Origin of the sequence: Pseudoalteromonas sp. P1-13-1a (genome assembly GCF_001401875.1) — a bacterium.
Taxonomy (GTDB): Bacteria; Pseudomonadota; Gammaproteobacteria; order Enterobacterales; family Alteromonadaceae; genus Pseudoalteromonas.
Window position 1 is genome coordinate 115,344 of the sequence record NZ_LKDV01000005.1, and the last position, 47,830, is coordinate 163,173.

Sequence of the window (47,830 nt, forward strand, 5' to 3'; positions counted from 1 at the left end):
ATGGAATGGAAGCCCCTTGGGGCCAAGCTTCGCTCACCTTTTACTACGACAGTTTAGCAATTGACGGCACTGCCAATAACACACTACCCACAACCTTAAACCAATTGCTTAGCTGGAGCGCACAAAACCCAGGGCGCTTTAGTTACCCCAAACCCCCTGATTTTTTAGGCATGAGCTTTTTAAAATACGCGCTTGTTATGCTACATCAACAAAGTGATGACACACTTAAAGCGCAGTTAAATCAGCCTGCTACAGCTAAAAACACAGCCCAAATATTAAGTCCATTATGGGACTTTTTAAATAAGCTGCACCCAACACTTTGGCGCGGTGGCAAACACTTTATGCAAAGTGGCGCGCAAATGCGCCGTTTAGTAGGCGACACCGAGCTAAGCATCGCGTTTACGTTTTCTGCGCCCGAAGTACCTGCCGCCGTTAAACGTTATGATTTACCAAAAAGTATTCGCAGTTATGCAATGCAAGATGGCAGTTTAACTAACACCCACTTTGTGGCTATTCCTTATAATGCAAGCCACCAGCAAGGTGCGCAGTTAGTGGCTAATTTTTTATTAAGCCCAGAGGCGCAAGCTCAAAAACAAAAAGCGCATATATGGGGCGATAAAACAGTACTTATTCAATCAACGCTAACACCACAGCAACAAGCCTTATTTAAAACAACGCAACCACACCCAAGCGCGCTGCCTTTAAATAGTATTAAACGCACGCTTAGCGAGCCACACCCAAGCTGGGTAAACGCTATTATGCAAGGGTGGCAAGCGCGTTATGGAGTAAACCAATGAGCGTTATTTCAAAAAGTGTAGCTGTAAATACTAAAGCAACAACGCATTGCAGCACTGATATGTTCACCCGCATTGTAAAATTAAGCCCACGCTTTTTACTGGCATTGCTAATTTTGCCTGTAATAGGCGGTTTAATCAGCGTGCTATTGCCCGCTTTTGGCTATGCACCGGTACTTGAGCATACAACGTTTGGCCTACATGGCTTTACTATGCTTATGCAAACACCCGGCCTAACACATATGGTGATGCTAAGTGTTGGCACCGGATTAATAAGTACCTTACTTGCCTTTGTCATTACGTTAATGATTTTAGCGGCATTTTTTAATAGCCCGTGGCTTAACCGTATTCAACGTTTACTGAGCCCAATATTGGTAATACCCCACGCGGCAGCGGCTATAGCCGTTGGTTTTTTAATTGCTCCTTCGGGTATGATCTCGCGTTTAGTATCGCCGTGGTTAAGTGGTTGGGAGCTTGCCCCTAACGGCATGTTTCCGCATGACTCGTTTGGCATTAGTATAATTTTAGGGCTAACGCTTAAAGAGCTGCCTTTTTTACTGTTAATGGCGCTAGGTGTGCTTGCCCAACCTGAGCTTGGCAAAAAGCTGCGCCAGCAACATAAAGTAGCGCTTAATTTAGGCTACTGCCCTATGACTGCTTTTTTTAAAGTAATATTGCCAAGCCTTTATCCATTACTGCGCCTACCCATTTTAGCCGTATTGGCTTATGCCAGCGCAAGTGTAGAAATGCCTCTTATTCTAGGGCCAAATACCCCGCCAACACTTGCCGTGGCGATTATGCACTGGTTTAACGATGTAGATTTAAACCTGCGTATTAAAGCGTCTGCTGGGGCGTTATTGCAGCTTGTGCTTACTGCTGGATTGTTAGCATTTTGGCTTGGCGGCGAAAAAGCGATAAAAGCATTATTTAATGATTTACTCACCAATGGCGAGCGAGAATACGGCGGCATTTATTGGCAAAAAATAACGACCGTCCTTACAGTATTTGTAATTAGCTTTATATTGCTCTCGTTAATTGGCTTGATTATGTGGTCTGTCGCTGGTTTTTGGCGCTTTCCGGCGGCTTTGCCTGAGCAGCTTACGCTACTTCACTTTAAAAGCGCGCTAATGCAAATGCAAAGCCCGCTTTTTAATACCCTTGCTATAGGGTTAGTAACAACGTTATTTGCCATTATAATTACGCTTTTGTGCTTAGAGTCAGAGCAATTAAGTGCCAAACCCATGTCGCGCTTTACCAGCTTAATTATTTATTTACCGCTGCTTGTGCCAAGTATTGCGTTTTTATTTGGCCTAGTGTGGCTGCAACAACTAGTCAATAACCAAGCCGCGTTTTTTAATGTGGTATTTACCCATTTATTGTTTGTACTGCCGTATGTGTTTTTATCGCTTGCGAGCAGTTATAGGCGATTAGACCCTCGCTTTGCTCATGTAGCAGCAAGCCTTGGCGCAACACCCTGCAAAGTGTTTTTACAAGTAAAATTACCCCAGTTATTTGCCCCTATTTTAATTGCGGCCGCACTTGGTTTGGCCATTAGCTTTGGCCAATATTTACCTACACTTTTAGCCGGTGGCGGGCGCATAGCAACCATCACAACCGAAGCGGTTACCCTTGCAAATGGCGCAAGTAGGCGTACCAGTGCGGTGTATGCCATTATGCAAATGGCATTGCCACTCATTGGCTTTATACTGGCGTGGGTTTTACCTAAGTACTTTTTTAAAAGCGCACATCGCTAACCCATAAATTAAAAGGTTTTTAATGCAGTCATCTTTAGAGATTAAAAATTGTGAGCTTTATCGTCAACACGAGCAATTACTAAGCTTAAACGAGCAGGTAAAAGGCGGCGAAATACTTACTATTATGGGGCCATCAGGCAGTGGTAAATCAAGTTTATTAAACTGGCTTACCGGCACATTACCCAGCGGCTTTAGCGCAAATGGCGAAGTGTGGCTTAACGGCGAAAATATTAATAACTTACCCGCACATTTACGCCACATAGGCGTGCTTTATCAAGATGCGTTATTATTTTCGCATTTGTCGGTAAGCGGTAACATTGCCTTTGCTATGCCTAAAGGCAATAAAAAACAGCGCCTTGAAAAAATAGAGCACGCCCTTGAACAAGTAGGATTGAAAGGCATGGCTAATCGCCACCCCGACAACCTCTCTGGTGGGCAACAAGCCCGCGTTGCTTTACTGCGTATGCTATTAAGCGAGCCAAAAGCTATTTTGCTTGATGAGCCCTTTAGCAAGCTCGATACCCAATTAAGAGTAGATACGCGCGAGCTGGTTTTTAACCAAGTACGTGAGTATAAACTGCCCGCTATTCTGGTCACCCACGATCATAGCGATGCAGAGGCCGCAAACGGCAAACTGATCACCTTAAATTTAGCCAAGTAAACGCACAAAAAGCACAAGGCACTAAGCATGTTAGACAAATACATCACCCCAGTAATAAAGCCATTGTTAACCCCTGTTGTAGCGTTAGTGCACAAGCGCGGTATAACGCCCGACCAACTCACTGTGGCAGGCTTTTTAATAGGGCTATTAGCTGTGCCATTAATTGCATATGAAATGTGGTACGCAGCGTTAGCGGCTATTGCTTTAAATCGTATTTTAGATGGGCTAGATGGTGCATTGGCACGATATGCAAATTTAAGTTCAAGCGCTGGCGGTTTTTTAGATATTACCCTCGACTTTTTATTTTACGCGGCAATTCCGCTTGGCTTTATTTTGGCAAACCCCGAGCAAAACGCGATTGCAGGTGCGGTATTATTGGCCACCTTTATAGGCACTGGCTCAAGCTTTTTAGCCTTTGCCATTGCAGCCGAAAAATTTAAGCTCGATAAGCCCCAGTTTAAATACAAAAGCTTTTACTATTTAAATGGCTTAACCGAAGGCACAGAAACCATAGCGCTGTTTATTGCTTTTTGTATTTGGCCGCAGCACTTTACCATAATGGCGAGTATTTTTGCCACTGCATGCGCTATTACCATTTTTACACGTATACATGGTGGGTATAACACGTTAAAACGCCAAGAAGCTGATGAGGTTACACAAGCCAATGAGTAATGAAATTTGGTGGCGACTAGGATTCTTTTTTAGCATTTTGGTTATTATGATGCTGCTAGAATCGCGCATGCCTGCACGTAAATCACCTATAAAAAATAACACCCGATGGTTTGCTAATTTTGGGCTGGTGTTTGCTTCATCATTAATTGCGCGCTTAAGTGTGCCAATAGGCTTAACTGCCGTCGCGCTTTATAACCAAGAGCACGGTATCGGTTTATTTAATCAAATAGCCATACCAAGTAGTGTTGCTATTATTTTAAGCATATTACTGCTTGATATACTTATTTATTGGCAGCACCGGCTATTTCACCAGGTGCCTATTTTGTGGCGCTTGCACCGTGTACACCACGCCGATGCGCACGTAGATACCAGCACAGGTTTGCGTTTTCACCCTATCGAAATTGTGCTCAGCATAGTTATAAAATTGATTGCCGTTACCGCTTTGGGTGTACCCGCTATTGCTGTATTAATATTTGAAATAGCACTTAACGGTTTAGCGCTGTTTAACCACGCAAATATACGCTTACCACAAGCTATAGAAAAACCACTTCGATTAATTTTAATGACCCAAATACTGCATCGTATTCACCATAGCCAACGTGTAAGCGAAACCAATTCAAACTACGGATTTAGCGTTATTTGGTGGGACAAACTGTTTGGTAGTTACAAAAATGAAGCGCAAAAAGCCGATAACAACATCGATATTGGCTTAAAAGAATACCCAAGCCAAAAACAAAATGCCTCCCTTTGGGCGTTGCTCATTATGCCTTTTAAAAATAACTAGCCTGTAACTATATTTTACCTGCTTACACACCGTAAGCAGGTGAAATAACGCAATATAATCTTACAAATGTACCGATTAAAAACCCGGTTAATGACTCTCTTACTCCGCTAAGTGCGCTTTAAAAATGTTGCATACTAGCTGACCAAAACCTAGAGTAAAAATACAACCCCATGATTAAACTACTATTTTAATAAATAGCCGGCTTGGTAAACTGGTCTTACCGTAAACTAAATGTAAATAAAGTACACAAATATGTTGACCATTTACGTAGCGCGCAACATTATTTGTAAGCGCTTACAAAAACACATGGCAAATGTAAGCGCTTACAAAAAAATGAATAGAGTTCTTTTAAATAAGTTTAAGCACACATTCTGACAACATTCTGTGAAACCGGGGTTCAGCTATGAACATTGAAAAAACACACATTGCTCGCTTACTGGCTGCTATTTCATTAGCATCTTTAGCAGGCTGTGGTGGCGACTCTGCCACAACATCTAATTTTGAAAATATCGACGCTTCTGAGCCAGTTTCAGATTGGCAATTAGTTTGGAGCGACGAGTTTGAAGGCTCAGCCATTGATACTAACAAATGGAACTTTGAATTAAACTGCGATGGCGGTGGTAACAACGAAAAACAATGTTACACCGACAGCGAAGAAAACGCCTTTATACAAGACGGTGTGTTAAACATTGTTGCCCTACCAGCGACAGAAGGCGCTGAAAAGCCCTACACCTCTGCGCGTTTAAATACCCGCTATAATGCTGATTTTACTTATGGCCGCTTTGAAGTACGTGCAAAGCTACCTTCGGGACAAGGCAGCTGGCCTGCATTTTGGATGTTACCAACCGATGAAGAATACGGTACATGGCCACGCTCAGGCGAAATTGATGTTTTAGAATCAGTAAACCTAAAAACTGCTGACGAAGATGGCGGTGTTGAATCAAGCATTCATGGAACATTGCACTATGGCCGTGCATGGCCAGATAACAGCTACACAGGCCAAGAATATAAATTTCCGGAAGATAGCAACCCAGCAGATGATTTTCATACTTACGCAGTAGAATGGCAAGAAGGTGAAATACGCTGGTACGTTGATGGCTACCTATACGCCACACAGCGCCAATCAGAAGTACGCACTAATGCCAATGGCGAAGCGGTAGGCCTTGCTCACCGCGGTTGGTTTGCAGAATATTTCGAACAAGGCTCTGGGGAGCTTGAAACCCACTGGGATAGCGCACCTTACGATAAAGACTTTCACTTATTGTTAAATTTAGCCGTAGGTGGCGACTGGCCAGAAAATGTAAATGAGTTAGGCGTAGATGCCAGCGCATTTGAAAACGGTCAAACGTTTGCAATTGACTACGTACGCGTTTATCAATGTGCATCAAACCCAGATACCGGCAAAGGGTGTGAAACTATTCGCCCAGGTTACGATAGCCTAGACGATGCCCTGCTAGAGGGCGAAGCGCCTATTCCTAGCCCGCCATCTACCGGTATTGCGACCCCATTAACTATTTTTGGCGACAGCTTTAACCCTAACTGGCCAGCATGGGATTGTTGTGGTGGCTCTACACCTGCAATTGTAAGTGATGAAGTACAAGGCGACGTTGTTGAATTTACAATAGGCAGCGAGCCTACAGTAGTTGGTTTTATTAGCCGCGATGCGTTTATTACTGACGAAAACGGCGCTGCAACGCCTTTTGATGCATCACCTATGCTAGAAGAAGGCTACGTACGCTTTAAAATGAAAGTAACAAGCGCACCAAGCGTGCCAGACACACCTTGGTTTGTAAAACTTGAAAGCACAGAAGCCTCAACCGATGCAGATATGCCGCTTACAAGTAGTGTTGAAGGCCAAGCACCTGTAGTGGGTCAGTGGCAAACCTACACATTTTTACTTTCTGACCTTGCTGACTTAGATTTGGACGTAAGTGCAATTGACGTACTTATGGTATTTCCTGAGTGGGGCACGGGCGAAGGCGCAACCTTTCTAATTGACGACGTTGAAATTACACAAGACAACCTAGGCGCATCACCAGAGCTAACCATTTTTGAAGATGAGCAAAACCTAGCATGGCCAATGTGGGATTGTTGTGGCGGCTCAACACCTGTTGAAGCAATGGACGATGAAGAACACGGTTTAACTGCCGAGTTTAGTATTGGTGCAGAGCCTACAGTTATGGGCTTTAACAGCCGTACTGAAGCAGGTGGTGCAGGTGAATCATTTGATGCTAGCAGCATTTTAGATGAAGGCGTTATTCAGTTTGACCTAAAAGTAACATCTACTCCAAGCGACCCTGCTACACCGTGGTTATTTAAAGTAGAAGCAAATGGCGCAACATCGTTTGCAGAGCTTGAACTAACGCAAAGTGTTGAAGGTGTAGCGCCAGTAACTGGCGAGTGGCAAACTTATACATTTAAGTTATCAGATCTCGCAGGTGCAGGCCTTGATGTAAGTGCAATTGATGTACTTATGATTTTTCCGGCATGGGGCGCAGGTGAAGGCGCGGTTTACCGTGTAGATAACGTTAAAATTTACAACCCTAATGCAGCGCCATTTGCCTCTGGTGAACTAAACGTATTTACAGATACAGTCGCCGATCAGTGGAGTATTTGGGATTGCTGTGGCGGCTCTACACCGACTACAGAAACCGACGATGATCAGCACGGCGCAGTGGCACAGTTTAGCATTGGTACAACACCTACTGTAATGGGCTTTTTAGCCGATGAAGACGTATCGTTTGATGCATCAGCCCTGTTAGAAAATGGCGTTGTACAGTTTGATTTAAAAGTAATAACAGCACCCTCAAATGTAGATGCTCAATGGTTATTTAAAATTGAATCAATTGGCGCTTCAAGCGCAGTAGAGCTGGCATTAAATCAAAGCGTTGAAGGGCAAACACCGGTTACAGGTGAGTGGCAAACATACACCTTCCCTATTGGGCAACTGTTTGATGCGGGCCTAGATATTAGCGCTATAAACGTGATCATGGTTTTTCCTACGTGGGATATGGGCAACGGCGCACTATACCGCATAGATAACGTGATTATCGCGAATCCATAAAAACACACTACAATAGGCGCATGGCGCCTATTGCTACACAACAACATTTTATAAAGCAGAGCTATTATGAACACATTCAATTTTAAAAAGAGCCAACTTGCGGCTTCTGTGTCTCTTATCATTGCTGCGAGCACGTTAAATACGGCTATTGCCGCCGAAGCAGACACAGCAGCATCTCCTGATGTAGAAGTTATTGAAGTAAAAGGTATTCGTGGTTCACTTATTCGTTCTATGGATATGAAGCGAGACTCATCGGGCGTAGTAGATGCCATTTCAGCAGAAGAAATGGGTAAATTTCCAGACACCAACTTAGCAGAATCATTACAACGCATTACCGGTGTATCGGTGAGTCGTGCAAACGGTGAAGGTAGCCAAATTACCGTACGTGGTTTTGGCCCAGAGTTTAACTTAATTACGTTAAACGGCCGCCAAATGCCAGGCACAGGTTATACGCGCTCGTACAACCTTGAAAACATTGCTTCTGAAGGCGTAAGTGCTTTAGAAGTATTTAAAACAGCGCGCGCCGATGTACCAAGCGGTGGTTTAGGTGCTACGGTAAACATTTCTACTGCGCGCCCTTTTCAAAAGCCAGGTCAAAATTTTTCAGCCACAGTTAAAGCAAATCACGACTCATCAAACGAAGCCGGTGATGATGTAACGCCTGAGCTTTCTGCTGTTTATAGCAACACATTTGCAGATGACAGATTTGGTTTTGGTTTTTCGTTTTCGCACCAAGAACGCGACTTTCAAAAACAACGCGCCAATATCCAAGGTTGGCAAGCCAATGTTGATTTACCTGAATTAGATAGCAGTAACGTTGTTGATAACCGTACAGACCCATCAGGTAACTACTACTTCCCTAAAGACATGAACTACTCTATTGAAGATGTAGAGCGTGAACGTACTAACGGCCAAGTTACTTTTCAATTTGAACCGGTTGATGGCTTTGTAGCCACACTTGATTACACAGCAAGTAAAGCGGTTACGGGATCCGAAAGTATTGGCTGGGGTATTTGGAACGACTTTGGTAGCAATATTAATGGCTACGAGCTTGATGAAAACGGCACCGCTGTTTATGCCGATATTAGCGGTAATGATGCCTCGTTTACAGCCAACAAAGGCACCACAGAAGTAAAAGCACGCTCTATTGGTTTAAACCTAGAGTGGGAAATTAACGACACATGGCACGTTGAGCTTGATTACCATGACTCTAAAAATGAAACCGATAACGGCGCCGACAGCGGGCTAGGCAGTACTGGCCAAGTTATTTTAGGCTCTGATCAGCTAGCAAACAAAATTTATGATTACCGCACAGGCGAAATCCCAAGTGCTCAAGTTAACTGGTTAAACGGCACAAGCGAATTAACGCCAGGCGAAATTGACTCTAACTTTAGCCAATTTACGCACTCGCCGGGTGAATCAAATATTGAGCAGTTGCAACTACACACCACGTGGTACAACGAAAACTTTGATATTGGCCTGGTTAAAGTAAAATTTGGTGCATCACGCACTGAGCAAAACACCGGCGGTTACACTGCATGGAGTGGCTTAGTGGGTGGCCCTGGTTTTAACCCATCGTACACAGAAATATTCCCAGACAGCATGTTTACTCGCCAGGATACATCAGGCCTTTTAGATCAATTTGATGGCGGCGGCAGCGACTTACAACCAAGCTACTACTACACCTTTGATTTTGATGAAGCCGTAGCTCGCCAAATGGCTTATTTAACAGCAGATGTAACCGGTGGCGATGCATACGCAGCCAACGCTTACATGGATGGTATTGATAGCGAAAGCTACGTAGAAGAAATCACAAACAGCTTTTATATTCAATCAAGCTGGGAGTTTGACGTAAGCGATTACTACGTAAAAGTAAACGCAGGTCTACGCTACGAACAAACAGATGTGACCAGCACAGTACGCCAACGTGTTGAAGAGCAAGTAAACTGGATCAGCGCATCAGAGTGGATAATGCAATATGCAGCCGGCGGCGATGATAACTTCTTAGAGCAGCAAGGCGATTACGACATACTATTACCGTCAATCGATGTAAGTGTTGATTTAACCGAAGACGTTGTAGCCCGTGTTTCATGGGGTAAAACTATGTCGCGTGCACCACTGGGTGATTTAGCCGGTGGCCGTAGCTTAACAGGCAGCCCTAAACCAGGCTCGCGCACGGGTAGCCAAGGTAATACAAACTTACTACCGTTTGAATCAACCAATCTCGACTTATCACTAGAGTATTACTACGCAGAAGGCAGCTATGCCTCTGTTGGTTACTTTAAAAAAGACGTAGATAACTTTATTCAAACCACCATTACGCAAACCACAATTGAAGGCCTATACGACATTTTAAACGGCCCGCGTTACTTACAAGCTGTGAGCGACATTGAATCGCGCGGCGAGCAAGCAACTACCGACGCAATTTTTGCGCAAATGATCAGCAATGGTTATGGCAATGCGAATGGCGTTATTGAGCCAAATAGCGATGACCCACTTATGGTATGGAACATAAGCCAGCCACAAAACACCGACAGCAAATCGGTAGATGGTTTTGAAGTGGCTGTTCAGCACTTAATTGGCGAAACCGGCTTTGGTGTAGGTGTTAACGCCACGTTTGTAGATGGCGATGTAGAATTTGATAGCGAAAGCCTAGACCAACAAGCGCCGCTTACAGGTTTAAGTGACTCTGCTAACTTTCAAGGCTTTTACGAAAAAGACGGCTTATCGGTTAAAATTACTTACGCATGGCGCGACTCGTACTTAATTGGTGTTGGCCAAGCACAAGGCTCAGCCGATGCACCACCGCAATATGCTAAAGCCTACGGCCAATGGGATATGAGCGTAAACTACGATGTAAACGAAAACGTAACCGTATTTTTTGATGGCATAAACTTAAATAATGCCACCGAAGAAGGCTACGGCCGTTACGAAGAGCAGTTTTTATTTGCTAATCAGTACGGCCCACGCTACTCAATTGGTGCCCGTTACACGTTTTAAATTATTCCCTAGTTAGAATAGTTAAGCCGCTTGTTTTAACAAGCGGCTTTTTTATAACGCTTTTATTTGCTCAAGCAATACATTAGTTGTCCAATCAATGCCGTTATATGCCACATCGTGCTTATAAAAATCCCCTGCCCCATGTAGCGCATAATACAGTGATTGTATTTTGTTTTAACCAAGCCTAATTGCAATTACCACAAAACAACTAGTCTATTTTTTAGGCAAAAATCTAATGCATATTTTACTAAACTGCAAAGTTAAGATGGGTGCTTCGTTTATTTTTACCTAAATGCCAGCTCTAGAGATTGCTTAATGCTTGAGTAGACGAATCCATTCATCGGGGTTTGCTAAAATAAAGTCATAAGTATCTTCATTATCTAAAGTGATTGTTATGGCATCGCTTGTTAGTGGTAAAATGCCTGCGCCTGTCCCTGCTGACTTTTCAATTTTTACGATTGCGCTTCGTGTAAAAGTATGAGGCCCTAAACCAGCACTTTCATTGTATGGCTCAAAACGTACTTCACCTTGCGTTACATAAAATTTACCATCGGCTTTTGCAACACCACTTTGATACGTAGCGGTAGATGATTTGAGTATTTTATTGTTCATTCGGCGTTCCTGCTAATAAATAAAATGACTTTTATAAAATGTATCCACTTTAATAAGTTATATAGTTTTATGTGTTAAGGCAATTAGTTTGTACCCAAAAAAACAAATTATGATGACACCTACTTTATTTAACCAATTAGAATCTGGGCATCAAAAAACGCAAAGTTTGGATGGGTGTCTTGTTAATTCTTTCTCTGAATTTTTTTAACTAAAGGTACTATCGCTAAAGCTAACAATACGGCAAGAAAAAAGCTCACAAACGTATTACCAAACACCCACCTAAAAAAAACTCCTGAAAGAGACAAAACAAAAGCTGACCAAAGCCATGGATTTATATTCTGCATACTATCTAAAGCACCTCATAACACCCTGCTTAGGGGCGGAAACACATGGGCTATAATTTGGATCGAAGCGACGCAGCCCATGTGTTTGCGTCCCAGCGAACGAAGTGAGTGTGTTGATTGGGTTATTAGGTACGTGCATATTTAAACCACTACCCTAGGGGCTTTATCATGAAAGCCCAAGTATAATTTTTTGAGATTGTCTGGCACGAGAGGCCAGCCACGCTCAATACCTTCTTTTGTACCTTTCCAGAATAAGTGCTCTGTATAATATACATCTATGTATTCGAATTCTGCTTTGGTTGCCGTATCTAATTTTTCGCTCATGTACTGCAACTGTTCTAATGCTTCTTCTAAATTACCTTGATTAAACAAAATGGTTGTCAAATTTGCGAACTCTTCCATTAGGAATGTGAGTGCCCATTTTTCATGTTTTTCCATGAGAGGCACAACGTCGGGAAATTTAGTGCGGATTTCCTTTAAGAACTGTCTTATCTCTGATTTGACCATTAATTTCTCAGAAGCACCTAACGCCCTGTTAAGGTGTGAGCAACGCAATACCGAAGCTCCCGCATACCACCTTAAACACTAAAACCAACGCATGGTGAAAATGCCACGTGTTGCAAATCACTCTTAAACAGTTTGTTATGCGCCTGTACCGCCGAACATATCAATGATTTCTAGCTGTTGCTTTTCTTTTGCTCGTTTTTCAAGATATTCTTGCCTTTCTTTTTCAAGCCTTTCTTTCTCAATCTCAGCGTATTCCTTGATGCTAGCTTTATCTAGATTTAGTAAATACTTTTCAAATACCTCGATTGTCTCCACAGAGGATATAACATCTTCCGTCGTCGGTTCGATGCGGCCATGTGCAGCCATATTTCTTAATCGACGTGCTTCGTTAAAACGTTCACTAAGTGCGTTTGGTACGACGACACCAAATTTTTCCCAACGCCCATTGACTAAGTCTATTGTTGAAGGACGACGACGTAGGAAATTTAAGCTTGTTTTCTCTGCAAATTCTTCGATTTCTTTTTCAATGTAAGTCCAAGCAGAGAGCAATGCACCCAATGGGTGTATTTTTGCTAAATCTTTAAGTTTATCTAGCTCTTGATCATTAGTTGGGTCATTTAGCTTATATTCTAGCAAGTCTGATTCGTCAGCGAATTGATTGATAACTTCATCGTATTCCTGATCGTAATGAGTTTTAAGCACCTCTCGAAAAAAGTTCTCTGCGATATTCATATAGAAAATGCTAGTCAATTCGTTTGGTGAACCGAAGCGATGCTGTAGAGCATTTCTTTCATCTATCAAGAGCTCTATTTTGTTCAGCAGAGGTAAGCTTATTGATTTATCTTGCAAGACCTTAAGGCAACCTTGGATAGTAATTGTTTCTTTGGGCCCTTTGTATATTGATTCACCAGCGTCAAGCACTAAGTCTTTTAAGACTAGTTCTACAGCATTTGCTAAATGCAAAATTAGCAATTTTCGATCTAATTCTTTCTTACCATTGTAGTGGGTTATAGAGTGACCAAGTAACTCCATAGCGCTCTGAAATAAAGGTGATTCTATCGCCAAATCTTATTCCTCATAAATTACCATCCATCCTCTTGGGGCGCATAACAACTTCGTCTACAACATTTGTCGTTTTATAAACCAATAAATGCCCCTATATTACGATGTTTTTATCTTAGCCAGCAAATAACCACCTGTAAACAATTGGTTAACTATAAAGAAATTTCCATTAATGCTGTAACACACCAAAATGGGGGAGATCAGTAATATCCGACAATGCATAAATCACTGCACATTTTTAGAGCCGCTTTTTATAAAAAGTTAATATCATAAAGTCCTTTTTTAGCGCAAGTGATGAATTATTTAACGCGATTGGTATTGTACTTATATATTACAACACATTTAAAGTAGCCTTGTGAGCACTGTGAATAAAAGCACGTTGAAATAAAAAAACTCTAAATAATAAAGAAAACAAATTATGATGACACCCACTTTATTTAACCTATTTAGAATCTAGGGATTCGTAAGTTGCAAAGTTTAAGATGGGTGTGGATTATTGTGCTTTGTAATTTATTTATCATTACGTTCATACGAAAACTGGTAGCGATCATGAATTCAATGGTGAGATATGGTGTCATCTGAAACCCTAAATGGGTTCAAATTAGATATTGACACCAAACTTACTTTTTAATTTATAACTCATCCCGCGAAAAATCAGTTATACTATCTCCGAACTGACTGATAGCTCTCTCCTTCAAAGGGTTTAGTAACAAGCGCAGCTCAATTAAATCATTGCCTACATCAGCAACCTCATCTGAGTCATCTGACGTTTCACATATTTTTGCCATTTCTTGTTCAAGTGCTATGAGACCCTCTAGCACGTATTTTAGCTCTGATCCTGCAAGTTCAAGCTTGAACTGACTCATACAACCTTTCCTTCTTTCTTAAATACTCGAGATGCTTTTAGAGCCATTTCCTCAAGAAGCCCCTTGAACTTATCAACCGGCATATTCCGAGTGGGAGAAATACAGTAATGGTGTGGCTTATCCTGAACCATCTTCAATCCATGAGGCGGCTGGGTATTCGGTGGAAACCTCCAAACCCAACCAGTCATTGGTGCATTGTTTATACCTTCTATATCGAAAACGCTGATCCCTTTTCCATTTGCGATAATAACCTTAATTCCATTTACGGTTGTAACATCAACATCACGAGCTCGAACATTCGATAGACGAGGACTTGAAGCATTTCCGAGGCGGAAAAGCTCTTCAGGTAGGATGTAAAATTCTTTTGGGTACATAGTGATCTCCATATCGTTGATAAAAAGTTAGTTACTCTCTCTGAGGCCTTTATCGTTTTATAGACGGTAAAAGTTTCGTAAATTACAATGTGCTTATCTTAGTCATCAAATAATCTTATGTAAATAACTAGCTAACTATGAATTAATTTTTTATAAAACTCATACCATACAACCGTTTTGTTAACGTATCTAATACGGCTGATATTGTACTTATATATTACAACACGCTTAAAGTAGCGTTGTGAGCACTGTGAATAAAAAGCGCTGCAAATATGCAGCGCCCTCATTACTTAATGGTTGTTGTGTTTAAGCTTGAACTGCTTTATTAAAAAAAGCCGAGCGGGTCTTCGCTATAGCTCACTAATAAATTTTTAGTTTGTTGGTAGTGATCGAGTGCCAGTTTGTGTGTTTCTCGCCCTATTCCTGATTTTTTATACCCACCAAATGCAGCATGTGCTGGGTACATGTGGTAACAGTTGGTCCACACTCGCCCTGCTTCTATTTTACGACCCATACGATAAGCACGGTTCATGTTTCTACTCCACACCCCTGCGCCTAAGCCAAATTCTGAGCTGTTGGCAAGTTCAAGTGCTTCGGCTTCATCTTTAAAGGTCGACATAGAAATAACAGGGCCAAAAATTTCTTCTTGAAACACACGCATGTCGTTGGTGCCTTTAAGCAGCGTAGGTTGTATATAATAACCGCCGTTTAAATCGTCATTTAGCTGCTCTACATTGCCACCTGTAAGTACCTCTGCACCTTCTTTTTTACCTATGTCTATGTAACTCAGTATTTTATCAAACTGTGCTTTTGAAGCTTGAGCGCCCACCATGGTGTCGCTGTCGAGTGGGTTACCGCGTTTAATTTGTTGAGTGCGCTCGAGTATTCGCTCAATAAACTGCTCGTATATATCTTCTTGAATAAATAATCGTGACGGGCAGGTACATACCTCACCTTGGTTAAAGTAAGCAAGTACGGCGCCTTCAATAGCTTTGGATAAAAACGCGTCGTCTTTTTCCATTACATCATTAAAAAATATATTGGGCGATTTACCGCCAAGCTCTACCGTTGAGGGAATAATGTTTTCAGCAGCACATTTTAAAATATGTGAGCCAACAGGTGTAGAGCCTGTAAATGCAATTTTAGCAATGCGTTTACTTGTGGCCAGTGCTTCGCCTGCTTCTTTACCAAACCCATTTACAATATTAAGTACGCCTGCAGGCAGTAAGTCACCAATAATGTCCATTAAAACTAAAATAGATGCTGGAGTTTGTTCGGCTGGTTTTAGTACCACACAGTTACCTGCAGCAAGAGCTGGGGCAAGTTTCCATGCGGCCATTAAAATAGGGAAGTTCCACGGGATAATTTGCCCAACCACACCTAACGGTTCGTGAAAATGATACGCCACCGTGGTTTCGTCAATTTCGCCAATACTGCCATCTTGCGAGCGCAGGCACCCTGCAAAGTAGCGAAAATGATCGGCCGCTAGCGGAATATCAGCCGCGAGTGTTTCGCGAATGGCTTTACCGTTATCCCATGTTTCGGCAACGGCTAGTAATTCTAGATTTTGCTCAATTCGGTCGGCTATTTTTAACAGTATATTACTGCGCTCAGTAACTGATGTTGTTCCCCACTGCTCCCGCACGGCATGCGCTTTGTCGAGTGCTAGGTTTATATCATCTTTGTCGGAGCGAGGTATTTGGCAAAATACCTTACCGTTTACCGGGCTTATATTATCAAAGTACTGGCCGTTTACAGGCTTTACCCACTCCCCGCCAATATAATTAGCGTATTGGTTTTTAAAGTTTACTAGTGCGCCATCGCTGCCTGGATTTGCATATATCATGTGTGTGCTCTCTTTATTGTTGTTAGCTAAAGGTCGAACATTTATATAAAACAAAATGCTTTATATTTAATCAGTGTTGTTTGACATTAGCCTAACGAGCACCTAAAAACTTGATTAGCTGTCCACAAAAGTTGTCTGTGAGTCCACACTAATAAAAATTTAAAGGATTGATATGCACACATCTCAGTTAAACAAAAAACGCCAACAACTTGATGTTTTAATAGAAAATAAAGTGACATTTGCAGCAGATAACAGCGAGTTGAGCATTTACGACACGTACCAACGCGCACAAAAGGTGGCACTGCATTCAAAGGAGTTACTGTTTTGTGCCATGCTAAGCGGTAAAAAAGTAATGCACGTAGAAAGTAGCCAATACCATAAAGCATTTTTACCCCACGAGTCGTTTGTATTAGCGCCAGAGCAAGGTGTATTAATTGATTTTCCACAGGCATCAATGCACGCCCCAACCACATGTTTAGCAATTGAAATAAGCAAAGATAAAATAAACGCTGTGGCGAGTGCGCTTAACATGCAGCAAAGCTTTGCACACGATGGCGACTTATTCGAGTATGTGCCGCAATTGGTACACAGCCAACATAATAGTCAAACACAGCAATTATTAGAGCGCATGGTGCATTTATTTAGCGAACAAGGCGCACAGCGACATTACTTAATTGACTTGTCGTTAAACGAATTGATCACCCGGTTGTTACAACAACAAAGTCGCGACTTATTACTCGCTAATAGCGATAAACCACGCCTTAAAACAAAAATAAGCGATGCACTGCTTTATATTGAAGAGCACTTAAACGAAACGCTCGACATAAATACCTTGTGTAAAATAGCCTGCATGAGCCGCAGTAAGTTTTATCAGCAGTTTAAACTGGCATTTGGCACTACCCCAGCCCTTTGGCAGCAACAATTAAGACTTAAAAAAGCCCGCAATCAATTACTACAAGGCCATGCAATTAGCCAAGTGTGCTTTGATGTTGGGTTTAATAGCGCGAGCCACTTTAGTCGTGTATTTAAACAAACCTTTGGCATTGCGCCTAAAGAGTGCCGGCATTAAGGCTAAAACCTTATTTTTTACTTTGCTAACGCCCTGAATATGTTAGTTTATTAACATGAGTATTGAGTAAAGAATTGGTATGAGTAAGCAAACCCGCTGGACCCTAAAAAGTATTGCTAAAGAGTTAGGTGTATCTAACGCAACAGTCTCTAATGCGTTTAATCGCCCTGATCAGCTATCGGCTAAACGCCGAGACGATATTCTTGCAGCGTGCAAAACCTTGGGCTATTACGGGCCCAATAAAGCCGCGCAATCGCTTCGCAGTGGTACGTTTAATATTGTAGCGTTAGTGCTGCCCGATAGCGTGGAATATATGGTGTCGGACCCTGTGGCCAGTAGCTTTATGCGGGGTGTAACCTCGGTGCTTGAAAAAAACGGCATTAATGTTTTATTGTTTTCAGGAAATAGCGATAACCTTAACAGTGTGGTCGACTTTGTAGATGGCTTTATTTGTTATGGCCGCCCTCGAAATAACGCATTAGTAGAGCAGTTAAAAACGGTCTCTAAACATGTGGTAACTATTGATTTTGATATAGCCCGCAATGCCTCAGTAAATATTAATAACGAGCAAGCAAGTTACGAAATAGCCAAGCATGTTTTAAAAAACCCAAGCGATAAAGTCGCTATTTTAGGCTTAAGATTACTTGATGAAAACGTATTGTGCCGCGTATATGAGCATCACGAATTTGAAACAGGGCAATCTATTTCGCACCAACGTTTACGGGGTTATCAACGTGCTTTAAGTGAGGCAAATATAACGGTAGCTGATGACCGCATTTGGAATATACCTGAGAGCAGCGAGCGTTTTGCTAACATAGCCGCTAAAGAGGTGTTAAGTGCCTCCCCTCGGCCTAACGTTATCATTTGTATGAGTGATTTAATTGCCCTTGCCACCATGCGAGAAGCGATAAAACAAGGCATAAAAATAGGTGAAGAACTGCGTATTGTCGGCTTTGATGGAATAGACGAAGCCGCTCGTTTTGTGCCGCGCCTAACCACTATTCATCAAAACAGCCAAGAAAAAGGCGTAATGGCCGCCGAGCTCTTTATATCTAAAGAAGAAAAAATATGTGATGTAAGTTACGAGCTAGATATTGGCGCAAGTGGTTAATAGGTTATGTTAAAAAGGACTGGGTAAACAAAAGCCAAGCTCAAGTGCTTGGCTTTTGTGTTTTAATAGCCTGTTAGGCTAACAATGCGTTTAAACTTATCGTTGTTTCTTCATCACCATTTACTTGGGTAATAAGCGCGTCTCGCGTTTTAAAATTAACACTTAATGCAATAGACTTATCTTCTAGTTGCCACGTTAAACAACATATTCCCTGGGTGCCGTGAGCACTAAACTCTCCTGCAAAAGCGGGGTGTTCATTACGTAATTTAATGAGCTCTATTAAACCTTTTACTACAGGTTTATTGAGTGCGTGCTCAATTGTTTCAGTATTTAAATACGGACGGTTAATATCACGGCCCACATTGGTACGCGCAAGTAAATCCATATCGTTTTCGCAGGCAAATAAACCGCCGTAGTACACTTGCGGCACACCGGGGGCAAAAAACTGTATGGCACGCGAAATCAAATAATCTAAATCGTTAGCGCCTAATGCATTGTAATACGTGCAATTTACTTGGTATAAATCAACGTTACTGGCAGCAGCACCTGTAGCTTGGCGGCTTTGGTTGTTACTGTTGGCATGCATGGTTTCTACAAGGGTATCTATTTGCTGTGCATTTAATAGCCCTGCCTTGTCGCCCATTGGGCCTGCATCAATAATGCCTATGCCGTCGTGCGTATCAAGTACCGTTAAACAGTTGCGTGGTGAAATTTGTAACCATTTAAGTAATGCATCTACATCGTTATTAAATAAGCTATGCAAAATAAGCGGCGGTAATGCAAAGTCGTAAACCATGTTTACACGCTTTGCTACTTCTACTTGTGTTTGATAGTGGCTATGAATTTCAGCAATGGTTTCCATGCCAAGCTCGTTTGCTTGCTTTGACAAGTTATCTAGGTAGCCAAATGTTTCGTCTAGCATAAAACAGTTTGTACCGGCTTGTTTAATTGCGTAACCCGCTGCATCTAAACGAATAATATTTACGTTATTTTCAGAAAACTTAGTTAATACGTTATTTAAATACGCAATACCCGCTTCAACTTTTACGTTTATATCAATTTGGTTATCGGTAAACGTGGTCCAAAAGTCATACGTTTGACCATCGCCACACTGCATTGGCGTAAAACAGCTACCGGGACGCGGGCGATAAATTGCTTGTTGCTCTTGCTCGCTAATACCATTTGGAAAAACGTCTTCTTTTGTTAAAAACAAATCCCAAAATTCTGATTGCTTGCCTTTAGCTAGCACATCTTGAAACTGATAAGACTGCGCCGATACATGGTTAACGATTAAATCAGCCATTAGATCATGGTTTTCACCCAGTGCTTGAATATCAGCCCATGTACCAATGCGAGAATCTACTTCGCTGTGATCAATCGGGTCAAAGCCCGCATCGCTTCCATCAATAGGATTATAAAAAGGTAAAAGGTGCACACCACCAAATACGCCCTTCAAAGGACCTTTTAACAATGTTGTAAGTGCGTTTATATCTTGACCTGTAATTCGATCAGCGTATGTGATCAATTGAACTTTATTCTTCATCATGTGTGATTACCAAGTTGAAACTTAATCGATTAAGATATATCTTTAACTAGCACGTACAATTTTACAAGTAATTTTTAAATATTTTACATACAAAAGTTGTGGCAACGGTAATACTAACTAGAGTAAGTGATTGAGTTATTACTATAACTTGAGCCACAACGAGGAAAAATCACATGACGAATTTACACACACACTCGCAAAGCGACCCAATGCAGCGCATACGAATACTCACTTACATGATGTTTTTTATGTTTGCGATGACCTCTGATGCGGTAGGAATGATTATTCCAGAGTTAATCTCAGATTTTGGTTTAAGTATGACCCAAGCCAGTGCTTTTCATTACGCACCTATGGCACTGATTGCCTTTAGTGGCTTGTTTTTAGGCTTTTTAGCCGACAGCCTAGGCCGTAAACAAACCATAATGCTGGGCTTACTTATTTTTTCTGGCAGTTGTTTTTTGTTTGCTTTTAGTAACAGCTTTTCAATATTTTTAATTTTGCTTTGCTGTATCGGTTTGGCCATTGGTTTATTTAAAACGGGCGCACTAGCGCTACTTGGCGATATTTCAGCAAGTAACGCAGAACACACTAAAACCATGAATAAAGTAGAAGGCTTTTTTGGTATTGGTGCCATTGTTGGCCCTGCGCTGGTAGGCGTACTACTTACTCAAAACGTGAGCTGGACTTACCTTTATATTATTGCCGGTGTTATGTGCTTAATTTTAGCATTAATGGCATGGCGCGCCGACTACCCTGCCGTTGTCAAAAATACAGAGAAGCCCGCTTCACTTGCCACCACCATGAAAATGATTAAAAACCCGTACGCACTTGGTTTTTCACTAGCAATTGCCTTGTATGTGGCAACCGAGGTTGCGATTTACGTGTGGATGCCAACCCTTTTAAAAGATTACACAGGCTCGTGGCCTTTACTTGCAACCTACGCACTTACTGTATTTTTTGTATTACGTGCTGCTGGGCGCTTTATTGCTGTATGGCTTTTAAATCACTTTAGCTGGCAGGGCGTTATGGCATATTTAAGTTTAGGTATCGCACTGTGTTATGTAGGCACTTTGGTAGGCGGTGTGGATTGGGCTGTAGGATTACTTCCGCTTTCAGGTTTATTTATGTCGATGGTTTACCCTACTTTAAACTCTAAAGGTATATCGTGCTTTCCTGTTGCACAACATGGTGCAGTAGCAGGTGTTATTTTATTTTTTACCGCGCTTTCGGCCGCATTGGCACCTTTATTTATGGGCGTGATAAGTGATTACTTTGGCCACGTACGTTATGGCTTTTACTTAGCTACCGGCTTTGCTGTGATCTTATTTTTAGCCATGCTTTATAACTTTTACCGCGACCCTGCGGCAAAAGCATTAACTAAAAATGCATAAATGGCTGCTCAAACCAGTATAAAAAACACCTTTAAAATCAATACAAAAATAAAATAAGAGCAAATTACACACAAAAATAATTTGCTTATTGTAAAAACTTTGTTATTTTTACTTAATCGATTAAGTAAAAATAACAAACTCACACAACACAATGAGGCGTTAACATGACAACACACCACACACCTTTATATTTAATCAGTGCCTTAGCACTTGCAGTAAGCCAAGGCGTTCATGCACAAGACGAGCAAGAAACCAAAGTGCAAGCTAACCAAGGGCTTGAAACAATTGTTGTTACCGGCGTTCCTCGCCGCACAACTATTATGGCGTCGAGTTCATCAGTAAGCAGTTTATCGCTTGAACAAGTAGAGGTATCTACACCGCGCTCAACGGCTGAGGCATTTAGAATTATCCCGGGTGTTCGCGCTGAATCAACAGGCGGTGAAGGTAACGCAAATATTGCAGTGCGTGGTTTACCTGTAGCCTCGGGTGGCGCTAAGTTTTTACAACTGCAAGAAGATGGCCTGCCTGTGATGCAGTTTGGTGATGTTGCCTTTGGTAACGCCGATATTTTTATGCGCCTTGATAACACGGTGCAAACAATCGAATCAATCCGTGGTGGCTCTGCCTCTACCTCGGCTAGTAATGCACCCGGTGGCATTATTAACTTTATTTCTAAAAACGGCGAAAACGAATCGGGTAGCGTATCTTCTACTGTTGGTCTTGATTACGACAGTGTTCGCACCGACTTTGAATACGGCACCTACTTAACCGATAGTGTACGTTTTCATGTAGGCGGTTTTGTACGCCAAGGCGAAGGCCCGCGCGAAACAGGCTACACATCAAATAAGGGTGGCCAAATTAAAGCTAACCTTACTAAAGATTTTGAAAACGGCTACGTACGCCTTTACTACAAACACCTAGACGATAAAAGCGTAGGTTACTTACCTATGCCAATGTACTCAAATGGTGATTCTATTGCAGGATTTGATGCACAATCAGATACACCACACTCTGCTTTATTTACTAAAACAGTGCGCTTAAATGGCGAAAACCAAATTAGCAGTGGCGATTTACGCGACGGTATGAACCCTAATGTAGATGCGGTAGGTTTTGAAGCTGTATTTGATTTAGATAACGATTGGCGTATCGAAAACCGTTTTCGTAAATCGTCAATTAGCGGCAACTTTAACTCGCTAATTCCTGCGGAAGTTGGCAGTGCATCGTCTATTGCACAAAGTATTGGTGGTGCAGGTGCAACACTGAGTAACGCAAATACGGGTGAGGCGTTTAATGATGAACTTGCTATGCGTATTCACACTTTTGATGTAACGCTTAATGACTTTGGATCTATTGTTAACGACTTTAAACTAACTAAATCGTTTAGCGATGACACCAGCCTAACTTTTGGTTACTTTGCCTCTACACAAAATATTGCGATGTCGTGGTTATGGAACTCGTACTTAATGGAGCTTAAAGGCGACAATGCTGCACTTTTAAATGTAACCGCAGCCGATGGCACTGAATATTCAGAAAATGGTTTATACGCTTATGGCACGCCTTATTGGGGTAACTGTTGTCAGCGCGATTACGACACCGAGTACGATACACGCGCCCCGTACGTTGCCTTTTCAACAAAACTTGGTGATGTAAGCATTGATGCAAGCGCCCGCTACGACAGCGGTGAAGCACGCGGTAACTACGCAGGTGCTGTAACCTCAACAGTAGATATGAACCGCGACGGTACTATTTCTATTCCTGAGCAAAACGTAGCTGGTATTGATATAGCTAACGCCAGCCCAGTAAATTACGATTGGAGCTACTCATCTTACTCAGTGGGTGCTAACTACCAAATTGACCCAAGCCTTGCTACGTTTGCGCGTATCAGTAAAGGCGGCCGTGCCAATGCAGACCGTTTGTTATTTGGTAAAGTACGCAGTGACGGCAGTGTTGCTGACGAAGATGCAGTAGATGAAGTAAATCAATTTGAGATTGGTGTGAAAAAACGTTTTGATTCGTTCTCAGTATTTGCAACGGCCTTCTATGCAGAAACAGAAGAGCAAAACTTTGAAGCAACTTCGCAAACCTTTTTTGACCGCGAATACGAAGCAAAAGGTATTGAGGTAGAATCAACTTACTTTATGGATGCGTGGGACTTTAGAGGTAACTTTACTTGGACCGATGCTGAAATTGCAAAAGATGCGCTAACCCCTGAAGTTGTAGGTAACACACCACGTCGCCAAGCGGATTTAATTTACTCACTAATGGCACGTTACAGCTACGATAAAGGCGCGGCAGGTGTAAGCTTTATTGGCACAACCGATGCTTACGCACAAGATAACAACGACCTTAAGTTTGACGGCTACACGCAAGTAAATGCATTTGTAAGCTACGACTTATCAGAAAACTTAAACCTTGCGCTTAATGTAAACAACCTATTCGATACAGTAGGTATTACAGAAGCTGAAGAAGGTTCAGTACCTGAAAACGACATTATTCGTGCCCGTACAATTAACGGCCGCACAACGTCGGTTACTTTAAAATACGCTTTTAACTAAATGTGTGTATTGCGCTGCAGTGAGTAATCACTGTAGCGCCTTTTAAAGTATGAATAAATAACCCCCTTCACGTTTTTAGCCTAGCCTTGCTAGGCTTTTTAGGATATTCAAAATGACAAAACTCCTGTGCTTAGGCGAGCTATTAATTGATATGCTGCCACAAGATGCTCATAACTCGGCCTATTTACCTATACCTGGCGGTGCACCTGCCAATGTAGCTGTTGGCTATGCAAAACTCGGTGGTGAAGCCGCGTTTTGTGGTGGTAAAGGGGATGATCATTTTGCCAATCAATTAAACAATGCATTAGCGCAATATAATGTAAATACAGACTATTTATTTGCCATTGAAGGCTCACAAACCGCTATGGTAATAGTCAGCCTTGATGAAACCGGCGAGCGTAGTTTTGGCTTTTATCGCCATAACACAGCCGATGTATTATTAACCCAAGCGCATTTAGCGCATATAAATTGGCAAGACATTAGCACCCTACACTTTTGTTCAAACACCCTAACCGACCCCGCAATTGCCAGCACAACACTTAAAGCGCTAGAACTTGCTAAAACACATAATAAGCTCGTTAGTTTTGATGTGAATTTACGCTATAGCTTGTGGCAAAACACAAATGATATAGCAAGCAATGTACAAGCCTGTTATACCTATTGCGACATAGTAAAACTTTCGCGTGATGAACTTAATTTTTTAGCACAGCATAGCGATACAACGGGCGACGATTACATTAAAACGCTATTAAATACGGGAGTAAAACTGGTGTTTTTAACCGACGGGCCAGAGCCTGCCAAGGTTTACCACAGCGCATTTACACTTAACGAGTCGGCACCAACAATAAACGCAGTAGATACAACAAGTGCGGGTGATGCATTTATAGCGGGAGTTTTATACTACTTAAATAACCTAGGACGTGATTTACCGCTAGCAGATAAACTAAATGATGAAACAAGCGTAAAAGGCGCCCTGCACTTTGCACTTAAATGTGGCTCTAAAGCGTGTTTAGCTAAAGGTGCTTTTCCGGCGTTACCAGTGCTCGCTGATGTAATGTAACTCTTAAGTAGAGTGCAAGGTGCTTTAAATAATAAAAAACGCTCTTGAGAGCGTTTTTAATCACGTTATTCATCTAGCCAATCAATAGCGGCGGTGGCGTTTTCATAGTATTGCACCTCACCTGAAATAAACCAGTTGCCTATTTTGGCCATGCGGGCTTGCCATTCCTTATTGCCATAAATAGCAATTTTATTAAATTCTTTTGAATGCCTTACGCCAAGCTTTAAATCATCCCATGCGGCGCGAAGCTCCCAGCCTTCTAGCTCGCTAGCATCAATAAGCACGTTGGCAATAGGGTGTTTAACCTCGCCAAGGGCTGAGTCGATCATGGGGGTAATGACTTTATAGTCTTCGTGAGTGAGTGTACCCACTGCTTTTAATTTTAAAAAGAATTCTCGGCCTGCGCGTTCAATACCAATAGATAAACCATGTGTTGTGTGTACCATGCAGCTCTCCTTAATCGGGTGCGCTTATGTTATTTACAGCCTGTGTGAGTGGGTTTAATAACGAAAGTTGGAGGTAATTAAAGCCTATAAAGTGAAATTATTCCCTTTAAAAAAATAAAAACCCCAAAAATACCCATCACTTACTGAGTTAAACTATAAAACTACACCCTATTAAGTTAATTAGTACTGAACTAGATCAAACAACACTGCTAAATAAGGGTATTTACTAAGCGTTTTGCACTCGCTCAATTTGCTTATCTACATCTGTTAAATGGCCTAATTTAAGCCATACTTTTGCACCTTGCTTACCAGCAGTTATATTAAGCTCGCTATTAATAGGCAGCCTTAACCAACTGTGCTTTGTTAAAGTGTCTGATTGCTCACGAATATCGCCTTCAAGCACCAGTAGCTCAGCCCCATCGCTTGCACTAATTTGCATGTTAGCACCGGCTTCAAAATGCAATAGGCTCACCTCTTCAAGGTCATCTTTATAAAGCGGTGTAATGGCAAGCCCTTTAAATGTGGCGTGTTGTGCGCTGCCCATATGCTGTGTTTGTAAGCGTACGTGGGTTTTATCATGTGGCTGAAATTGCCAGAGCTTCACAAATATTATGCAGCCTTCATCGGAGCCTGGTTTGTGCTTTGATTTCGGCGGGTTACGAATATACGAGCCTTGCGGAAAATCTCCATGTTCGTCTTGAAATACGCCCTCTAGTACTAAAAATTCTTCGCCGCCTGTATGCACATGAGGCGAAAACTCGCTGCCAGGGGCATAACGCACAATACTTGTAGCGCGGGCTACTTCTGCGCCAACTCTATCAAGAGGGCGCCTATCAACGCCTGCCATTGGTGAGGAAATCCAATCAAGCTGCTCACTATGAACAACGACACGCTTTGAAAAATCGGCGGCTATTTTCATTTTTTTACCTTTAAAATTGCATAGTGTGAGAGTAAATTTTACGCATAAAAAAAGCGAGCTTACTAAGCTCGCTTCCTTAAATTTTTAAGCTGTTATGCTACATCTAACTTTTTATGTTTAGAGTGTACAAAAACTAAAGCAATTAAACCAATAACAACGACTGCTGCGCCAATAGGTTTGCCTAGGTCGGCCGATAAATTAAAGCCAATTGCAGCGGTCATTATGTACGAAAGAGTTACGCCCGTTGCAATTACAGCAGGTACGCTGGTGATCCAATGAAAGGCACGTCTATCAAACAAGTACTTAGTAGCAAGCCATAGTACGCTTGTTGAAAGCAGCATGTTTGAAAACGCAAAGTAGCGCCAAATCACTGAGAAATCTAATTTAGTCATAAAAAAGGCAATCGTTAAAATAGGCACTGCCAGTAATAAGCGATTACGTAAGCTTTGCGGAATATTAAACGCATCAACCACGGTTAAACGCAGTGAACGGAACGCCGTATCGCCAGAGGTAATAGGGAACACCGCAACAGCAATAATGGCCATAATACCACCCATTACGCCTAAGTAACTATTTGCTACATGGTTAACCACTAAACCTGGGCCACCTTGGTCAAGCAATGCTTTTAAGCCAGCGTAACCTTCTGGGAATGCAGCAATACCCGCAAGTGCCCATACACAACCTACAATGCCTTCACACATCATTGCGCCATAATATACTGGGCGTACGTATTTTTCGTTTGTTAAACAGCGGGCAATAATAGGCGCTTGGGTAGAGTGAAAGCCACTAATGGCACCACAAGTAATGGTAATAAACAGTAATGGCCAGGTTGGTAAGCCATCAGGGTTTGGCTCTAAAAAGTCATGCGCGTGGTCGGCTTCAAAGTAGGCTAAAAAGTCGCCTGCAACTGGTAAATGTGGCGCATCGAGTAATAGCGCACCGGCTATTAATGTAGTCATTACAATCATTAATAAGCCAAATAGCGGGTAAAACTTAGTAATAATTTTATCAATAGGGAGCAGCGTTGCTAAAAAGTAGTACGCTAAAATAGCCAAAACCCAAAAAGTATTATTAGCAAAAAAAGTGCCTTCAAATACATCTAAGTTACTTAATAAGCCCGCTGGGCTCATAATAAATACAACGCCCACAAAAAACAGCAGCATGGCTGTAAATATCAGCATAAAGCCTTTAAACACAACGTTGTAATAGTGTCCTGCTATTTCTGGTAAGCTTTTGCCATCTTCTTTAATGCTCATCACACCTGAGAAGAAGTCGTGTACTGCACCGCCTAATACGTTACCAAGCACAATCCACACAAGTGCTACCGGTCCGTAAAGTGCACCTAAAATTGGGCCAAATATAGGGCCTACACCCGCAATATTTAAAAACTGAATTAAAAATGCACGCACAGGGTGAATGGCTACATAGTCAACACCTTCGCTAAAGCGTTTTTGTGGTGTATCAACCGTTGTATCCATACCTGCTTGTTTTTCAACAAACGGGCTATAAAACTTATATCCCAGTATTAAGATTGTTATGCAGATAAAAAAGATGATCATAAAGCACGTTTCTCTTTTTGTATTTGGAGTATAGAGCGTGTAATTAACGCCCCGCCTTTCAATCCATGAATAATCGACGAACATTAACAAAGTATTAATGCCACCGCTATAAGACGATTAGCTAATACACCAGCCACTTTTTGTGCACCTTGCTCAACACTTAATCTAAACGGCTTCATTAATAAAAATAAAAGCAAAAAAAAGCGGCTTTACTATAAAAAGTAAAACCGCTTACACACACAATGATTGGGTATAGCTGTGTAATTTACGTTACGCTGGGCTCATAAATTCGTTAATTTGTTCATGAGTAAGTGTAGGTGTAGCACCAGCACTTTCTGCCACCATAGCACCTACTGCACACGCAAAATCAACAGCATGTTGTGCACAATCACTACTACAAAGCTGATAAATTAACGACCCTAAAAACGAATCCCCCGCACCTACTGTATCCACAACGCTAATTAAATAACCTGAGTTATAGTAATTTTCGCCTTTAATGGTTAGTAGTGCACCGTGGCTGCCCTTAGTTACACATAAGTATTCGGTGTTTGTTTGCTGTGCAATAAACGCTAAATTTTGCTCAAGTGAATGGAACTTACAGCCCATTGCTTTGGCAATTTCGTAAAGCTCTTCATCGTTTAATTTGATGAAGTCGGCTTTATTCATTAAATCTACTAATGTATCTAACGTGTAGTGTGGCGCACGTAAATTTACGTCAAACACTTTAAAGTTAGCTACATCAACTAACTGGTTTAAGGTAGCAAGTGAGGCTTCGCTTCGGCCAATTAGGCTACCAAATACAAATACATCACTGGCTTTTACTTTTTCAATAAGTGAGTCTGTAAGCTCAATGTTATCCCATGCTGTATCGGCAACTATTTCGTAGCTGGCTGAGCCGCTTTTATCTAGGGTAACTTGCACGGTGCTGGTTTTTTTGTCGTTATTAACGCCAATATATTCGCAGCTAACGCCTTTGCTTTTAATTTCGCCTAATAGCTCAGTACCAAGTTCATCGTTACCTACCGCGCTTATCATGTCGGCTTTAATGCCCAGTGAGTTAATACGCACACACATGTTAAGCGGCGCGCCGCCTAAGCGTTTATCGTTTTCAAAACAATCCCATAGTACTTCACCAAAGCAACTTACGCTTACGTCTTTACCTTGTTTAGAATCAATTAAAATGCTCATTATTAGTTACCTTTAGGCTCAAGCACGTTATTCATAATTGCTTTAATTTTACTTGCCGGTGCGTATAACGCTTCTATGTTGTTTTTGTAGTGAGACGTAAAAGCACTTTGCGTGTTTAAATCACCAAATAAACTTGTTAGCGACAAAAATGCAAGGTCATCGCTGGCTGTTTTAGCCGCGGCTTCATGCAATTCGCTTTGCATTGCATCGATTATTTCAAGTGTATTGCCTTGCTCATCGACCCCTTTATCGCTGTAAAAACACCATGCAGCAATAACAAGAGTCGCAAGAGACACATCACGGCCTTGCACTAGGTTTTCGTTAATAGTGGCAATTAAAAACTTAGGTAGCTTTGCTGCGCTTTCTGAACAAATGCGCGATAAGCTGTCTTTAATGTTTGGATTAGCAAAACGCTCGATTAGCGTGTCTTTGTAGATTTCAAGATCAATGCCTTCTAGTTGCGCTAGGTTAGGCGTTACTTCTTTATCCATAAACGCACGTAGGTACTTCGCAAATAAAGGATCAGATACTGTTTCGTCAATTGTGCTATAGCCATGTACAGAGCCTAATAAACCCAGTACCGAATGGCCTGCATTTAATAAGCGTATTTTCATGGTTTCATAAGGCGTTACATCACTTACAAATTGTGCGCCTACGCTATCCCAATCTGGGCGTCCGCAGCAAAATGAGTCTTCAATCACCCATTGAGTAAACGACTCACACGTAATTGGCCATTCATCGCTAACACCGTACGCATCAACAACGTAGTCAATATCGCTCTTTTTAGACACCGGTGTAATACGGTCAACCATTGCATTTGGAAAGGTTACATTAGCGGCAATCCACTCGCTTAGTTCTTTATCTTGCTCAGCTGCAAAGGCAAGTAGCATTTTGCGCGTTACATTACCGTTGTGCTGAATGTTATCGCACGACTGTACAGTAAACGCATCAAGGCCTTGCTCTTTACGCAGTTTTAACGCAGCAGTAATGTAACCAAACGCCGTGATTGGATCGTTAGGATTATTAATGTCGTTAATAATGTCTGGATTTGAGTAATCAAACTCACCCGTTACAGGGTTAAAGTTATAACCCCCTTCGGTAATGGTTAACGACACAATATGCGTATCGCTGTGCGCAAGCTTATTAATAACCGCTTGTTTGTCCTCTGGGGCAAACAAAAAGTCAATCATAGAGCCAATAACTTTGTTATCTATCTGCCCATTTGGGTGTCTTACTGTTAGCGTGTAAAGGTAGTCTTGCTGCTTTAAAATATCGCGCAGACCACGGTTACCCTCTAATAAGCCCACACCACAAATGCCCCACTGTTCAGCACCTGGCGTTTTTAATAGCTCGTTTATGTACACCGCTTGGTGAGCACGGTGAAAGCCGCCCACACCAATATGTACTATACCCGCTTTTAGCTTGCTGCGGTCGTAGTTTGGTGTATCTACATGGCTTGGCATATCTGCCAAGCTTTGTTGGTTTAGCCCTTTAACAAGAGCGTCAGTGTGCTGGTGTTGCGTCATGGTGCGACCTTACTAAAACAATATTAAAAATTTAACTTAAGATGCAGTGTTGAGTGCTTTATGGCGCAATAGCGACCAGTAAGCGGTTGCAAAATAAATAATGGTGCAAATAAAACAGGCAATTTCAAACTGCGTTTTATTTCCTGCGTAAATGCTCATGCTGTCACTAAAAAACATGACTTGGCTGGCAAAGCCAAAAATAATAAGTAACGAAACAGTAGACACACCATTTAACACTTTGGTTAGCAATGAGTTATCAACAACTGGCGCTTTAACCTCTTTAGCCAGTCCTGCTTGGTACTCTTTTATGTCTTTTTGCTCTTGCTCTTCTGCTGCAATTTCTTTGCTGTAGTCTTCACCTGCGCCGTACTTTTTAGCCAGTAGGGTGTAAACCACAATGGTGAATATCCAAGTAGGAATAAATAGGTAGTAAAATGACATTACATCAATTGCATTTAAACCAAAGCCAAACACAAGTGCCAACGCCCAAGAAGCAATAGCCGGTACGCTACGGGTAATGTTTTTATATTTAGCCCAGTAACGGGTTAAACCAATTTTAGGAAATAAAACATGCTCAGCAAATACAATACCGCCCACAGGCACTACTAATAATCCTGCGTAGGTAAGTAGTGGTAACATTTGCGAAAATACAAACGGGAAACACGCAATAATAACGGTTACAACACCCACAATGGCGGTTGTACGCTCACGTGATTGGTCAACAAAAATAGACTGTGCTGCAAGCCCTGCGCGGTAAAGATTAGCGTTAGCTGTTGTCCAGCCTGCAATAATTACAATTACAAAACCCGTCCAACCTAATGCGTGGTAAGCAACGTCACCTGGGTCAAGCGATGAAATAGTGGTTTTAAGTAATACCGCAACACCCGCGCCCATAATACCGGCCGATATCCACGCTAAGTAATGGCCAAAAAACATACCTACGCCAGAAAACAAACCGTAGCTTTTACGTTTGGCAAATCTAAAAATAGCCATATCAATTAAGCCAAAGTGGGTAATAGAGTTTGCAGCCCATGCAAAACCTATAACCTCTAATAAGCCAATACCTTTTTCGCCATCAGCAGTGGTACCAGTCCAGATTGATGAATCCCCTATTGCCATAAAGTCGTCAAAGCCTGTTAGCGTGGTTACCCCTAATACATGATTAGAAAGCTCAGGAAACAATGCAAACGAGCCCGCTATAAAAATAACAAACAACCACGGCGCACAAATTTTAGAAAAATCAGCAACCGTAGAAAAACCATACATAGCCACAAATACAACAATAGAGCCAACTGATAATACAATGGCCACAAATGCTAAGCTGTTAGGATACCAATCGAGTTGTGCGGGTATATCAAATAAAAACCGAACGGCGGTTGCCGATACCGTGATCATCGCGGCGGATATCACACTAAATATGACCACGTTTGCCCAGTTATAGAGCTTGGTCATTGAGTTACCCGCAATTTTATTTAGGTAGTTGTATAAACTTAAACGTGTTTCTACCGCAATTGGAGAAGTAATTAACCACCACGAACACATTGCTAATAGGTTACCAATTAATAAACCTAATAGAATGTCGATGGTCGATGCGCCTAATGCAACAAAGGTTGCACCAATAACAAATTCGGTGGCTGCAACGTGCTCACCAGCGTATAAGCCGGCAAAGTGCTTCCAACCATGAAGCTTATGATTAGCAACGGGCAATTGCTCTTCGTTAACATCGTTAAATGTTTGTGTGTGTGGACTTGATGCCATGGTATTTTCCTATTGTTTTAAGCACAGCCCTAACTAACCTGAACTCTGGATAATAAATCTATCTCAAGCAGCTATTTCCAGCGCTAACTACGTTAAATTTACTTGCAATAGGCTAGCTATTGACGCGTAATTTCGCCTTGTTTTCACTGTAAATCTCTGGCTAGAGAAAATAAACATAGATATCACTTTTGATTTAATATGTTAGTAAATCTCTTAACCAAAGTTCAGGTTAACTATTAATTTAAATAAGTGTTTTTTTATTTAAATTAATAATGAGTAAATCGCCGTGCCTTTTTATAATGCTACTACTATAACTATCTAATAATTAATGCATTTTACCTTAAGCTTTGTCAGTGTCATAAAGCTCAACGTTAATATTCTATTACTGTGTTTGTAATGCTGGGTACTGCTTATAAAAGTCATCCCAATGGGTTAAATGTGCGACCTCTGGGTAAGCTTGGTGAACAAAGTTCACTGCATCTTGCATATGCCCACCTCCGCTGTAATGCAAAACCTGCATATTGGCGGCAAGTGCAGCGCACACACCGGCTTTTGAGTCTTCAATCACTAAACATTTGCTTGGGTTAACACCCATTTGCTCTGCAGCATGTAAAAATAAATCGGGTGCGGGCTTACCATTTTTTACCTCACTTGAGGTAAATACCTTATTAAAGTACTGCGATAAATTAACCACATTAAGCGCTTTAGCAGTGCGTTTAGGACTACTGCTTGTTGCAATACAACAAGGTACAGATAATTGCTCTAGCACGTGTTTAATGCCGTTAGTTGGCATTAATGCAGTTTCGAACTCGTTTAATAATGCTTCTCGGTAATCGGCTTCAAAGCTCTCAGCTAATGTCACGTTAAAGGTATCGAATAAGTTTTGGGTAACTGTTTTAAAATTACAGCCTAAAAAATATTGTTGTACATAGGCTCGGTCAATATTAACGCCAATCTCTGCAAGCATGTTTATTAACACTTGCGCGCTCAATATTTCGCTATCTATAACAACGCCATCACAATCAAAAATAACTAATTCTATTTTAGTATTCATATTGCCCCTTTTTATGCACCTAGTTTGGTGCAACCTCAACTTGAGCATAAGCCCAGCAAGTGAGCATATTCTCTTTATTGTTATAATAAGTCAACATCTTGTTAGTGAAAAACGCACCACGATGGTGAATATTTATTCATTAAATATGAAATTGTCTGTATTTTCATTGATTTCAAAATTGCAATTACGACTAAGGTCGAACATTACAAAAACGCTATTTAGAAAATAGAAGGCAGCTCACAAATAACAATCTAAATTAGTGATTACCCCAATCTAAACAATCAATTTTACCGAACTAACTTTTGTTAATACACTCATTCACAGTTAAACAGCCAGCAACACTGCCGGCACTTTTATACAGATGAGGTCGACAATGAATACTCAAAAAAACACGATTAATAATAAATCTACATTAACGCTAAGTGCATTAGCGCTAGCAATGGCATTACCTGCAAGTGCCGCTACCACCTTAACTAAAGACAACGGCGCGGCTGTTGGCGACAACCAAAACTCTATTACCGCTGGTGAGCGCGGAAGTGTATTACTTGAAGACGTACACCTAATTCAAAAGCTACAACGCTTTGCTCGTGAGCGCATTCCTGAGCGTGTAGTGCATGCGCGTGGTACAGGTGCTCACGGTGTGTTTGTAGCGTCTAAAGAGTTAGATGACTTAACAATTGCTGCACCGTTTGCAGAAGCGGGTAAAGAAACAGACGTATTTGTACGTTTTTCATCAGTAATTCACTCAAAAGGTAGCCCAGAAACACTGCGCGACCCGCGTGGTTTTGCGACTAAGTTTTACACCGACCAAGGTAACTGGGATTTAGTAGGTAACAACTTACCGGTATTCTTTATTCGCGATGCGATTAAATTTCCAGACATGGTTCACTCGTTAAAGCCATCACCGGTTGATAACATTCAAGATCCTAACCGCTTTTTTGACTTTTTCTCATACGAGCCAGGTTCTACTCACATGTTAACGTGGGTATACAGCGACTACGGCACACCTGCAAGCCTTCGTAAAATGGACGGCTGGGGCGTACATGCTTACAAAATGATTAATAAGTCAGGCGATGTTAAATACGTTAAGTTTCATTGGGTGAGCCAGCAAGGTATTGATAACCTTGACTCAAAAGAAGTAGCTGAAGTGCAAAGCCAAGACTTCCAGCACTTAACACGCGACCTATACAGTGAGATTGGTAAAGGCAATTTCCCTAAATGGGATCTATACATTAAAACCCTTGATCCGTCGCAGTTAGATGACTTTGACTACAACCCATTAGATGCAACAAAAATGTGGTTAGACGTGAAAGAAACTAAAGTAGGCACCATGACCCTAAACCGTATGCCAACTAACTTCTTCCAATCTACAGAACAAGTTGCAATGGCACCGGCAAATGTTATTCCGGGTATTGAGCCATCTGAAGACAGACTATTACAAGGGCGTGTTTTCTCTTACGCCGATACGCAAATGTACCGCTTAGGTGCTAACCACCAACAATTGCCAATTAACCGTGCAAAAGTTGAAGTGGTTAACTACAACCAAGACGGCGCAATGAACTACGGTAATACAACAAGTAACGTGAATTACCAACCAAGTCACGAAAACGTTGCAGAAAACCCAATTGCACGCAGAAGTAACACAGAGCTAAAAGGCTACGTACAACAAGCAGCTATTAAAAAGCAGCAAAACTTTGCTCAAGCGGGTGTACTTTACCGCAGCTTTAGCAAGCAAGAGCGCACTAACTTAGTTAACAACTTAGCCGGCGATTTAGGCAAAGTGAAAGACAGCAAAGTTATGCACAAAATGCTTAGCCACTTCTACAAAGCAGATAGCGAATACGGTACACGCTTAACTAACGCTGTAAACGGCGACATGAAACAAGTTAAGCAACTAGCCGCTAAGCTTTAATATTTTACCCAACCTGTAAGTTATTGAGGAAAGCCTAGCTTTCCTCTTTTTTAAAAAGGTAACCAGTATGCGTAAATTACTTATTATATTTACTTTAGTGATGAGCTTTTCAGGCTTTGCCAATGAGCCACAAAGCCCTGTAAATGAACAAAGCACCGCCCAGTCGCAATACGACAGCTTACTTGCTTATTACTTTGCAGCCGCACGCACCGACGACACCGCCGTAATAACGCAATTTGTTGATGCTGGCATTCCTATTAATAGCTACAACAACAAAGGTTACACCGCGCTAATGATTGCCACCTACCACGGCAATAAAAATACGGTAAACACTTTATTGCAACTAGGTGCTAATGCCTGCCTTGAAGATAACCGCGGTAACACAGCCCTAATGGCCGCCATTTTTAGAGGCGAATTTAGTATCGCTAAAACACTTGTAGGCCTTGATTGCGACAACGCACATCAAAACAAAGCAGGCCAAACAGCCGAGCAATTTGCACAAAAATTTGGCCAACAAAAAGTGCTCGACTTACTCGCTCAGGTAAACAGTAAATCTAATTAACCAACTTTTAATATACCTATTAGCCCGTTATTGTTAATGGCAATAAGGCTCCATTAACTGCCAATAACAAGGCTTTAGCAAAATAAGTAGTACCCTGTAGTTATTTAAACCTTCCTCTCGCCCCACTTCATTTGGGGCGTGGTTTATACCAATTCCAATAAATAGCTGGCCTATTTTACTCGCTAAAACAACTCATTTTTTTGTTGTAATTTCGACAAGGGAACAACCATTTACATCAATATATGCCTAAAGCTGAATTTTTTGTCGGCGTAAAATTAAGAGCACATACTTAATGGAGTAGGTATAAACAACGCCTTCCCCTCTTGCTTAAACTGGTCTTACCAGCTATTGTTTTTAACCTGTGTACTTTATATGGGAAATAATAATTCTAATGACCTCACCACACTTTGAGCACACCACTATAACCTGTAATAACAGGCAAACTCTAAGCGCCCGTGTATTTACACCCACCAGCCCTATTAAAGGTGCGGTGATGATTGCCCCTGCAACCGGTATAAAACAACAGTTTTATGCAAATTTTGCTACTTACTTACAACAACAGGGCTTTGGCGTAATTACCTTTGATAACAGTGGTATTGGCCAATCGCTTAACCGCAGTATTAAAAAAAGCAAAGCCACATTACAAACCTGGGGCGAGCAAGACATGCCTGCGGTGCTTGAGCATTTGCAAAGGGTATTTCCTAATACGCAGTATCATTTAGTGGGCCATAGCGCCGGCGGACAATTAGTGGGGCTAATGCATAACGCCAACGAGCTAAGATCTGCGTTTAACTTTGCTTGCTCGTCAGGTAAATTAACTAATATGCGCTTGGCGTATCAGGTTAAAGCGCACTTTTTTATGAATGGAGTTATCCCCCTTAGTAATGCACTATTTGGCCATACTAAATCACAATGGTTTGGCATGGGCGAGCCACTACCTAAAGGCGTAGCTAAACAATGGCAAAAATGGTGTAACGCACAAGGGTATGTGCAATCAGCATTTGGCAATACCGTATTTCAACACTGTTACAACACGCTTTCTATGCCCTCGCTTTGGGTTAATGCTACCGACGACGACATTGCAAATAACGCGAATGTCGCCGATATGCTCTCGGTTTTTCCTAAATTAAAAGCACAAACACTCACCTTAAACCCACACGACTATGGTTTGAAGGAAATTGGCCATATGAAGTTTTTTAGTAAAAAGTCAGACGGACTATGGCCACTGGCACTTAACTGGCTAAACAAACACAGTTAAAAAAGGATGCGTTTACGCCGTTAATTTACGGCGTTTAGTGGCTTTTTAGCTGGTTTTTCACGTGTTACAAAATAGCAAACGAGTGAACCACCAGTGACCATTATTACTCCTTGCCAAAATGAGGCACTAAGGGTAATTGATAAATAAAGCGCCGAAATAATCGCCGAAAAAACCGGCGTAAAATACGAAAGCGTACCAAGCAGCATTAAGTTACCGCCAATAATTGCTTGGTTCCAAAGTGCATAACCGCTGCCAACAACCACACCAGCTAAAATAAGCGTTATGGTAGCGTGTAGTGTAAAGGTCATTTTTGGCTCGTCACTTAATCCATACAATACCCATAAGCTCAGTGCTGTGGCGATAAAAAATAGCACAATGGCATTTTTCCCATTGCTATTTTTTTGAGTAATCACACAATAAACAGACCAAATAAAAGGCGCTACAAACGCCAGCAAGTAGGCCGTTGGGTTACTTGCAAAATTGCCCATAATACTGTTAATTGACAACCCACTATCGCCACCCACGCACCATGCCACGCCAAAAAAGGCGAGCAGCATACCGGGGTAAATCAATACACTTACTTTACTACGGTTAACAACAATACTGAGCAAAATGGTAAGCGTGGGCCATAAATAATTTATAACCGCCATTTCTACTGCTTGGTGGCGATTATTAGCAAGCCCCACAAACAGTGCTAAACACACCTCGTAAAGTGCAAATAAAGCAGTACCCCAAATAATATAACGCTTATTAAACCCAGCAAATTTAGGACGCCCCATTACCAAAATTAAAAACAGCGCGCTTACACTATACATAAGTGCCGCCCCACCTATAGGGCCAAATAACTCCGAAACATCCCTGAGCAGAGCCACTAAACAGCTCCATAATAAAATAGCGGCAATGCCATAAAGCGTGTATTTGTGATTAGAAAAAAAGTCCATTAACTACCTAAAAGTACTACTTATGTTTGACGTTACGCTAACAGTAATTAATGCTTTAAACAATTGTTGCTCATCATTTATTGTTATAAAGGTGTTTTTAGCCTGCACTTAAGTGTTTGACCTTTTGGTCAGTAAAGTTACAATCATTCAACACGTTAAAAACAGCATCGCCATAATGAGCACACAAACAAAGCCAAATAAAAAAGAACTCACCCGAGTAAAAAACCAAACATTAATACTCGATGCCGCCGAGCAATTATTTTCTCAGCTTGGTTACGATGGCACCAGTATGAGCATGGTTGCCAAAGAAGCAGGCGTTCCTAAGGCCAATATTTTATATTATTTTAAAAGCAAAGACGGCCTATACGAAAACGTAATAGATCGCATAATTGCGCACTGGAACTTAGGCTTAGATAACGTAACCCCTGAGGACGACCCTGCACATGTGCTTTATCACTATATTAAAAGTAAAGTAATACTTGCCGTAAACCAGCCACTGCAATCACGTTTATTTGCCAGTGAAATACTGCGCGGAGCTCCATATTTGCAAAACTACTTTAGAACTAACACGCGCCCGTGGGTAAAACAAAAGGTAGACATGTTTCAGGCCTGGATAGATGCAGGCAAAATGGATAATGTTGACCCTTACCATTTATTATTTACCATTTGGTCAACTACGCAGTACTACGCCGACTTTCAGGCCGAAGTGCTACTGGTAATGAACAAATTAGAATACGACGAAACCGATGTGGCACAAATAACGCAATCAACTGCCCACATAATTTTAAAAGGTATTGGCTTAAAAATACCTGAGCACAGTGAGGCCTAACCCATGAATAACTTTACCACCCCAGACTTATTTGACGATCACCGCGAAAGCGTACAAGTCGCCGACAGCGGCCTGCGCCACTTTGGTAAAAAAACCACCTTTAGTGGTCAAGCAGTTACCGTTACATGCCCAGACGATAACTCGTTTGCCGCCGATATACTGCATGAAAACGGTGAGGGTAAAGTATTGCTTATTGATGGCTTTGCTAGCAAACGCTTTGCTTTTATAGGCGATATTATGGCTGAGCGCGCGTTAAAAAATGGCTGGGAAGGCGTTGTTATTAACGGCTGTTGCCGCGACATTGAAATACTAGCCACTATGGATTTACCGGTCATGGCGCTAGGCTCAACCCCGCGCAGTACATTAAAGCGTGGCTTTGGCGATAAAAATCAAACAGTGACCATGCTTAGTACCACAATTAACCCTAACGATTGGCTATACGCCGATGTAAATGGCTTAATTATTAGCCCTAACGCATTACTATAAACGCCATATTTGCAACCAAGTTGGTGCAATCACGCACCAACTTGGTGTGTTTTCACCTCTAAATTACGCCTTCTTTAATACTTATATTTTTATAAATATCTGCTAAACCCCATGTAAACCAAACAAAACCTGACCGAGCGGACAACTTTATTTGCATTTGGCATTGCTTTTGCTTAGCTTTTAGGCAATATAATAGCTAACCGATTAAAAAGCGGATCAGGCTCTGTAAAATAAAAATAAGATGTTACGCAGTGGGCTGAAAAATAATAATAACTAATTCGTCTTTTTAATCACCCTAAATCTGATTATAACCAGTTGGTCAGATTTACTTTATAACGAGTGGTGATATGAGTACCAAAACACATAATAATTTTACCGGTATTTTTTGTGACCATGGCCCTAACGCATGGCAAACACACACCCACGGCAAACTTGTAAATAAGCGCCTTGCGGTAAAAGATGTATTTGCTGTTAAAGGCGAGCGCAACAGCGCGGGTAACCCAAGCTGGTTTAAAGCAGCAAAACCTGCACAGCAAACAGCAAGTGCCGTAAATAAACTAATGAATGAAGGTTGTCGCTTTACAGGCTTTACCCACACCGATGAGCTGGCTTACAGCTTAGAGGGCAATAACATTCACTATGGTGCAGCACAAAACCCAAAACTTAAGGGCCATGCAAGTGGTGGCTCAAGTATGGGGTCGGCGGCCGCCGTAGCTGCTAACCTAGCTGATATTGGCTTAGGTACCGATACCGGCGGCTCTATTAGAATACCCGCAAGTTATTGTGGCTTATTTGGCATAAGGCCAAGCCATAACGTCATTGAAAAAGATGGCCTAATACCGCTCGCCCCCCCTTTTGATACCATAGGCTGGCTTACGCAAAGTGCAGAGCTGCTAAGCGATATAGGCAATATACTGTTGCCAAATCAAGCTATTAATAACGTTGATACTTTAGTTATTTGCGAGCCATTATTTGAGCTGGTTGACCCTGCATTACAAGCCCCGCTTAAACAATTGCTTAAAAAAACCAAACCTTATTTTAAACACCATAAAGAATTTAAACTGCCTAACAGCAACTTATTAAGCGAACTGGCTGACAGCTTTAGAATACTGCAAGGGCGAGCAATCGCAAAAACGCATAAAGATTGGCTTCAATTGCCGGGGCAACTTCCCCAGTTTGCTCCGGCAATTGCGGCACGTTTTAACATGGCGCTTGCCCTAACCGCCCAAGAAGAGCAAGAAGCACTAAATGTACAAACCCAATGGCAAACATTAATTGCTAAAAACCTAAATACAAACAGTTGTTTATTTTTGCCAACCACACCCATAACTGCACCTAAATTGGGCGCCGACACAAGCGCCTTACGCATGCAAATAATCACCTTATCGGCCATAGCGGGTTTGAGCCGCTCGGCGCAAGTACACTTACCATTGGCTAATTTAGAAAATGGCCACCCTTATGGGTTTTCATTAATGATGAGCCATGGCAACGATAAAAGCCTACTTGCCTGCGTACAACAATTAGCTGCCCACTTTAAACAGGACACACTTGCATGAGCACACACAACATTGCCTTTACTGCCCCGCATTTTGCGGCAACCGAGGCAGGCACCCTAATATTAAAGCAAGGCGGTACAGCCGTTGAGGCCATGGTAGCAGCCGCCGCTGCTATTAGCGTGGTATACCCGCATATGAACTCAATTGGCGGCGACAGCTTTTGGCTTATTGATAACCTAAACCAAAGCACACCCACAGCTATAGATGCCTGCGGGCGCGCACCAAACGATATAAGCGCCTATAGCAATGAGCCACACATACCAGAGCGCGGTGGTTTAAGCGCATTGACCCAAGCGGCTACGCTTCGTGGCTGGCAAAAAGCCCTTGAGGTAGATGAGCACGCAGCTCTACCACTAAGTACTATTTTAGCGCCTGCCATAAAGCTTGCGCGCGAAGGCTTTACAGTGTCAAAAAGCCTGCAAGCAGGCTGCGAAAAGCTTGCCGCCGTTTCAAACACTAACACTGCATTTAAAGAGCTTTACATACCCAATGGTAAACCGCTACAAGCAGGGCAACATTTTAAAAACCCAAAACTCGCCAGTACCTTTGAGCACTTGGCCGAGCAGGGATTAAATGCTTTTTATGAAGGAGAACTTGCCGACTCATTTGCAAGCGATTTAGCAGCCGCAGGCAGTGTTATTACCCCAGCCGACATAGCCAATACAAAAGCAGATGTAGTAACACCACTTAATGCTAATTTATCGGGCATACAGTGTTTTAACTTACCTGCTCCCACGCAAGGCGTGCATTCTCTGCAAATAATTGGCGCCGTTAATAAACTAAAGCATTTGGCCAAAACAGAGGCCGATTGGATGCACTTAATTGTTGAGGCAACCAAACAAAGCTTTACTCACCGTCCCACACTTTGGGCCGACCCAGATGCGCTTGGTGATGATTATAAAAATGCACTAACCGATGAACGCTTAAGTGCGCTTGCCAGCAATATTGATATGAACCAAGCCAAGCAATGGCCATTTAATGCAGAGCCTGGCGATACCGTTTGGATGGCAGCACGTGATAAAAACGGCCAACTCGTGAGCTTTATTCAAAGTGTTTACTGGGAATTTGGCAGCGGCATATTAATGAGTGAAGGTGGTTTTGTGTGGAATAACCGTGGTTTGAGCTTTAGTTTAAATAACAACGATGCCAATGCCTTAAAAGCACATAAAAAGCCAGCTCATACACTTAACCCTGCTTTAGCAAAATTTGATGATGGCAGACGCCTTGCCTACGGCACCATGGGCGGCGAAGGCCAACCACAAACACAAGCTGCCGTATTTAGTGGTTACGCATGGCGTAATAAATCAATTACCCAAGCAGTAAGCGATCCGCGTTGGTTACTAGGGCGCACCTGGGGCGATACAAGCACAAACTTAAAGGTAGAGCAAAGCTTAGTAATTCAAGTTAAACATGAATTAAATCAACGTGACCACGACTGGGTAAGCGTTGATAATAACAATGAAATGATGGGCCACGCGGGTGCCATTTTAGATACACCTACCAGCCTTGAAGCAGCCACCGACCCTCGTTCAGATGGTCGTGCAACAGTAACTACAGCAGGAACACAATGACAGAAATAATAAATCAATGGCCCATTATAGCGGCCTTAATAGCAACCGGCATTTTTGCAGGTATTTTAGCAGGCCTATTTGGTGTAGGCGGCGGCATAGTAATTGTGCCTGTGCTGTATTTTTTATTGCAAGGCTTTGGCGTAAGCCCCGAGTCGGCCATGATGATAGCCACGGCGACCTCGCTTGCCACCATAGTGCCTACGTCTATTTCGTCTATACGTTCGCACCATGCAAAAGGCAATATCGACCTTGCTTTAATTAAATACTGGGCCCCGTTTATTTTAGTAATGGCCGTTGTATGTAGCTACTTAGCGCACTCAATACGCGGTAATGCGTTGGTACTTATGTTTGCCTGTATTGCTATTTTAGTAAGTTTAAACATGTTATTTAGAGCCGGCGCGCCTGCCCTAGTTAGTAAATTACCAGGTAAATTTGGCCAAGGCATTATGGCAAGTATTGTTGGTGGTTTATCGGTAATGATTGGTATAGGTGGTGGCACTATTGGCGTGCCCATGCTAAACGCGTTTAACGTACGCGCCCATGTTGCCGTTGGCACCGCTGCTGTATTTGGCTTATTAATTGCGCTACCGGGCGTTATTACTTTATTAAGTATTGGTACTACACCCACCGATGCACCGCTTGGCACGTGGGGCCTTGTAAACCTACCTGCTTTTATACTTATTATTCCGCTTACTATTTTGTTTGCGCCTATTGGCGTAAAAATTGGTAGCAAGCTAGATCAAAAACAATTAAAACGCGCCTTTGCCGTTGTATTAATGATAACGGGCATTCGTATGCTTATTCAGACTCTGGGAGCCTAAACATGTTTAGCGACACGCAAATTCAAACTTTAAATCCGCCACAGCGATTACTCATGGGCCCAGGCCCAATAAACGCAGATCCACGCGTGCTACGTGCTATGTCGGCGCAGCTAATTGGCCAATACGACCCAGTAATGACCGGTTTTATGAACGAAACCATGGCTCGCTATCGCGAAATTTTTAAAACCAAAAACGAATGGACCCTGCTAGTTGACGGTACATCGCGCGCAGGCATAGAAGCCGTTTTATGCTCTATTTTACGCCCAGGCGATAAAGTACTGGTGCCCATTATGGGCCGCTTTGGCCACTTGCTTGCTGAAATAGCCGAGCGCGTAGGCGTAAAAGTACACACCATAGAAGTTCCGTGGGGTGAGGTATTTACCCCCGAACAAATAGAAAAAGCCATTGTTGATGTAAAACCCCATGTACTTGCTATGGTACAGGGCGATACTTCTACAACTATGAACCAACCGCTTGAACACATTGGCGATATTTGCCAAAAGCACGACGTATTATTTTACTGCGATGCCACCGCTTCGATTGTAGGTAACGATTTACCCGCCGATGAGTGGAAACTCGACGCGCTTTCGGTTGGTTTGCAAAAATGTTTAGGCGGTCCTTCTGGCTCTGCGCCTTTAACACTGAGCGATAAATGCGCCGATTGGATCCAAAAACGTAAAAAAGTAGAAGCGGGTATACGCACGGCCGATCATACCGACGGCACCGAGCCATTTGTACGCTCAAACTACTTTGATTTAGGCATGATCATGAATTACTGGGGCGAGGAGCGCCTTAACCACCACACCGAAGCCACCAGCATGCTGTATTGCGCATCAGAATGCGCTCGCATTGTTATTGAAGAAGGCGTAGACAACTGCGTTGCCCGCCACAAGTTACACGGCGATGCCATGCTAACGGGTATTCAAGCGCTAGGCTTAAATGTATTTGGCGATTTAAACCATAAAATGAACAACGTAGTGGGTGTGTATATCCCCGAGGGCATTAATGCTGACCACGTCCGCGCTCAAATGCTAACCGACTTTGGTATTGAAATTGGCACCTCGTTTGGCCCGCTGCATGGCAAAATTTGGCGTATTGGCACCATGGGTTACAACGCCCGCAAAGATGCCGTATTACAAACATTGGCAAGCCTAGATGCCTGCTTACATGCCAACGGCTATAAAGGCCCTAAAGGCGAAGCCGCTATTGCCGCCCTTGCCCATTATAAATAAAAAAAGGATTTAGCATGACGATCGCAAGCCCCCTCCATGAGCCATTATTAAACACTGAGCTGGCTAATAAATTTGCCGCGCGCGCGTTATTGCGCTGTAAAACGCTCAGTGGCCTATCGCAAATGCAAGGTGGCATTCACCGTGTGTATTTATCTAAAGAGCACAAAGAGTGTAACCGTGTAACTGCTGCGTGGATGGCTGAGGCGGGCATGCAATCGTGGCAAGACCAAGTCGGCAATTTATGGGGGCGTTTAGCATCATCTAACCCAAACGCTAAACGTTTAATTATTGGCTCACACCTAGACACCGTACCAAACGCCGGTGCATTTGATGGTATTTTAGGCGTGATGCTGGGTATTGAAATCGCCGCCCTTGCGCATACACTTAAGCTTGATTTACCGTTTCATTTAGATGTTGTGGGTTTTTGTGATGAAGAAGGCACCCGCTTTGCCACCACATTAATTGGCTCAAAAGCACTGGCTAACGAGTTTGACCCGCAGTGGTTAAATATAGAGGATACAAACGGCATTACTATGCGCCAAGCTATGCTTGATTTTGGCCTAAACCCAAATGATTACGCAAAAGCAGCGCTTAATAAAAACGAGTTACTCGGTTACTGGGAAACCCACATAGAGCAAGGCCCCGTGCTTGAGTCGGTAAATCAAGCATTAGGCATTGTTACTGCCATTGCAGGGGCAAAGCGCGCTATGATCACGCTAACAGGCCAAAGCGGCCACGCGGGTACTACACCAATGAACTTACGCCAAGATTCGTTAGCAGGCTGCGCCGAGCTTACCCTTGCCATAGAGCAACTAGCAAAAAGTGCCAGTAATGGTGAAGTAGCCACTGTAGGGCAAATTCAAGCACGCCCAGGCGCAACAAATGTCATTGCCGGTAAAACCACTATAAGCCTAGATGCACGCGCACAAAACGATAACGACCTTGCAGTTTTACTTAATGCAATACATACCCGCGCGGAGCAAATTGCAACTAGCCGTAATTTAACGCTCGATTGGCAATGGACACATGCGGCCGACGCCGTAGCGTGCGACACTCAAATTCAACAATTGTTTAGCAGTGCCTGTAAATTGAATAACCAAGCCTCGCCTTCACTTGCCTCTGGCGCTGGGCACGATGCCATGGCAATAGCCCCTATTTGCCCTGTTGGTATGCTGTTTATACGCAGCCCTGGCGGAATAAGCCATCACCCCGCAGAAGCTGTTATTGATGAGGATGTAACAAAAGCACTTAGCGTAATGTACAGCGCCCTTATGCTGTATGTAAAAGAGTTAGAAAAGTAACAAACGCTTATGCATCCGCAGGGTAAAGTTATGTCTGTTAGCTTAGCCCTGCGTATTAAACTTGGCTGTGATTATTAGTTAAAGCCAGTATTTAAAGTCGGTGTTTTAAACTTAATTAAGGCTTAAGCCAAGCTCATTTAAACTCGCTTCAAAACGTTGCCATTTTCTATTTATCTTACGCTTAGCCGATGAGCTCACATAATTACTAATAGGAAAAAACTCAGTATTACCAATATCATCCACCACTACACATTGCTCAATGGTGCCGTTATTATTAACACACGCTATATTGCGTGGTTTTATTTCTTTGGTGATCACTAAATTATGTATTAAATAATCTTTTAGCTTTAATAGCGGCTCGACTAGTGCTTCACTATTTGGCTGATTTAAATAATGCTCAAGGGTTTTAGCCGGCTGATTATTTGCATCAATCACTAAATCAAACACGTACCCTGTGCCAATATTGGTTTGCACCGTACCATGGTATCGCGCTAATAACTGCCACTGAATATTTCGGTTACTAAGTCGCTTATAATAAGCCAACTCTTGGTCTTGTTCTTGCGAAAACCCATCATGGCTTACTTTAATACATAAATTATGTGCCTCAGGGTGCCTATAACACGTTCTATGCGCCCCTTTACCTACCATTAAGTCATCGTTTAATGAGATCAAACCAATTTTCGTCCTAGCGTAAATTTAAAAATACTAACTCGCTTAATTAAGTAATCTATTTTAAGAAGGGAAACCCGTGTTGATAGCTGGGCAAAAGCTCGCTATTTAACCGCTCTAAATGAGGTTTTTTAAAACAGGTAGCAAGACGTTTAGCCCCGTAAAATGATCAAGTATTATTGTGGATTAGTAATAAACGAGGTAAATAACACGCCTTAAAAATGCACGCTTGGTATTTACATCTATTAGTGCTGATTCTATTACGGTGTCAGTAATAAAGTAGGCACGTTCGTTAAATAAGCCGACCATTTTAACTATAAATTAGGGTTAATCAAGGTAAATTAGCTACAATTCATTCATAATAAAGGCTAGATTCGACTTTCTTTTGTGTTTTTTTAAATGAGTTTCAGACTGTTGAGGTAAGGAGGAGATACAAAAAGTTGAGAGTTGTTCGTGGTAGTTGACCTAGTCTTAAAAATAAATATTTAGATAGTAGAAGCCCTTTTTTTTTACTATCTAAATACTCCGGTATATAGCTAAACAGACTTTGTATATTTGTATTCGCATGAAACAACCGCTGCACATAAGCCACTAAAAGCTAAAATACAGACTGACGATACTGCACCCCAAATTGCCATTATCATCACAGGTAAACCGGCATTTGGTGCAGACATAACTATTCCATTTCTTAAGTCTTTAGGTGCGCCAAGATTAGAGAAAACACCAAATAAACCAATGCAAATAGCTACAAAAAACAGTATGTAACTCAAAAACCCAAGCATTCTAGAAGCGATAAGCAGGCCCTTAAGGTTTTCTGTTTTAATTTTTGAGTATGGGTAAATTTTCATATATATCCTTAATTTAATTACTTTTATTATTTTTCCTGAGCGAATGTTTATTATTCACACAAGCAAACATAAAAACAAGTAGGAGCAACTTAAAATAGCCAATTCACCAAGTAGTTAGCCAAGCCTATTAAATTTATAACTAAGTATTAGATGTATATTGAAAATAACAGAATTGCTTTAGCTAACCCTCGCTAAAAACATTTATTATGCAGTTGTTCGGGTGGCTACATAAAACTGCTTTAAAGCCCTAGTGGACCCATAATTAATTTTACTACTTAAAGGTCAGCAATGAAGTCTTTTTGTCTTTTATTCTTTACGTTAG

The 47,830-nt window shown here is 42.0% G+C and carries 39 protein-coding genes (1 of these 39 running past the window's edge); 22 read left to right on the forward strand and 17 right to left on the reverse strand.

The features are described from left to right. From AN391_RS05660 to AN391_RS05690, 7 genes are all read left to right on the forward strand, one after another. A protein-coding gene (locus AN391_RS05660; protein ID WP_055014493.1) for an ABC transporter substrate-binding protein crosses the window boundary here: on the forward strand, nucleotides 1–797 show its 3' portion. It extends 481 nt beyond the left edge of the window; 797 of the gene's 1,278 nt are visible here — the last part of the coding sequence; the start codon falls outside the window, past its left edge; it ends in the stop codon at nucleotides 795–797. After that, complete coding sequence (locus AN391_RS05665) at nucleotides 794–2,548, forward strand: ABC transporter permease (RefSeq protein WP_055014494.1); 1,755 nt, start codon at nucleotides 794–796, stop codon at nucleotides 2,546–2,548. Before AN391_RS05660 ends, AN391_RS05665 begins: the two co-directional genes overlap by 4 nt. 22 nt (nucleotides 2,549–2,570) lie before the next feature. Beyond that, the gene (locus AN391_RS05670) at nucleotides 2,571–3,209 is read left to right on the forward strand and encodes an ATP-binding cassette domain-containing protein (RefSeq protein ID WP_055014495.1); all 639 of its coding nucleotides are present in this window, start codon (nucleotides 2,571–2,573) and stop codon (nucleotides 3,207–3,209) included. Nucleotides 3,210–3,236: 27 nt separating this feature from the next. Then, nucleotides 3,237–3,881 carry a CDP-alcohol phosphatidyltransferase family protein gene (locus tag AN391_RS05675; protein WP_055014496.1) on the forward strand — a complete coding sequence of 215 codons (645 nt, stop codon included), beginning with the start codon at nucleotides 3,237–3,239 and terminating at the stop codon, nucleotides 3,879–3,881. Next, entirely contained in the window at nucleotides 3,874–4,665 is a 792-nt protein-coding gene (locus AN391_RS05680; RefSeq protein ID WP_055014497.1) for a sterol desaturase family protein, read from the forward strand. Before AN391_RS05675 ends, AN391_RS05680 begins: the two co-directional genes overlap by 8 nt. Nucleotides 4,666–5,068: 403 nt before the next feature. After that, nucleotides 5,069–7,729 (forward strand): glycoside hydrolase family 16 protein, encoded by a 2,661-nt coding sequence (locus AN391_RS05685; RefSeq protein WP_055014498.1) that lies wholly within the window; start codon nucleotides 5,069–5,071, stop codon nucleotides 7,727–7,729. 66 nt (nucleotides 7,730–7,795) lie between these two features. Continuing rightward, nucleotides 7,796–10,729 carry a TonB-dependent receptor gene (locus tag AN391_RS05690; protein WP_055014499.1) on the forward strand — a complete coding sequence of 978 codons (2,934 nt, stop codon included), beginning with the start codon at nucleotides 7,796–7,798 and terminating at the stop codon, nucleotides 10,727–10,729. Between the two features lie 312 nt (nucleotides 10,730–11,041). Here the strand turns inward: AN391_RS05690 and AN391_RS05695 are convergent, their stop codons facing one another. The 6 genes from AN391_RS05695 to AN391_RS05720 all read right to left on the reverse strand — a co-directional run bounded on the left by AN391_RS05695 (nucleotide 11,042) and on the right by AN391_RS05720 (nucleotide 16,340). Beyond that, nucleotides 11,042–11,341, reverse strand: coding sequence for a hypothetical protein (locus AN391_RS05695; RefSeq protein WP_055014500.1), 300 nt, complete (start codon nucleotides 11,339–11,341; stop codon nucleotides 11,042–11,044). 485 nt (nucleotides 11,342–11,826) lie between these two features. Continuing rightward, nucleotides 11,827–12,192 carry a hypothetical protein gene (locus AN391_RS05700; RefSeq protein WP_055014501.1) on the reverse strand — a complete coding sequence of 122 codons (366 nt, stop codon included), beginning with the start codon at nucleotides 12,190–12,192 and terminating at the stop codon, nucleotides 11,827–11,829. Between the two features lie 135 nt (nucleotides 12,193–12,327). Then, nucleotides 12,328–13,257, reverse strand: a complete 930-nt coding sequence (locus tag AN391_RS05705) for a hypothetical protein (RefSeq protein WP_200910091.1) — start codon at nucleotides 13,255–13,257, stop codon at nucleotides 12,328–12,330. A 629-nt stretch (nucleotides 13,258–13,886) separates the two neighbouring features. After that, nucleotides 13,887–14,120, reverse strand: a complete 234-nt coding sequence (locus tag AN391_RS05710; RefSeq protein WP_055014502.1) for a hypothetical protein — start codon at nucleotides 14,118–14,120, stop codon at nucleotides 13,887–13,889. Then, on the reverse strand, nucleotides 14,117–14,494 hold the full coding sequence (locus AN391_RS05715; RefSeq protein ID WP_055014503.1) for a hypothetical protein: 378 nt from the start codon (nucleotides 14,492–14,494) through the stop codon (nucleotides 14,117–14,119). Before AN391_RS05715 ends, AN391_RS05710 begins: the two co-directional genes overlap by 4 nt. A 325-nt stretch (nucleotides 14,495–14,819) precedes the next feature. Then, a complete protein-coding gene (locus tag AN391_RS05720) occupies nucleotides 14,820–16,340 on the reverse strand; it encodes an aldehyde dehydrogenase family protein (RefSeq protein WP_055014504.1) in 1,521 nt (506 codons plus the stop codon). A 172-nt stretch (nucleotides 16,341–16,512) separates the two neighbouring features. Here AN391_RS05720 and AN391_RS05725 point away from each other — a divergent pair, with 172 nt between their 5' ends. Together AN391_RS05725 and AN391_RS05730 are read left to right on the forward strand one after the other, a co-directional pair. Continuing rightward, nucleotides 16,513–17,409 carry an AraC family transcriptional regulator gene (locus tag AN391_RS05725; RefSeq protein WP_055014505.1) on the forward strand — a complete coding sequence of 299 codons (897 nt, stop codon included), beginning with the start codon at nucleotides 16,513–16,515 and terminating at the stop codon, nucleotides 17,407–17,409. A 79-nt stretch (nucleotides 17,410–17,488) separates the two neighbouring features. Further along, nucleotides 17,489–18,520, forward strand: a complete 1,032-nt coding sequence (locus AN391_RS05730; RefSeq protein WP_055014506.1) for a LacI family DNA-binding transcriptional regulator — start codon at nucleotides 17,489–17,491, stop codon at nucleotides 18,518–18,520. Between the two features lie 73 nt (nucleotides 18,521–18,593). Here the strand turns inward: AN391_RS05730 and gtfA are convergent, their stop codons facing one another. Further along, nucleotides 18,594–20,066 carry a sucrose phosphorylase gene (gene gtfA / locus AN391_RS05735; protein ID WP_082429302.1) on the reverse strand — a complete coding sequence of 491 codons (1,473 nt, stop codon included), beginning with the start codon at nucleotides 20,064–20,066 and terminating at the stop codon, nucleotides 18,594–18,596. A gap of 173 nt (nucleotides 20,067–20,239) precedes the next feature. On the opposite strand from gtfA, the gene AN391_RS05740 reads away from it, so the two are divergent. From AN391_RS05740 to AN391_RS05750, 3 genes are all read left to right on the forward strand, one after another. Continuing rightward, nucleotides 20,240–21,457 (forward strand): sugar MFS transporter, encoded by a 1,218-nt coding sequence (locus tag AN391_RS05740; protein WP_055014507.1) that lies wholly within the window; start codon nucleotides 20,240–20,242, stop codon nucleotides 21,455–21,457. Nucleotides 21,458–21,621: 164 nt separating this feature from the next. Next, the gene (locus AN391_RS05745) at nucleotides 21,622–24,012 is read left to right on the forward strand and encodes a TonB-dependent receptor (protein WP_055014508.1); all 2,391 of its coding nucleotides are present in this window, start codon (nucleotides 21,622–21,624) and stop codon (nucleotides 24,010–24,012) included. 112 nt (nucleotides 24,013–24,124) lie between these two features. Next, nucleotides 24,125–25,072: a carbohydrate kinase gene (locus AN391_RS05750; RefSeq protein ID WP_055014509.1), complete on the forward strand. Its 948-nt coding sequence runs from the start codon at nucleotides 24,125–24,127 to the stop codon at nucleotides 25,070–25,072. A gap of 65 nt (nucleotides 25,073–25,137) precedes the next feature. Here AN391_RS05750 and AN391_RS05755 read toward each other — a convergent pair whose 3' ends face one another. The 7 genes from AN391_RS05755 to AN391_RS05785 all read right to left on the reverse strand — a co-directional run bounded on the left by AN391_RS05755 (nucleotide 25,138) and on the right by AN391_RS05785 (nucleotide 33,522). Next, nucleotides 25,138–25,518, reverse strand: coding sequence for an STAS/SEC14 domain-containing protein (locus AN391_RS05755; protein WP_055014510.1), 381 nt, complete (start codon nucleotides 25,516–25,518; stop codon nucleotides 25,138–25,140). Nucleotides 25,519–25,744: 226 nt separating this feature from the next. Further along, complete coding sequence (locus tag AN391_RS05760; protein WP_055014511.1) at nucleotides 25,745–26,437, reverse strand: cupin domain-containing protein; 693 nt, start codon at nucleotides 26,435–26,437, stop codon at nucleotides 25,745–25,747. Between the two features lie 92 nt (nucleotides 26,438–26,529). Continuing rightward, on the reverse strand, nucleotides 26,530–27,996 hold the full coding sequence (locus AN391_RS05765) for a carbon starvation protein A (protein WP_055014512.1): 1,467 nt from the start codon (nucleotides 27,994–27,996) through the stop codon (nucleotides 26,530–26,532). Nucleotides 27,997–28,266: 270 nt separating this feature from the next. Beyond that, nucleotides 28,267–29,184: a carbohydrate kinase gene (locus AN391_RS05770; protein WP_055014513.1), complete on the reverse strand. Its 918-nt coding sequence runs from the start codon at nucleotides 29,182–29,184 to the stop codon at nucleotides 28,267–28,269. Nucleotides 29,185–29,186: 2 nt separating this feature from the next. Beyond that, complete coding sequence (locus tag AN391_RS05775; RefSeq protein ID WP_055014514.1) at nucleotides 29,187–30,710, reverse strand: mannitol dehydrogenase family protein; 1,524 nt, start codon at nucleotides 30,708–30,710, stop codon at nucleotides 29,187–29,189. Between the two features lie 36 nt (nucleotides 30,711–30,746). Next, complete coding sequence (locus tag AN391_RS05780) at nucleotides 30,747–32,468, reverse strand: cytosine permease (RefSeq protein WP_055014515.1); 1,722 nt, start codon at nucleotides 32,466–32,468, stop codon at nucleotides 30,747–30,749. Nucleotides 32,469–32,850: 382 nt separating this feature from the next. Then, a complete protein-coding gene (locus tag AN391_RS05785) occupies nucleotides 32,851–33,522 on the reverse strand; it encodes an HAD family phosphatase (RefSeq protein ID WP_055014516.1) in 672 nt (223 codons plus the stop codon). Nucleotides 33,523–33,895: 373 nt separating this feature from the next. Between AN391_RS05785 and AN391_RS05790 the strand changes: the two genes are divergently transcribed. The 3 genes from AN391_RS05790 (at nucleotide 33,896) to AN391_RS05800 (ending at nucleotide 37,254) form a co-directional block, all read left to right on the forward strand. After that, nucleotides 33,896–35,434, forward strand: a complete 1,539-nt coding sequence (locus AN391_RS05790; RefSeq protein ID WP_055014517.1) for a catalase — start codon at nucleotides 33,896–33,898, stop codon at nucleotides 35,432–35,434. A gap of 100 nt (nucleotides 35,435–35,534) precedes the next feature. Then, the gene (locus tag AN391_RS05795) at nucleotides 35,535–35,996 is read left to right on the forward strand and encodes an ankyrin repeat domain-containing protein (RefSeq protein ID WP_408003056.1); all 462 of its coding nucleotides are present in this window, start codon (nucleotides 35,535–35,537) and stop codon (nucleotides 35,994–35,996) included. Nucleotides 35,997–36,387: 391 nt separating this feature from the next. Beyond that, entirely contained in the window at nucleotides 36,388–37,254 is an 867-nt protein-coding gene (locus AN391_RS05800) for an alpha/beta fold hydrolase (protein WP_055014519.1), read from the forward strand. Between the two features lie 20 nt (nucleotides 37,255–37,274). Here the strand turns inward: AN391_RS05800 and yddG are convergent, their stop codons facing one another. Then, a complete protein-coding gene (gene yddG / locus AN391_RS05805) occupies nucleotides 37,275–38,195 on the reverse strand; it encodes an aromatic amino acid DMT transporter YddG (protein WP_055014520.1) in 921 nt (306 codons plus the stop codon). 175 nt (nucleotides 38,196–38,370) lie between these two features. On the opposite strand from yddG, the gene AN391_RS05810 reads away from it, so the two are divergent. The 7 genes from AN391_RS05810 to AN391_RS05840 all read left to right on the forward strand — a co-directional run bounded on the left by AN391_RS05810 (nucleotide 38,371) and on the right by AN391_RS05840 (nucleotide 45,991). Beyond that, nucleotides 38,371–39,024 carry a TetR/AcrR family transcriptional regulator gene (locus AN391_RS05810; protein ID WP_055014521.1) on the forward strand — a complete coding sequence of 218 codons (654 nt, stop codon included), beginning with the start codon at nucleotides 38,371–38,373 and terminating at the stop codon, nucleotides 39,022–39,024. 3 nt (nucleotides 39,025–39,027) lie between these two features. Further along, on the forward strand, nucleotides 39,028–39,510 hold the full coding sequence (locus AN391_RS05815; protein ID WP_055014522.1) for a putative 4-hydroxy-4-methyl-2-oxoglutarate aldolase: 483 nt from the start codon (nucleotides 39,028–39,030) through the stop codon (nucleotides 39,508–39,510). Nucleotides 39,511–39,857: 347 nt separating this feature from the next. Next, nucleotides 39,858–41,066 carry an amidase family protein gene (locus AN391_RS05820; RefSeq protein ID WP_055014523.1) on the forward strand — a complete coding sequence of 403 codons (1,209 nt, stop codon included), beginning with the start codon at nucleotides 39,858–39,860 and terminating at the stop codon, nucleotides 41,064–41,066. Then, nucleotides 41,063–42,637 (forward strand): gamma-glutamyltransferase family protein, encoded by a 1,575-nt coding sequence (locus tag AN391_RS05825; RefSeq protein WP_055014524.1) that lies wholly within the window; start codon nucleotides 41,063–41,065, stop codon nucleotides 42,635–42,637. Before AN391_RS05820 ends, AN391_RS05825 begins: the two co-directional genes overlap by 4 nt. Then, a complete protein-coding gene (locus AN391_RS05830) occupies nucleotides 42,634–43,458 on the forward strand; it encodes a sulfite exporter TauE/SafE family protein (RefSeq protein WP_055014525.1) in 825 nt (274 codons plus the stop codon). Before AN391_RS05825 ends, AN391_RS05830 begins: the two co-directional genes overlap by 4 nt. A gap of 2 nt (nucleotides 43,459–43,460) precedes the next feature. Then, nucleotides 43,461–44,690, forward strand: coding sequence for an alanine--glyoxylate aminotransferase family protein (locus AN391_RS05835; protein WP_055014526.1), 1,230 nt, complete (start codon nucleotides 43,461–43,463; stop codon nucleotides 44,688–44,690). Nucleotides 44,691–44,704: 14 nt separating this feature from the next. After that, the gene (locus AN391_RS05840; protein ID WP_055014527.1) at nucleotides 44,705–45,991 is read left to right on the forward strand and encodes an allantoate amidohydrolase; all 1,287 of its coding nucleotides are present in this window, start codon (nucleotides 44,705–44,707) and stop codon (nucleotides 45,989–45,991) included. Between the two features lie 111 nt (nucleotides 45,992–46,102). On the opposite strand, the gene AN391_RS05845 is transcribed toward AN391_RS05840, so the two are convergent. Further along, nucleotides 46,103–46,663: a YrbL family protein gene (locus tag AN391_RS05845; protein ID WP_055019904.1), complete on the reverse strand. Its 561-nt coding sequence runs from the start codon at nucleotides 46,661–46,663 to the stop codon at nucleotides 46,103–46,105. A 533-nt stretch (nucleotides 46,664–47,196) separates the two neighbouring features. Further along, entirely contained in the window at nucleotides 47,197–47,508 is a 312-nt protein-coding gene (locus AN391_RS05850; RefSeq protein ID WP_055014529.1) for a hypothetical protein, read from the reverse strand. Nucleotides 47,509–47,830 lie beyond the last annotated feature (322 nt).

Coding starts and splice junctions, on each gene's coding strand:
- AN391_RS05665 (WP_055014494.1), top strand. CDS start 794: ATGAGCGTTATTTCAAAAAGTGTAGCTGTAAATACTAAAGCAACAACG.
- AN391_RS05670 (WP_055014495.1), top strand. CDS start 2,571: ATGCAGTCATCTTTAGAGATTAAAAATTGTGAGCTTTATCGTCAACAC.
- AN391_RS05675 (WP_055014496.1), top strand. CDS start 3,237: ATGTTAGACAAATACATCACCCCAGTAATAAAGCCATTGTTAACCCCT.
- AN391_RS05680 (WP_055014497.1), top strand. CDS start 3,874: ATGAGTAATGAAATTTGGTGGCGACTAGGATTCTTTTTTAGCATTTTG.
- AN391_RS05685 (WP_055014498.1), top strand. CDS start 5,069: ATGAACATTGAAAAAACACACATTGCTCGCTTACTGGCTGCTATTTCA.
- AN391_RS05690 (WP_055014499.1), top strand. CDS start 7,796: ATGAACACATTCAATTTTAAAAAGAGCCAACTTGCGGCTTCTGTGTCT.
- AN391_RS05695 (WP_055014500.1), bottom strand. CDS start 11,341: ATGAACAATAAAATACTCAAATCATCTACCGCTACGTATCAAAGTGGT.
- AN391_RS05700 (WP_055014501.1), bottom strand. CDS start 12,192: ATGGTCAAATCAGAGATAAGACAGTTCTTAAAGGAAATCCGCACTAAA.
- AN391_RS05710 (WP_055014502.1), bottom strand. CDS start 14,120: ATGAGTCAGTTCAAGCTTGAACTTGCAGGATCAGAGCTAAAATACGTG.
- AN391_RS05715 (WP_055014503.1), bottom strand. CDS start 14,494: ATGTACCCAAAAGAATTTTACATCCTACCTGAAGAGCTTTTCCGCCTC.
- AN391_RS05720 (WP_055014504.1), bottom strand. CDS start 16,340: ATGATATATGCAAATCCAGGCAGCGATGGCGCACTAGTAAACTTTAAA.
- AN391_RS05725 (WP_055014505.1), top strand. CDS start 16,513: ATGCACACATCTCAGTTAAACAAAAAACGCCAACAACTTGATGTTTTA.
- AN391_RS05730 (WP_055014506.1), top strand. CDS start 17,489: ATGAGTAAGCAAACCCGCTGGACCCTAAAAAGTATTGCTAAAGAGTTA.
- gtfA (WP_082429302.1), bottom strand. CDS start 20,066: ATGATGAAGAATAAAGTTCAATTGATCACATACGCTGATCGAATTACA.
- AN391_RS05740 (WP_055014507.1), top strand. CDS start 20,240: ATGACGAATTTACACACACACTCGCAAAGCGACCCAATGCAGCGCATA.
- AN391_RS05745 (WP_055014508.1), top strand. CDS start 21,622: ATGACAACACACCACACACCTTTATATTTAATCAGTGCCTTAGCACTT.
- AN391_RS05750 (WP_055014509.1), top strand. CDS start 24,125: ATGACAAAACTCCTGTGCTTAGGCGAGCTATTAATTGATATGCTGCCA.
- AN391_RS05755 (WP_055014510.1), bottom strand. CDS start 25,518: ATGGTACACACAACACATGGTTTATCTATTGGTATTGAACGCGCAGGC.
- AN391_RS05760 (WP_055014511.1), bottom strand. CDS start 26,437: ATGAAAATAGCCGCCGATTTTTCAAAGCGTGTCGTTGTTCATAGTGAG.
- AN391_RS05765 (WP_055014512.1), bottom strand. CDS start 27,996: ATGATCATCTTTTTTATCTGCATAACAATCTTAATACTGGGATATAAG.
- AN391_RS05770 (WP_055014513.1), bottom strand. CDS start 29,184: ATGAGCATTTTAATTGATTCTAAACAAGGTAAAGACGTAAGCGTAAGT.
- AN391_RS05775 (WP_055014514.1), bottom strand. CDS start 30,710: ATGACGCAACACCAGCACACTGACGCTCTTGTTAAAGGGCTAAACCAA.
- AN391_RS05780 (WP_055014515.1), bottom strand. CDS start 32,468: ATGGCATCAAGTCCACACACACAAACATTTAACGATGTTAACGAAGAG.
- AN391_RS05785 (WP_055014516.1), bottom strand. CDS start 33,522: ATGAATACTAAAATAGAATTAGTTATTTTTGATTGTGATGGCGTTGTT.
- AN391_RS05790 (WP_055014517.1), top strand. CDS start 33,896: ATGAATACTCAAAAAAACACGATTAATAATAAATCTACATTAACGCTA.
- AN391_RS05795 (WP_408003056.1), top strand. CDS start 35,535: ATGAGCTTTTCAGGCTTTGCCAATGAGCCACAAAGCCCTGTAAATGAA.
- AN391_RS05800 (WP_055014519.1), top strand. CDS start 36,388: ATGACCTCACCACACTTTGAGCACACCACTATAACCTGTAATAACAGG.
- yddG (WP_055014520.1), bottom strand. CDS start 38,195: ATGGACTTTTTTTCTAATCACAAATACACGCTTTATGGCATTGCCGCT.
- AN391_RS05810 (WP_055014521.1), top strand. CDS start 38,371: ATGAGCACACAAACAAAGCCAAATAAAAAAGAACTCACCCGAGTAAAA.
- AN391_RS05815 (WP_055014522.1), top strand. CDS start 39,028: ATGAATAACTTTACCACCCCAGACTTATTTGACGATCACCGCGAAAGC.
- AN391_RS05820 (WP_055014523.1), top strand. CDS start 39,858: ATGAGTACCAAAACACATAATAATTTTACCGGTATTTTTTGTGACCAT.
- AN391_RS05825 (WP_055014524.1), top strand. CDS start 41,063: ATGAGCACACACAACATTGCCTTTACTGCCCCGCATTTTGCGGCAACC.
- AN391_RS05830 (WP_055014525.1), top strand. CDS start 42,634: ATGACAGAAATAATAAATCAATGGCCCATTATAGCGGCCTTAATAGCA.
- AN391_RS05835 (WP_055014526.1), top strand. CDS start 43,461: ATGTTTAGCGACACGCAAATTCAAACTTTAAATCCGCCACAGCGATTA.
- AN391_RS05840 (WP_055014527.1), top strand. CDS start 44,705: ATGACGATCGCAAGCCCCCTCCATGAGCCATTATTAAACACTGAGCTG.
- AN391_RS05850 (WP_055014529.1), bottom strand. CDS start 47,508: ATGAAAATTTACCCATACTCAAAAATTAAAACAGAAAACCTTAAGGGC.